Here is a 56,722-nt window from a genome sequence, read left to right on the forward strand (position 1 = left end):
TTGGGTGAGCCGGTACCCAGCGCTCCGGGTTATTCCGCAGAGTCATGAGAATCCTCTACCACCACCGCACCGCTTCGAAAGATGGACAAGCCGTCCACATCGAAGAAATGATTGAGGCCCTGCGCAGCCAAGGGCACGAAGTGCGCGTGGTGGCGCCGGGGGCGCCCCAGGCCCCTGCGGATGTGCCAGCACAGGGTGTTGGCCGCATGGGTCGCGACATGGATTGGGTGCATCGCCTCAAGGCCTTGCTGCCCAAGGCCGCCTACGAGGGGATGGAACTGGCCTACAACCTGGTGGCCTATCGCAAGCTGATGGCCGCCGCGCGCGAATTTCAGCCGCACTTGATTTACGAGCGGTACAACCTGTTCCTGCTGGCAGGCCTGCTGGTCAAAAAGCGCTTGGGTATTCCGCTGCTGCTGGAGGTGAATTCTCCCCTGGTGCTGGAGCGCTCGCAGCACAGCGGAGGGCTGGCCCTGCGCCGACTTGCGCGCTGGGCCGAGGGCACTGCATGGCGCGGTGCAGATGCCGTGCTGCCTGTCACGCAAGTGCTGGGCGATCATGTGCGTGCATATGGTGTGCCCGGTGATCGCATCCATGTGATACCCAACGGCATCAACCGCGCACACTTCGCCGATGCGCCCACGCCCGATGTGGCCAAGGGCCGCCTGGGCCTGCAGGGCAAGGTGGTGTTGGGCTTCACCGGCTTCGTGCGCGACTGGCATGGCGTGGACCGCATCATCGACTGGATGGCGTCGCCCCAGGCGCCGCAAGAAACGCATTTGCTGGTGGTTGGCGACGGGCCGGTGCGCGCGGAGCTGGAGGCGCAGGCAAAGCGACTGGGTCTGGCCGGGCGTGTGACATTCACCGGTGTGATCCACCGCGAACAGGTGCCCGCCCACGTGGCCGCCTTCGACGTGGCGCTGCAACCTGCCGTCACACCCTACGCCTCACCCCTGAAGCTGATGGAATACCTGGTGCTGGGCAAGGCAGTAGTGGCGCCTGCCACGCCGAATCTGCTGGAAGTGCTGACCGACAACGTCAACGCCCTCATGTTCGAGCCAACCCGGCAGGGCGCGCTGGAGGGCGCACTGACACGGCTGTGCACCGACGCACCGCTGCGGCAGCGCCTGGCGCAAGGTGCCGCGGAGACCATTGACCGGCTGAACCTGACCTGGGGCGGCAACGCACGGCGGGTCACCGCACTGGCGGAGGCTGGCGCATGAAAGTCTTGCTGTTCTCCACCCTCTACCCCAGCGCGGTGCGGCCCATCCATGGCATCTTTGTGGAAACGCGCCTGCGCGAACTGCTCCAGACCGGCGAAGTGCAGGCCAAGGTGGTGGCGCCGGTTCCGTGGTTCCCATTCAAGGCACAGCGCTTTGGTGAGTACGCCCAGTTCGCCGCCACGCCCCGCCAAGACCAGCGCAACGGCGTGGAGGTGCATCACCCGCGCTACCTGCTGCTGCCCAAGGTGGGCATGAACCTCGCGCCTTACGCCATGGCCCTGGGGGCTTTGCCCACCATCCGCCGCCTGCAGCGCCAGGGCTTTGACTTTGACCTCATCGACGCCCACTACTACTACCCCGACGGCGTGGCCGCAGGCCTGCTGGCCCGCTGGCTGGGCAAGCCTTTTGTGGTGACGGCGCGCGGCACCGACCTGAACCTCATTGCGCAATACCCGTTCCCGCGCAAGCGCATCCTGCAAACGGCCGGGCAGGCCAGCGCCTCGATTGGCGTATGCCAGGCGCTGATGGACACCCTGGGCGAACTGGGTGCCGACCGCGCCAAGCTGCACACCCTGCGCAATGGGGTGGACCTGCAGCGCTTCGTGCCCGAAGACCGCACCGAGGCCCGCCAGCGCCTGGGCCTGCCGGTGGATGGGCGCTACCTGCTCTCGGTAGGCCACCTGATCGAGCGAAAAGGCCACCATGTGGCCATCGAGGCCCTGCTTCACCTGCCGGGGGTCACGCTGCTGATTGCTGGCGCTGGCCCGCAAGAGGGTGCGCTGAAGGCCCTGGCCCAGCGCTTGGGCGTGGCCGAGCGTGTGCACTGGGCCGGCGTGGTGCCGCAAACCGAGCTGAAATGGTGGTACAGCGCGGCCGATGCGCTGGCGCTGTGCAGCAGCCGCGAGGGCTGGGCCAATGTGCTGCTGGAGGCCATGGCCTGCGGCACGCCGGTAATCGCCACCAACATCTGGGGCACGCCCGAGGTGGTGGGCAAGCCGGCGGCCGGCGTACTCATGGCCCGTCGCGATGCCCCGGCGCTGGCCGCAGCCTGGATGCAACTGCACACCCAGCCGCCCACGCGGGTAGAAACCCGCGCCCACGCCCAGACTTTCTCGTGGGACGCTACCACGCAGGGCCAATTGCAGCTTTTCCGACGGGTGGTCGATGCAGCGGTCTGAAATGCCATCCATCAACACCCAAGAACGCTTGCTGGCGTGGGCGCTGGTGCTGGTGTGCGTCGCGCTGCTGTTCGCGCAGGCACCTCACGGCGGCGACTTTTATTGGAGCGATTCGCCGCGCCACGCCCTCAACGGCGTGTTCGTCATGGACCTTGCCAAAGCCATGCCCTTCGACGACCCGGCGGGCTATGCCTATCGCTATTACGCCCAGTATCCGGCGCTCACCATTCTTTTCTACCCCCCGCTGTTCTATGCCATCAGTGCGCCGTTCTATGCAGTGCTCGGGGTGTCGCACGAAACGGCACTGCTGGTGGTGGCACTGCACTATCTGGCGCTCGGCCTGGGCTGCTGGCGCCTGGCGCGGTTCTGGCTGCCTGCGGCCCCATCGCTGGCGTTCGCTGCGCTCGTGCTCTGGCTGCCCGAGGTGGCCTTCTGGGGCCGGCAGGTGATGCTGGAGGTGCCCGCCTTCGCCTTTCTGGTGTGGAGCACCGTGGCCGTGGTGGCCTACCTGCGTGGCGCACCGCCCAGGTGGCTGTACCTTGGGGCTGCGCTGCTGGTGCTGGGCATGTACACCAAGATCAGTGTGGCCTACATGGGCGTGGTCTACGCTGCGCTCATCGCGCAGCGCGACGGTTGGGCCATGCTGCGCAACCGTCATCACTGGTGGGTGGCCGCCCTGGCATTGGTGGGCTTGCTGCCCCTGGCCGTGCTCACCCTCAAGTTTGGCCAGGCAAATCTGCAGTCAGTCACCGGCGTGGCCGATGCCGTGGCCTCGCGTACCAGTTGGCAAGGCTGGGTGTGGTATCTGCAGCAGATCCCATCGCAGGCAGGGTGGCCGCTGACGGCGCTGGGCCTGGCCGGCGCCGTCATGGCCGCATGGCGGCGCATGCCCGGCCTGGGATTCTGGTGGTTGGGTTTCGGGGTAGGGTACCTGTTTTTCTCGTCCATCGACCTGAAGGAAGCCCGCCACAGTGTTTTCCTGCTGCCCTCGGTGACCTTTTTTGCCGTGCTCCTGCTGCACACGCTGGTGCCACCCCGTGTGGGCCATGGGGCGGTGGCCGCATTGGCCGTGCTGGTATTGGCCACCGCCGGCCTGACCGTGTGGACGCGCCCCGTTTTCTATGTGCAGGGCTACGCCCGGGCAGCCGCCGAGGTGGCCCGGCTTGCTCCGCGAGACAGCACGGTCATGTTCTCAGGCTATCGCGACGGCTCGTTTGTATTCAACATGCGCGCACTGGAGGGCCGGCGCGACCTGCACGTCATGCGGGCCGACAAGCTGCTGCTGGGCGTGGCCGTGCGGCGGGAACTGGGCGTGGAGCAAAAGGGCCTCACGGAGGGCGAGATCGCCGATGCCCTCAACGCCAACGGCGTGCACTACGTGGTGATGCAGCCCGGCTTCTGGGCCGACCTGGAAGCCATGCAGCGCTTTGAGCGCGTGATGTCCAGCGACCAGTTTGAAGAGGTGGCCAGGATATCCACTCCGGCCAACCACAAGGCGCACGAGACAGAGTTGGTGATCTACCGGAACAAGGGGGCGGTGACGCCCCGCCGGCGGGGCATCGACATCGAACTGAAGATCATCAACCGGCGCATATCGGCCGACTGAGCGCAATATTGGGAGACTGTTCGTGGAAGCATTTATTCTGTTGATAGACATGGGCGTCATGCTGTATCTGTGCTGGCGCCTGTTCAAGTGCGAGGACAAGGCCGACACCGACCTGGGTTTTTTGCGATTTGACCAGCACGACGGGCAGCGCTGAGCTACCCAATGCCCTCCATGGTGACGACACATGCGTGATCTGGCTTTTGCCCTGATGTTGCTGGCCGCGCTGCCGCTGGCGCTGGCGCGTCCGTTCAATGCCTACCTGCTTTGGGGGTGGACGGGCTTGCTCGCGCCCACCACTTACTTTTACGGCTGGATGGCGGGCAACCGGGTCAATTTTGTGTGTGCTGTGCTGACTCTGGTGTTGCTGGCGCTTGGGCGGGTGCCCTGGCGCGACTACCAGTTCAACAAGGTGATGTGGCTCTACTTGTGGCTGGCGGCCCATGCCACTCTGGCCTTTTTACTAGCCTACGCTGGCAATCCCTATAACGACCAGTACTTTGAGTTCCTCATCAAGGGCTTGCTGTTCTGCCTGGTCATGCCATTCTTCGTGCGTGAACGCGTGCATTTCCACGCCATCCTCATCGTCATTGCCTTGGGCCTGGGGGTTCACGGCGTGCTCAATGGCCTGAAAACGGTAGCGTCGGGCGGTGCGCACAACATGCTGGGTCCCGCAGGGACCATGCTGGCAGACCGCAACCATCTGTCCACCGCGCTCGCGCTGGTGTTGCCGTTTCTTTTTTACCTGCAGAGCTACACCGTCAATCGTCTCATCCGTCTGGGCTATCTGGGCGCATTCTGCGTGGTGGTGCTCGCCATTCTGGGCGGCGGGTCGCGCGCCGGCTTCATTGCGGTCTCGGTCGTAGGGTTGTGGCTCATCCTCACTTCCCGGCGCAAGGGCATGGCGCTGGTGCTGGTGGTGGGCGCTGTGCTGGCTTTCCTGGCATTTGCACCCGAAGACATCACCAGCCGCCTGTCCTCCATCAAAGAGGCTGACGAAGACAGCTCGTTCATGGGCCGCGTGATCGCCTGGAAGATCAGTTCTGCCATTGCCTTGGAGAACCCGGTTTTTGGTGGCGGGTTTCATGCCGTCCAAGTCCAGGCGATCTGGGACCAATTCAAAATGTCCCCGGGCTTGCTCGGTTTTCTGAACCTGCCCGTTCCGGAGTTTTCCGCCAAGGCGGCCCACAGCATCTACTTTGAGGTAATGGGCGACATCGGCCTGGTGGGTTTGGGGCTCTTCCTGTTCATTTTGTTGCGTGCGTTCTGGAGCCGGCAGGTCATCAAACGGATGACGATCCAGCTTGGCGCACCGTACCAATGGGCGCGAGACATGGCCGATATGCTCATGCTGGCGGTGTTGGCCTACATGGTGGGCGGAGCCTCTGTCAGCCTGGGCTACCTGGAGGTTATCTACATGGTCGTGATGCTCATGGAACTGCTGCGCGTGCACGTGGCACGTGCACTGGCGGCGGTTGCGCGCGAGTCAAAAACTCTTGGCTCAAGGGGGAGCGCGTGATCTCCCGACTTGTCCTGCAATCCTTGTCCAAAGACAAGCTATCGGTCTTCCTGTTTCACAAGGTGCCGCAACAATGCGACCCGCTGGTGCCGGCCGATGTAAACATGGCGCGGTTTGAGCAGCTACTGGACCAGACCTTTTCCAAACTGAACGTCCTGCCGCTGGAAGAAGCCATTGCCCGTCTTGTGGCGGGCACCTTGCCGCGCCGTGCCGCCTGCATCACTTTTGACGACGGCTACCCCGACTGGCTGGCGGGCGTTGCCCCGGCCCTGCGGCGGCGCAACCTGCACGCCACCTTCTTCATCACCTCGGGCCAGTTGGATGGCGTACCGCTGTGGCACGAGCGCATCCTGGCGGCGGTGCGCCGCCTGCCCGGGCCCATGCTGGACATGGGCATTCCCTTCCTGCCGACGCAACCGGTGGCCACCACGGCCGACCGCCAGCGCCAGGTGCAGCGTCTGGAGCAAGAACTGAAGTACCTTACGCTCTATCGCCGCGAACAGATACTGCAGCAACTGGAGGCCATGGCTGGCGTACAGGCCACCACGGTGCCTGTGTTGACCGAGGTGCAACTGCGCGACCTGCACAGCCAGGGCTTTGGCATTGGCGCGCATACCGCGCTGCATCCCATCCTGGACTATTGCAACGCGGAGGAGGTTGAGCGCGAAATTGGTGGCACCCGCGAGCGCCTTCAGGCCATCGTGCGCGGGCCGGTGAATGGTTTCGCCTATCCCAATGGCCGGCCCTATGCAGACTTCTCGCGCCTGCATGTGGACGCGGTGAAGCGCGCCGGCTACCGCTATGCCGTCACCACCCACTGGGGCGTGGCCGACGCCAGCACCTCGCCCTACCAGATTCCCCGTTTCACTCCTTGGGCAGAGCGCGATTGGCATGTGACCTTTCAACTGGTGCGCAACCTGATGACAGAGCCGATGCAGGTGCCGGAGGTGGCCACATGAGCATTGCCAGCACCATCAAAGACACGGTTCGCACCGTGCTGTACCGCTCGGGCCTGCTGGGCGCATGGCATCGGCACCGCAACCAGCACGCGCTCACGGTGCTGATGTTTCACCGGGTGTTGCCGGCCGGCTCGCACGCCTTGGCGCAATCCGAGCGTGAATTCGCCTTCAGCCTGGAAGGCTTCGGGCGTACGCTCGACTTCGTGGCCCGCCACTACAACGTGGTCAGCCTGGCCCAGGTGAAGGCGGCCATCGACGGCCAGGGGCAACTGCCCACCTGCCCGCTGCTGATCACCTTCGACGATGGCTGGCGCGACACCATTGAGTTCGCCATGCCCGAGTTGAAGAAGCGCGGCTTGCCGGCGCTCCTGTTCCTGGCCACCGAGGTGCTGGAACTGGAGCAGCCGCGCTGGTGGCAAGACGCTGCAGTGGCCGCGCTGGCCAACCCGCAAACTGCGCCCAAGCTGCTGCAGGCGTTGGGCATGCCGGCAGATGCTGCCACCCAGCCGGGTTACAGCCAGCGGGTGGCCGCCCAGCTGGCGGGCATGCCCGAGGCGCAGCGCCGCCAGGTGATCCAGCAGGCAGACCCCACCGTGCTGCACGCCATCGCCGAGCGTCAGATGGTGAACGCCGACGACCTTCGCCAGTGGACCGACAACGGTTTTGACCTTGGTGGCCACGGCCATTCGCATTCGCCCATTGCGTACGCCGCCAACCCGCGCAACGAGATCACCGAATGCCGGAGCCACCTGCGCGCCCTGGGCTTGGAAGACCTCTCGCTGTCGTACCCGCACGGCGTGAAGAACGACGCTTCTCGCGAGTTGTTGAAAGAGGCTGGTTTTGAGGTGGTGTTCGACAGCAAACCCTGCTTGGCCAAGGTGGCCAACCTGCCGCAACTGCGCTTCGATGTGCCCCGCATCCACTTGCCTGAGAACGCATGGACGACCCGCAATGGGCGCATCGACCCCGCCCGCTTGGCCCTGTACCTCTTTCCCAGAGCTGTGATCTAGTATGGGGTTGCTGGTATCTCGCAAGCGCTTCGACCAGTTGGGTGAGCGCGAATTGACAGCATGGCTGAGGCTGTTCCCTGTGGACGCTCTGTCGGCCAACTTGTTTATGAACCCCGAGTTCTGCCGCGCGGCCCACCAGACCCTGGGCCCGGTGGAGGTGGTAGTGATGGAAGACAGTGGGCGCATCGTGGGCGTGGTGCCATTGCACCGCGCCAATGGGTGGCGCGGCCTTCTGCGGGGCTACACCCAGGTGGCGCAAGAAGTCTCCGACGGCTTCTGCTTTCCAGTAGAAGACGCCTACTTGGGACGGGTGGCGCACGCGCTGGCGCGGGCTGGCGTTTGGTCGGTTTTTTTTACCCATGTCGGCACGGGCAGAACCATTCGCCACTGCGAGTCCGGTGCGGTGACGAAGACCTACCTCGTGCGCCACCAGCCCGGCGACCAAGACCTGTGGAGCGCACTCAAGGAGCGAAGCCGCCGCTTCTGGAGCGACACGGAGCGCTGTGCCCGCCGCTTGAACGAGCTGCCCGGGGCCTATCAGTTCCACTGGCAGAGCCCGAACCCCGCGCGCGACTTGGACACCCTAATCCGCTTGAAGCTCGACCAGTACGCCCGCACCGGCAAGGAAGGGGCCGCGCTCTACCAGGCCGACCACCAGGCCTTTCTGAAGGCGCTGGTCTCAGGCCAGAGCGACGGTTTCTCGGCACCCCTGAGTGTGCTGTACTGCGGCGACGTACTCATCGCCGCCCACCTGGGGCTGCTGGGGGGCGGGCGGCTGCACTACTGGTTCCCGGTGTACGAGCCCGGGCACGCCAAGTACTCGCCCGGCAAGGTGCTGCTGGCCGAGATCATGAAGCGCAGCGAACAGCTGGGCATTCAAGTGATCGACTTCGGCGAAGGCCATGCCGATTACAAAGAGACCGCGGCTAGCGAGACACACGAGCTGGCCAAGGTCGTGATGGCGTGGGGCGCGCGAGGTGCTGCGTCCATGCTGCCGCTGCGGTGGGAATGGCGCTTCTCTGGATGAAACTCCCGAGAGCCGGCGTTTGATGCAAGCTAGCCGGCTCAAGCTGCGTGTGCGGCCTGCATCCTGCGCGACACTCCCAGCTTGAACTCGAACTCAATGCACTCTCGCGATGGCAGGAGTCTCCATAGAGACTGCATTTGAGATTGCATCTCTATACCCAGTCTCAAGCTGCTTGATCTTTTTATCAAGCTTCTGCCTTTGGGTGGGCAGGTTGTTGATGATCTTGTCAATCAGACTATGGAGATTCGAATAGTCCAGCGACTGGTTGTAAACGCAGAACTCTTCTCTTTCCAAAAGCTTGAAAAATCCAAAGTGCTTGGCGTCGTATGCCAGGGCGATCGTTGGAATGCGCTGCGAGCTTGCCATGATGCACGAATGCAGCATGCCGCCGATGTGCAAATCCAGATCATGGTAGTGCCTCAAGAGTGTTTGAGTGTCGCCTTCCCTCAATGTGACATCAAGGCCATAGTCCCGCATCACCTCATAAACCAGCCTTTCGGAATCGTAATGAAGGAAGTACTCGAACCTGGCCTTTTTTGATTTCTGAATTTTTCTCAGAAATTCTACGAAGGACTTGATGTTGTCTCGAATCCATTCTGTTGGCTCTGTGCCGTGAAATGGAATGCTGAGGCCAATCCTAGGGCCTGAGTCAGGTTTTTTGTCATTGTGCTCACTGCCTTGTTCGGATAGAAACAGTGCAGGGTCCCCAATGATCGAGGCGGGGTGGTTGCCCAGTTGCTGAATGATTTTTTGTGAATACTCATCCCTGACGGTAATGGACGAGCATAGCTGAAAAATTTTTTCCAGAACATCGCGAGAATCTGGTGCCAAATGGGTTGCTTTCGATCGGTCCCAGTCGAGTAGCACATTTACTCCGATTCCGATAAGGGCAACGCGGCATTGAGACTTTGCAAAAGCGTGATAATCGGAAAAAATCCGAACATGCAGGTTGCCAGTCTTGTCGGGGTGGATGTAACCGCTCCCCGCCACGATCACAGTGTCCAGATCGGTCAGGCCAACTTCAGACAGCTCGCCCCAGTTTGCACGAACGGCAGGCAGAGTGCATCCAATTTTTTTCAGAGTTTCTTGAACTGAATCTGCAATTGCAAGATCGCCTCTGTTGTAAGTCCATCGCCTCTCATAGTTCTTGTAATCAATTCTTTGATGGAAATTTAGTTTTATCGCAAATCGGTCGATGGCGCGATGAATCAGTTGTTTAATTTTATCCAGTGCTCTTGGGCTGTCGGATGGCGGACGTGAAACGGCGCCGTAAATAATAACCCGAGAGGGTGAGACGTTTTTCATCTGAGCGTCGCAGTACGATAAATTGAGTTCAATCGAATCGATTTGTTTGAGAGAGGGGTTCTAGATGTGCGATGAGTTTTGTTGTAACCATCGATTCGATTGCGCTAGGGCCGCTGTGCCAAAACCCTGGGCCCAAGGGTAATTCCCATGTGCATGGGAGTAGCTGCCAAGTGCTGGAGCTTCGCCTGTTGCATGTTGAATCAATCCGTTTTTCCCAATGGATTTTAGAAGCGCCAGCCTTGCTGATTGTATTGAATTTTTTAGTGATTTGAGTTGAATTTGGTCCAGGTCTTCAGTGCTTTTGTTCTCGGAGGTCAGGGCGAGTAAAATCATGCCTGTTGCTGAGGAGTCGGGTCTGGATTTGATTAGGGTAAATTCGCTCCAGTGTCCGTCTGTGCGTTGGATTTTTATCAGTGTTTGTAAAATTCGGCGCTTCCAGTCGGACATCTGATTTGCGAAATCTGTATCCGGCCTCATGCACTTTTGGGCGGCAGCCATTGCCAGCATATACCATCCGACACCTCGGCCCCAGCCTAGGTTACCCAGTTTTTTGGGGCCGCCGGCATAATAGCCATGGAATGGCAATCCAGTTTCTGAGTCCATATTGTTTCCCCAGTAAATTTGCAATTGCTCCCTCAGGATCTCGCCTGCTTCATCGATGCCAAGCGACTTGGCGCAGGCTCCCAAAAATGGACAGATCATGCCAAGGGTATCAACGAGAATTTCGTCTCTGGTTGGTAGATAAAGGAAGGCTCCATTCGGAGCTCGCTTCATCTTTTTAACCTGATTTAGGGCATTTGTCGTTGCATTTAGGTAGCGCTCGTCCCCAGTCAGCTCCCATAGTCTCACAACATGGGTGCACATCAAAAATTTGAACGCGGTATTCAGGGGGTACTTCCATGCCCCTGTACTATCCAGTTGCTTGTCGATCGCCTTTTTTAGAATTTCCAGTTGTTCAGCCTTCTCTGTCGTGTCAATTAAGAGTGGCCAGAGAGACGCAGCGAGATACCAGTTCTCATGAGGCGGAACAATAGATAATATGTAGGTTAGTCGCCATTTGATGGAGTCTAGAATGGTTTCTTTGATTGATGTAATTGTTGCTTTTTTGTCATAAGGGTTGTCGGCTGCTGAGTCCGCAATTTTGCGAAGCCTCTCATGAGTGATTTGAGAGTCATCGCTTTGGTTTTTATTTTGGAATCCGGGGGGGCGGGTGTTCATTTTTTGTGCTATTTATTTTGCTGGGCAGGCTGTTGTTGATCTTTGTGCCCGGTCAATGTTTTGACAATGATTAAGGAGCAGCATAGAATTGCATAGATTAAGCTCCTTGTCTTTTTGTGGCCATGTGACAGAGATTGGATGAAACTCTTTTGGGCTACAAACTTGTTCCCGCCCCAATAGTGGGAATATCCATGCATGAAGTTTGCCTCTCCTAAACGTCGATTGAGTTCGGATGAGGTGATCTCATCTCCTGCGCGTGAATTAATATTCCATCGAAGCGTCGCAACTTTTATTAGATTGGCTAGATGATTCTCATCTGATAGTTTGTGCATCGCACTTGCACCGTGAATTCGGTAGAGTGCGATGGATCCGTTCAGTGAGTGCATTTCTGCTATGCGAGATGATTTAAGCCAAAAATCGTAATCTTCGCCTTGGCGCATCGATTCGTTGAAGCCCCCAATAGCTTGATGCACAGTTCGGCGAATGACTGCCGTGTTCATTCCCACCAATAGCCCCTTGAGCAATCTTGCATAGAGCCAACCAGAGCGCTCAGCATCCGACTCGGTGAGATCACTGACATTTATCGTCAACGAACTGGCCGGCGCAAATCCGCCACCAGGCAAAGCATGCCAGCGGATGAACTTGCCAAACACCACCCCCACATCGGGGTGCGCATCAAAGTAGCGCACCTGCGCCTCCAGCTTGCCGGGGAACCACACGTCATCGGCATCGAGAAAGGCAATGAATTCCCCGCGCGATTGCGCCATGCCCACGTTGCGAGCCCGTGAGACGCCGGTTCCCGTAAGGTGGATCACCCGCACCCGTTCGTCTTGCAGTGCGTACCGGTCGTAGTCGTCGTCCGTGGAGCCGTCGTCAATGAGCAGCAGTTCCAGGTCGGTGAACGACTGCTGCAGCACGCTGTCTAGGGCTTCCTGTATGTAGTCTTTGCCGTTGCGCACGGGGATGACGACGGAGACTCGGGGCTGGTTCATTGTGGTGTAGTGGTGGTGCACCATCTTGTCAGGCGATGCACAAGTTTGTGTGACCGATCAACAGCCCGGCTCTGCTGCTGAAGTTTGTGGGCCGTAATACGTGTTCATCAGACCGAGAGCTCACGTGTTGCCTCGCGCGCGCTGCAGCACCGCGTGTTGCAGCCGCTTCAATTCGTCTGCCATCGGGAGAGCCAGCAGGAAGCAGCCGGCCAGGAAAGAAACCAAGGCGCCCGTACCCACGGTCGCGATGGCCGCCCAAGCCGGCGTGTTCACGGGCAATGCCTCGCGGATGCCGAAGCACACCGCACCCACCAGCGCAGTCTGCACCAGCAGCGGTAGGGTGCTTTTGGCCCAATCGGTCCACGGCAGGCTCAGGTGACGCTGGTGAATCCACAACTGATAAGGCAGACTCAGCAGTTGGCCCAAAGCCATGGCCAGCGCAAAGGTGTTGAGTGTGCCATCCATCAGCCACAGCGCACACGCGACCTTGGCCACCACCAGCAAGGCAGTGGGGCCAATAGCGGCATAGGGCTTGCCCACACCTGTGAGTGCTGGCGCGCTCAGCGTGAACAGGCTGCTCACTGCGTAGGCAAGGCACAGCCAGGGGATGGCGGGCACGGCGTCCAGCCAGGCCTTGCCGTACAGGAAGCTCACGATGTCATGTGCTAGCACCGCAATGGCGGCCAAGGCGGGCAGCATCAGGGCATTGATTAGAGAGGTGGCCCGCAAGTACTCATGTGCCACAGGCCCATTGGCGTGGTGAACCCTGGCCATGTAGGGCAGGGCGAAGTAGTTCACGGTGGGCAGCAGGGCCGTGCTCACCATGTTCACCGTGGAGTTGGCGCGGCTGAACAGGCCTACATCGGCGGGCGTCATCTTACGGCCCAGCAGAATGTCAGGCAGGGCGCTATCCGCAGCTTTGAGCAGGGCGGTAAGCAGACTACCTACTCCAAAGTGCACGATCCCTTTACTCTGATCAAAGGCCGGCAGCCAGGGCAGCGGCCTGCCCAGGGCCCACCGGGCCATGGCGCCGGTGGCGATGATGTTGATCAGGTTGGCCCAGGCCATAGTCATGGGGCCGAATCCTTTGAGCGCGAGCACTACAGAGGCGATGAAGAAGACGACGGTGCTGGCTGCTGTCACCCGAGCCGACTTTTCCACTGCCATCTCGCGCGACAGGAGAGCCATCGGAATGGCCCCGAACGGAATGAACACGAAACCGATGGCGAGCACCTGAACCACTGGCTCAACCCGCCCCTCGCGGAAAAATTCGGCCCAGTAAGGAGCGCTCAAGTACATCGCCCCTGCCACGCTCCATGAGGTGGCCAGCAAAACCCCAAGCGCGTTGCGCAGGCTGCCGTGGGTGAGTTCCTTTTCGCGCTTGATGAAAGCTGTAACGCCAAAGTCTCGGAACACGTGGGCCACCGCCATGAGTACCGCGCTCATGGAAAAGATACCAATGTCCTGCGGGCTGAGTAGGCGGGCCAGCACGATGGTCAGCACAAAGTTGGCCACCAGAGCCAAGTTGCTGACGAGAAACTGCAGGGCGACTTTTTGGCGGACCGAGGACACGAATGAGATTCCATAGTTGGGAACACATCCCGTCGTGCGACTGACGCGGAGAGGACCTTCGCCTGTGCGCCACCTGCTCGGACGGGATGGGCACGGCAGATGCTACAGGCTTAGGTCTGAGGTATGCGTGTTTTCACACTTTTTAGAATAGTCCACCATCAAATTTTGCACAATTTGATAATTTCATATCTACTTTTATCTGTTGGAGGTTTCGGCAGCGGGGGGCAGAAGCTCCTGATCCAACGGCCGTCCCAGCGGTGAACCCGTCCGGTGCGCTCTGCCACGGCTCAGCTGGGGAGGATGTGCCGTCGTGTACTCGCCTCTCGTTCTTGCGGCCACCGATGTGAATGCGATCGCGCTCTTTAAAGTGAATTGAGAGAGTGATGTCTGGGTCTCTGTTAATCCGTTTACGGCAACCGTGATTTTTAACGTGTTGATAGGGAGATATAGGTGGGGAGTAGAAGATTTTTTGTGATCTGGTTGGCCTTGTTGGTAATGGCAAGTTTTCCCGTGTTGTCGGTTCTGCAGCCACCGCTGGCGGATTACCCAAACCATTTGGCCCGTGTCTATATCTGGATGTCATCTGCTTCGGCGCAGGCTGTTCCACATGTGCAGCCTGTTTGGGCACTTCAACCCAATATGGCGTTCGAGTTGATCGTGGGTCCTTTGTCTCAAATCGTGTCGTTAGAGAATGCAGGGCGCACTTTTGTTGTATTGACCATTGCATCTTTGACGCTTGGTCCTGCCATTCTGGGGCGCGTACTTTGGGGACGGTACACGCTCTGGAGCTTTCTGCCGTTTCTTTTTGTTTATAACCGGCTCTTTTTCTGGGGGTTCCTTGGCTATCTATTTTCCTTGGGCATGGGTTTCGTCCTCAGTTCCTTCTGGTTGAAAAAGGTCGACCAGGGGCAAAGAATCTCTTGGTATGCGATGGCCTGTGCGCTGGCCACGTTGATGCTGGGCTTGCACCTTTACGCGTTTGCGGTTTTCTGCATCGTGATCACCGTGCTCACATTTCGCACGGTTGATAGTTTGCTCTTGCTGTCCAAGCAGTGGATTCTCGAATGCGCCTACCGCCTCAGCCCAGTATTGGTCGCGCTGGGTGTTTTTGCGTTGGGGGCGCCAGTGTTTGAGAGCAACCACTCGGTGGCCTGGGGGCCTTGGATGAGCAAGGTCTCGGCTGTTGTGGGGCTTCTGGTCGGGCCCAATGTCCGTACCGATCTGCTGTTGGCAGTGGTGACTGTGTTAATGCTGGTCGGGGCGTTCTGGCTTCGCCTGTGTCGTCTGTCTGGCGACAGGTACCTGTTGCTGGGCTTGGCGATCTTGCTGTTGCTGCACTTGGTGATGCCCACCCAGTTGTTCTCCAGCTATGGTGCTGATCAACGCCTGCCGATTGCCATCGCCCTGTTTGTCTCCGTGTTGGTTCTTCCGGGCGAGCGCGGCGCCGGGCGATGGCAGCCGTGGGGCTTGGTCGGGCTGCTTCTGTTGGTGGCCGTGCGCGTGCTGCTGGTGCGCCAGGATTGGTTGGGTTATGAGCCCATTCACAAGGAATTGATGCGCTCGTACCAGGAGCTGCCAAGGCAATCGTCTGTCGTGGCGGTGGTGGGCACCAGCAGCCCGCTCGGGCTGCCACGTATTCCACTGACGGAGCACGCTGGGTACGCCGTTATCTCCCGTGGCGTTTTCTGGCCCGGTCTTTTTGCCTACCCCATTCACGGAGCACAGACCATTGCCTTCCAGGACAGGTCACTCGTGTCGCCCAGCATCGCGCAACTGCAGAAAATCCCCCTGGCCGATCTTGATGACGTGGTCGCCGGTCGGCGCGATTACCCCGATTTCGACCTTCGGCACATCTCGCCTTGTTACCGATTCATCGTAGTCATGCGCGAGGACGGCCGGGCCGGGAATCTGCCCACCCACAGTGTCTTGGGCGATCTTCGTTTCCGGGGTGTCTATTCGGCGATCTACGAGAGGTCAACGCACGAGCCTTGTGACTAGACCACCCCGTGGCGGATCGGGGTTTCGGCCTGCGCCAGGTGCGTCGGCCTGAGGTTCGGCCTTGCGCCACTTGGGCGGGGGATGGCAAGAAACAATTCAGCCGCCCAGGCCTTGCGGCCGAGTGCGGCTGAAAGCAGGGGTGGCCATTGCCACCCCCAGGGCTTACGCTTGGTTAACGGGGCACGATCGCGAAGGTCGGATCGGTGGCGAAGTCTTGATCCATCGCCTGAGTCAAGCTGCGCCACTTCGTGTAGGTGGCGGAGGCGTTGGTTACCCCGGCGTTGGCAGCCGATGCCATCATGGCTCGCGCACCGGCCGCGTAACCCCCTGCCCAATTGGGGTATCCGTCGATGGTCGTCACCGAGCTGCACACTTCGCCTGGATAGTTCGCTTGGTAAAGATCGCGCCAAGTGGTGTAGGGCGCGCTCTGCGCGTTGACGATCGTCCAGTAGTAGCCCGCAGCACGTGCGGTGCAGAACCCGTCCGCTTCACTGTTGAAGCGTCCGATGTTGAACTTGCTTGCCCAGTCGAGCACCAGCTTGGCATTCGGCTCGGCGTTTTCTGCCAGTTGGGCGAAAACCATTCCGAAGAAGTCGCTTTGCCATGGCCCAACAAGATGGGGCTCATCGGGCTTGGGCAGCGCGTTCAGCGGATAAAGCGAGGCGGCGCTGGGGTTCAGCGGGTATTGCTTGGCGTACCAATCAAGGTTGATGCCCAAGCGTCCGCTGAAGTAGCTTTTACGTGGGTGGTTATCGGGCAGAGACCGGACCGTTTCGCCCAGGGCGCGCATGGCCCAGGCTTGACCACGAATCTGGTTGTCTTTGGCCAGACCTTGTCCGCCCCCGCGGTAAGTCGGGTTGGGTACGGCGGCGTTCCAGGCCGTCCAAAACATCATCTCGTCCAAGTAGAAGGCGTCGCCCGTGATGAGATAGGGCACATAGGCAAAGGAGGCCTGGTGTGCGATGTCCGGGGTCCAGATAGTCGTGCCGTTGACCACAGTGGGCAGGACCGGAGTCGACCACTCAGGTGTGATAGATACGTTTGGATAGCGGTCGAGGTCAAGCGGGTAGCCTGTGTCTTCGTCGCGGTAGTGCACCGGCACAGACGCGGCCGAGTCTGCGACGGACATCATGGTTTCGCGTGCCCGATCGTCTTGACTGACCAGATAGTTGGCAGTCCATCTGGGGTAGGGGCCGATGTCGCTACGGCTCCCTGTCATTGGGAAGTACTTCTCAAGCAGACCATTGCCCATGGGGCCCAGTGCGGCTTGATCGGTGCGGGCCTGGGTCAGCGTCGCATAGTCCTTGGCCAAGGTGGTTTCGGCAATCTTGACGTTCAAGTCGTAATTCCACACCGCCTTACTCGCCATGAAGTAAGGCATGTTGTGGCGCACCCGTGCCTGCGGCTCGGCCAAGGCGCCCGTCCACAGCACCTTGTGCCAGCGGGCGTGGTGGTAGTGGGTGAACTTGGGCTGGGTGTAGATCGTGCTGCCGTTGCGCTTCACGGCAAACGAATAGGTGATGTTGCCGGGGTTGGCCGTCCAGGTGCGGGTGTTTTCCATCACCACGTCGGTTCGGATCCGCTGGCCGTTGTCCACCAGGCGAGTGTGCAGGCGGGCCGTCAGGTGCGGGTGCTGGGTGCCGCTGGCTTTGTCTTTGAACGGCAGAGCCACGGTGTATTCGCTGGCCACGGCGCCAGCCAGGCGGCGGCCCGTGTTGCTGGCAATCTGGTTCACCAGCTGGGTCTGGGGCTGCGCGATGAGGGTGGCGGTGACGTTGCCGTTGGCATCAAACACCTGGGCTTCGAGTTCCAGGTTCCAGTCAGGGGATGCGGGCACGTTGGGAGTGCTGCTGGTCTTGGCGCCTGGAAAGATATTGATGATGCGTGCTTCGCCCGGCTGGACGTTGCTCAACTGCGCGCTGAGCACGGCAAAACGGGCGGAGCCGTCGCGGTGCGAAGAGATCTCGTCGGCCTGCAGGGGGATGGTAGCGCCGCCCACCTGGGCAACAAGCCCTTGCGTGGTGTGCAGCCAATCGCCCGCCTTGAACGGTTGACCAAAGGTAACTGGCAGGCTGGCCTGCGCCTGTGAACTGGTGGATGCTACCTCGATACAGGTGATTGCACCGGCTGCGCAGCTAAATGGGGCCGTGGCAATCGGGGCTGTAGTGGTAGTGGTACTTGTACTTGTACTTGTACTCGTGTCGGTTGTTGTGGTTTTGTCTTGGCCCGGAGGGGTGGTGCGCTGTCGCTGGAGCTCAATTGCGGTGTCGGTCGCGGGCATTTGCGCAGACTGCATTTCGAGTGCTGCGCTGTCGCCACCGCCACCGCAGGCTGACAAGGTGGCTAATAGAAGCAGGCCTGTAAGTCTGTTGCGACAATTGTTTCTTATTGTGTCTTTCTGGAAAAGTGGAGTGCTCATGTATTTCGGGCCATTCGATGGAGGGGGTTGCTGATATGTGCTGGCAAACGGCTTGCGCCGCTGCCGGGGAGGGCCATGAAACCAGGCCCTCCCTAAGCGCATAGGGGGCGAAATCTGCGCAACAAGCGTTTGCTTGCCGGTATGGACTACGGGCGCAGACCGTGCGGGTCTGCGACCGATAAGGAATTGTCGGAGAGGGGGGGGCGAAAGAGGAAACTGGATGTCACAGCTTGCAGCCAGGTTTGGTGGCGGTGTGGATTGGTCTGTTGGCCGGCTCGGATAGTCCGCAGATTCGCTCCAGTCATGCTTAAAAATTGAGCAAAACCCATAGCGAAAAACCTAGATTGAGTGTGCGATCGCCAGCACTTTTCCGCTGTCTCAGCAAGGTGTTGGCAGCCACGGCGGCGTTGGCAGCAGAGAGGGCATGTTGGCTCGCAGCAGCAGCCCTGCATTGCTCCATGCAACAGAAACATCTTCAAGCATTTTTGCGTGAACCGGAACAAGAAACATGCGCTTTGGGCCTCATTTCAGCGCAATGCCAACGGCACAGGGCTCGGGCGGCGGGTTGCACTGTGCTTGCATCATCTGTTGTTTGCTATCAATTGAGTAGCTGTAAACTCTTTGTTTTAAAGAGCTTCTGGCTATTTCCATACCACTTTGGTAGTGGCGGGTAAAAAGAGTGTGGTGCTGGCAGGGTTATCTGCTACAACGGGCTTCACTTCATGGAGGAGGGGAGTGTGGTCCAGACATCGAACTTGCCCCTGGTCGTGGACCTGGACGGCACCCTGACGCCCACGGACACCTTGCTGGAGTCCTTGGTCCGGCTGCTCAAGCGTTCTCCGTGGAGCGTTTTGCGCTTGCCTTTGTGGCTGATGCGTGGCCGGGCAGGGTTCAAGGAGGCCATTGCGTCCCGCGTCACCCTCGACGCTGAAAACATTCCCTATTGCACACCGCTGCTGGAGTACCTGCGCGCAGAGAAATCCAGGGGGCGGGAAATCGTTCTTGCCACGGCGGCGCACCACACCACCGCACAGGGGGTGGCAAGGCACCTGGGGATTTTCGACAAGGTGCTTTCCACCCACGGTGGCAACAACCTGAAGGGCCGGGCGAAACTCCAGGCGATTCAGGCACAAGTGGGCGAGGCGTTTGTCTATGCCGGCGATTGCAACGCCGATCTGCCGATCTGGCAGCAGGCCCAGGCGGCAATTCTGGTGGGTGTGGCGCACCGCACAGCGGCCCAGGTGCGGCGCGAAGTGCCCATCGAGCGCGAGTACCCGAAGCAGGCCCGCAGCATGGCGGTGTGGCTGCGGGCTCTGCGGGTACACCAGTGGATCAAGAACCTGTTGCTGTTCGTTCCGCTGCTCACCACGTTCGAATTCACCCGCATGGACAAGCTGGCCAGCATGGCGCTGGCCTTTGCGGCGTTTTCCCTCGCCGCATCCGCAACCTATATCGTCAACGACCTGTGGGATCTCGAAAGCGACCGCGCGCATCCCCGCAAACGCCTGCGTCCCTTTGCCAGCGGCGCGCTGCCGATTCTGCAGGGGCTGCTGGTGGCGGGCATCGCGCTGGTGTCGGCGCTTGGCCTGGCCAGTGTCGTGTCGCAAGGATTTCTCGGGATGCTGGTGACGTACCTGGTATTGACCAGCTTCTACAGCTGGGTGATCAAGGAATACGTGTTGATGGACGTGCTCATGCTGTCGCTTCTCTACACCATTCGCATACTGGCAGGCTCGGTGGCGATCAGTGCGATCACCAGTTCCTGGCTGCTGGCCTTTTCGGCATTCATATTTCTGAGCCTGGCCTTGGTCAAGCGCTGTGCGGAACTGGTGTCGCTGAAAGACGCCGGCGCGGGTGCGACCCGTGGACGCGATTACCGGGTAAGCGATCTGGTGGTGCTGTGGCCACTGGGGGTTGGCGCAGCGCTGTGTGCCGTGGTGGTGTTCGGCCTGTTCATCAGCGCGCCCGAGACCCAGGCGCGCTACGCCACCCCGCAAATGCTGTGGTTCGTGGCCATCGGCTTGGTGTACTGGATGGCACGCCTGTGGATCAAGACATCGCGCGGTGAGATGCACGATGACCCGGTTGTCTACGCCCTCAAGAACCGTGGCAGCCGCCTGACGGTGCTGGCCATGATCGCCGCAGCCATGGCAGCGCATTTTTTCACTTGGGAACTTTATCCATGAACACCTTTGCGATTGCCTTGCTGAGCGTCGTGCTGTCGGTGGCTGCGCAGTTCTTGCTGAAGGCCGGCATGTCGGACCCGGGGGTGCGGGATGCGATGGCGCAGCCGCATTCGCTGGTCCATCTGGTCTTGGTGATGGCCAACCAATATGTGCTGGGGGGATTTGTGTTGTATGGCCTGGGGGCCGTCATCTGGCTGGGCGTGCTGTCGAAATGGGATGTCAGCAAGGCCTATCCGCTCGTCGGGCTGGGGTTCGCCCTTACGGTGGTGGTGGGGTTCGCTCTGGGCGAGCAGGTTTCCCCGTTGCGCGCGGGCGGGGTTGCCCTGATTTGTGCAGGGGTTTTTCTGGTGGCACAGTCCTGAAAATCCACCGGCCGCTGGATGGGGCGTCGTCGCTATGATGCCTTTTGGCATGCCAGCGCGGCACAGTTTCTTATTGAGGCGTCATGAAAATCACAGTCATCGGAACAGGGTATGTGGGGCTGGTCAGCGGGGCCTGCCTCGCCGAGGTGGGCAACGATGTGCTGTGCCTGGATCTCGACCAGGAGAAGATCCGGGTGCTGGAGACGGGGGGGATCCCCATTTATGAACCCGGCTTGCAGGACATGGTGCAGCGCAATGTAGCGGCCGGCCGCTTGCACTTCACCACGGATGTGGCGCGCGCCGTGCAGCATGGCACCCTGCAGTTCATTGCGGTAGGTACGCCGCCCGATGAAGATGGCTCGGCCGACATGCAATATGTGCTGGCTGCGGCGCGCAATATTGGCCGCCTCATGACCGACTACAAGGTCGTGGTGAACAAGAGCACGGTGCCTGTGGGCACGGCCGACAAGGTGCATGCCGCCATTGCCGACGAACTGCGCCAGCGTGGCGCGCAGACGCCTTATGCGGTGGTGTCCAACCCCGAGTTTCTCAAGGAAGGCGCGGCGGTCGAGGATTTCATGCGCCCGGACCGCATCATCGTCGGCGCCTCCGACGAGCGGGCCATTTTGCTCATGCGTGCGCTGTACGCGCCGTTTCAGCGCAACCGTGATCGCTTGGTCGTGACGGATGCCCGCAGCGCCGAGCTGACCAAATACGCCGCCAACGCCATGCTGGCCACGCGCATCAGTTTCATGAACGAGCTGGCCAATCTGGCCGAAAAGCTGGGCGCCGACATTGAAATGGTGCGCCAGGGCATGGGCTCAGACCCGCGCATCGGCTATCACTTTCTGTACCCGGGCTGTGGCTACGGCGGTTCGTGTTTTCCCAAGGATGTGAAAGCCCTCATCAAGACCGCTGCGGCCGATGCAGGCCTGAACCTGAAGGTGCTCACGGCGGTGGAAGACGCCAATGCCGCGCAAAAACATGTGCTGGGCCACAAGATCAAGCAGCGGCTGGGTGAAGACCTCTCGGGCCGGCATTTTGCGGTGTGGGGCCTGGCGTTCAAGCCCAACACCGACGACATGCGCGAAGCGCCCAGTCTGGAGCTGCTGGCCGACCTGCTGGCTGCTGGCGCCACCGTCACCGCCTACGATCCGGTGGCAATGTCGGAGGCACAGCGCGTGCTGGGCGACGAGCCGCGCATCCGCTATGCGCAGACACCCAACGAGGCCCTGGAGGGGGCGGACGCGCTGGTCATCGTGACGGAATGGAAAGAGTTCCGCAGCCCTGACTTTGAACTTCTCAAGGCGCGGCTCAAGCAGCCGCTCATCGTGGATGGCCGCAACCTTTACGACCCCGCCTGGGTGCGCAGCCAGGGGTTCGACTACCTGGCCATCGGCCGCTGAACGAACAGGGCAGGGCGACGGCATGCCCGGCGACGTGTTTGAGACCGAGGCCTGGTTTGCCAATTTGCAGGCCCATGGTTTCGAGCGGGCACCCCACCGGCACTGGACATGTCCGCTGCCCGTGTCATCCGGGGCGGGGGTTGCGCACCTGCACCTGATGCAGCAGGCGCCCGGCGAGCCGCTAGCTGCGCTGGGCAACTACTACAGCTGCCTCTATGGCCCGGTGGGTTCGGCGCAAGCGGTTGGCGAGCTTTCTGCCCAGCAGTGGCAGGCGTTTGCAAAGGCATTGCGACAGCTGCCGGGCAGCGCCGTGCTGCGTCTGCAGCCGCTGGATGCCGACAGTGCGTGGCTGGCGGCGCTGCAGTGCGGGCTGCAAGCCGCCGGATACTGGACTGACCGGTTCTTTTGTTTCGGTAACCACTACCAAATCGTGCCGCAGGGCGGGTTTGCTGTGTATTGGCAGCAGCGGCCATCTGCGCTGCGCCACAGTGTGGAGCGGGGCCGGCGCCGGCTCGACCGTGCGGGGGCGTGGCGCATCGACATCCATACCGGTGCATCGACCGACGTGGACCGGGCTTTGGCCGCGTACCAGGCGGTCTATGCCCAAAGCTGGAAGCCGCCGGAGCCTTGTCCCGGCTTCATGCCAGGGCTGGTGCGCACCGCCGCGCACGAAGGCTGGTTGCGGCTGGGCGTGTTGTGGCTGGGCGAGCAGCCCCTGGCAGCGCAGGTCTGGCTGGTGCATGGTGGCAAGGCCAATATCTACAAGCTGGCTTATGTGAAGGGGCAGGACCGCTTGTCGCCCGGCTCGGTCCTGACGGCGGCACTGATGGCGCATGCCATGGACGTGGATGGGGTGCGGGAGGTTGACTATCTCAGCGGTGACGACGCCTACAAGCGCGACTGGATGGCCCAGCGCCGCGAGCGTGTCGGGCTGGTAGCGTTCGATCGGCGCAGATTGCGTGGTTTATTGGCAGGTGGTCGGCATGTCACGGGGGCGTGGATTGGGCGGATGGCCCGGCTGCTGCCGGTTGTGACCAAACAAAAGGACTTACGGGCATCTCGCGAAACGTAAAAGGGAAGGGTTCCGTTCAGCCAAGGTGCTCAAAGCCGTCATCGGTTTTTCCACCGATGAAGCGCTCAAGTGGATGGGCGTACCAGCGCGTCCAGCCAGTCCCGTACCAGGGCCTGCACGGATTGCTGTGACTGGGGGGCAGAGCAGGTGTGATCGGCCAGGGGCAGTGTGTGCCGGATGAGTGCGGCTTTTCGGGACCAGCCGATCCAGCCGCTGCTGGTGTTCGCGTGTTCGACGAATTCCAGTGCCGTGAGGTCACGCTCGCTCAGCAGCAGCAGGATGGACCCAGGAAACGCCTGCCACCCCTGCGCCATGCGCTCTTGAAATGTGATCGTTTGGGGCGATTCCTGCCGCATGGTGCGCAGGTTGCGCCCCAGGCCACGCAGCGCCTGCCAGCCTACGCCGCCGGCGACCAGTTTGCGCCAGAAGGCGGGCTCCAGGAGGCGCTGGCGGTAGTAGTGCTTGACCTGTGCGCGGGCCAGTCCGGCGTCGGAGCGTACCCAGGGGTTGAGCAGCACCAGTCCCGTCACCCGCGGGTCATGCCTGGCCTGCAGGTAGAGCAGGCTGGCCGAGGCTCCGTCGCACAGGCCCCAGAGCACGGCCCTGTCCACCTTCACGGGGTGGCTGCACAAGGCGTCGATGGCTGCGGCGATGTGGGGGGCGGAGTCTTCAAAGGGCACGGGATCGCCTGGACTGTCCCCCATGCCGGGGAAGTCAAAGCGCAACACCGGGTAGCCTGCGGCAGCCAGAAATCGGGCAAGTTGCACGAACTGCCGGTGGCTGCCTGCACGGTATTGCGCGCCGCCCACGACGATCACCACGCCCGTGGTGGACTGCGGTGTGCCCGGTGCGGGCAGGCTGACGATGCCCAGCATGTCTTGCGCGTGGGGGCCGGGGATGACCAGGGGTTGCTCTTGGCAGTTCATGGCGTCTTTCCCTGCGCGCCTGCCCCGTGGAGCGTGTCGAGCGTTGCCTGCAACAGGGCGGGGGCTTCATCGTGGGCCACGGTTTGCCAGAAAAGCGGGCCCGTGAGCGCCAGTGCAGACACCGCCCAGCCTGCGTCGCGCCAAAGGGCGAGATGCTGGACGGAGGCCGGGGTCAGCATGGGCTCTGCCTGGGCTGACAACTCCAGCCAGACCAGCCGACCTGGGGGCTTCTGTGGTGGCTGCAGCCGCGCCGCAGCCAGACCCTGCGCCAGTGTGGGGGTCAGGGTGTAGCCGGCAATGTCCACGGACTGGCCCTTGTCGAGCAGGTGCGCTGGCGGCGGTCCGCTGGCGTTGCCATTGCCCAGCCACTGGCTGGCGGTGTGCAGGCGCAGAAATTGTTGCAGCTGCTGCTGCCCGCGGATGGCCGGCTGCCACAGCAGCAAATGGCAAGGATCGGCCAGCTCGCTCGCAAGCGCCGTGGCCAGCAGGGCGCCGGCGCGCAGGCCCCACAGCCACAGCGGGCCCCTGGCGTGTTCTTGCAGCCAGCGGTGGGCCAGCAGCGCGTCCTGCAGCCAGGCCTGCCAGGTGGCATCGGCAAAGTCGCCTTCGCTGTCGCCACAGCCCAGCAGGTCGATCTGCAGCACGCCGTAGCCGGCTTGCGCCAGCGCCCTCGCCTGCTGAGCGACCACGCGCCGCGTGCCATTGAGCTCTTCGGCAAACGGGTGCAGGTACAGCACGCCTCCCCGCTGGACATCGCCTTGCGGAGGGTGAAACAGGCAAAAGCGCTGCCCGGAGCCGGTCGGCAGGAAAAATGCCTGTGGCAGGGGGACAGGCCCGAGGAGGCTCATGGGTCCTGCCGGGCCAGCCCCTGCTCCACCAGGGCGCTCAGACTGCCCACGGTGGCGAACACCGTGCCACGGAGGTCGTCATCGTTGAAGGTGATGCCGAAGTGGTTTTCCAGACCGGTGAGCAGTGCCAGCACGGCCATGGAGTCGAGCTCGGGCAGGGCGCCCAGCAGCGGGGTGTCGCGCGTGAAACCCGCGGTGCGACCTCGCAGGCTGAGTGCGTTGTCGAGCACGTGAAGGACTTGTTCGGTCAGGTTCATGGCGGGGATGGTGTGTGGCGGGGTTGCGGATGGATTCTAGGCAGGCCGCGGGTTGCGTGCGGCAGGGCACTGCGCAGCATGGCAATGGCTTACCATCCGCCACATGCCCGAAGCGTCGGATTTCCACAGCGGAGTGCCCCCCGTCTTGCTGCACGAGCTGCCGGCCCGGGCAGCTGCATGCTGGCCGGGTCATACGGCCTTGACGGTGGAGGGCTTGCACCTGTCGTATGCCGACCTGCAGTCGCAGATGGAGCGCTGCACGGCGGGCCTGCTGGCCCTGGGGCTGGAGCGCGGGGCCCGCGTGGCGGTGTACCTGGAAAAGCGGGTGGAAACCGTGGTGGCCAGCTTTGCCGCACCTGCCGCAGGCGGTGTGCTGGTGCCCGTGAACCCCTTGCTGAAGGCGGGGCAGGTGGCGCACATTCTGCAAGATGCGCAAGCGCAGGTGCTGGTGATATCCGCTGCGCGCCTGGCGGTTTTGGCCCCGGTGCTGGCCAGCTGTCCCGGACTGCGGCACGTGGTGCTGTGTGATGGGCACCTGCCGGCCGCTCCAGATGCTTTTTCGGCGCACGTTGGGGTGCATGCCTGGTCCGATGTGCTGGCCAGTCAGCCGGTTGCGCCGCCCCGGTTGCTGGACATGGATGTGGCGGTGATTTTTTACACCTCCGGCAGTACCGGCCAGCCCAAGGGGGTGGTGCTGTCGCACCGCAATCTGGTGGCCGGTGCCACCAGCGTGGCCAGCTACCTGCACAACCACGCCGATGACACTTTGCTGGCAGTGCTGCCACTGTCATTCGACGCCGGATTCAGCCAGCTCACCACGGCCTTTCTGGTGGGCGCGCGCGTGGTGCTGCTCAACTACCTGTTGCCGCGCGATGTATTGCAGGCCATGGTGCGCGAGCGGGTCACGGGCCTGACCGCGGTGCCGCCGCTGTACATGCAGCTGGCGGCGCTGGACTGGCCGGCCGGTGCCGCGCAACATCTGCGTTATTGGGCCAACACCGGCGGGCGCATGCCCCGGGCCACGCTGCAGCGCTTGCGCGATCTGGCGCCCGCAGCCTCGCCCTTTCTGATGTATGGACTGACCGAGGCGTTTCGTTCCACCTATCTGCCGCCCGACGAGGTGGACCGGCGACCCGATTCCATCGGGCGGGCGATACCGAACGCCGAGGTGCGCGTGCTGCGCGAAGACGGCAGCGAGTGTGCCGTCAACGAGCCTGGCGAACTGGTGCATCGCGGTCCGCTGGTGGCCCTGGGGTACTGGCGGCAGCCCGAGGCGACCGTGCAGCGCTTCAGGCCCTGGCCTGCGGACCTGCTGCCCGCCGGCGGCGACTGGCGTGCCCCGGAGCGGGCGGTGTACTCGGGCGACACGGTGCGTCGCGATGCCGATGGGTTCCTGTATTTTGTGGGCCGGCGCGACGAGATGATCAAGACATCGGGCTACCGCGTCAGTCCCACCGAGGTGGAAGAGGTGCTGTATTCCAGCGGCCTGGTGGCCGAAGCGCTGGTGCATGCGGTGCCTGACGAGGCGCTGGGCAGCGCCATCTGCGCGGCGCTGCTGGCTTCGCCCAAGGCCAGCGGCAACGCCGACGCAGACAGTGCGGCCCTTCTGGCGCATTGCCGCGCGCATCTGCCCGCATACATGCTGCCCAAAGCACTGGACTGGGTCCGCCAGCCGCTGCCGCGCAGCCCCAATGGCAAGCTGGACCGCCAACGCTGGATACAGGAATATGGATCGATTCGACACCTCCCGCGATGAACTGCAGGTCGGCGGCATGCCGCTGTCCTTGCTGGCCGAGCGGGTCGGCCAGACGCCCTTTTACGCCTACGACCGTGCGCTGATCGCCGCGCGCATCGCAGCCGTGCGGCAGGTGCTGCCGCAGGGCGTGCACCTGCACTACGCCATCAAGGCCAACCCCATGCCGGCCCTGGTGGGCTTCGTGCGCCCGCTGGTCGATGGCATGGACGTGGCTTCGGCTGGCGAACTCAAGCTGGCACTGGATGCCGGCGCGGATGTCCAGTCCATCGGCTTTGCGGGGCCGGGCAAAAGCGATGCCGAGTTGCGCCAGGCCGTGGCCGCAGGGGTGTTGCTGCATGTGGAGTCGGCGCGCGAACTGCGGGTATTGGCCGATGCCGCGCAGGCACTGGGGCGGCCGGCGCGCGTGGCACTGCGCGTCAATCCGGATTTCGAATTGCGCGGTGCCGGCATGCACATGGGTGGCGGCCCCAAGCCCTTCGGGATCGACGCCGAGCAGGTGCCGGCCTTGTTGCGCGGCATGGTGCGGCACGGCGTGGCGTTCGAGGGTTTTCATCTCTATCCGGGCTCGCAGAACCTGCGTGGCAACGTCATTGCAGAGAGCTTGCGCCGCTCGCTCGACCTGGTGCTGCGCCTGGCGCAGGATGCACCCGCACCCGTGCGCCACGTCAACCTCGGAGGTGGCTGGGGCATACCGTATTTCCCGGGTGAGCATGCGCTGGACCTTGCTCCCGTGGCCCATGCCCTGGCACGGGCGCAGGCCGACCTGGGGCGTGCGCTGCCTGCGGCGCGGCTGGTGCTGGAACTGGGGCGTTACCTGGTGGGCGAGGCGGGCATTTATGTGGCGCGCGTGATTGATCGCAAAGTCTCGCGTGGACAGGTGTTCCTGGTGACCGACGGCGGCATGCACCAGCATCTGGCCGCCTCGGGAAATTTTGGCCAGGTGATCCGGCGCAATTACCCGGTGGTGATTGGCAACCGGCTGCAGGCGCCCGAGCGCGAAATCGCCTGTGTCGTGGGGCCGCTGTGCACACCGCTGGATGTACTGGCCGACCGGATGGAGTTGGCCGTGGCGCAGCCCGGCGACCTGGTTGTGGTGTTCCAGTCCGGGGCCTATGGCGCGACGGCCAGCCCGCAGGCCTTTTTGGGGCATCCGCCATGTCCCGAAGTGCTGGTGTAGAAGCAGGCAACTCAACGTCCGCCGCTGTCCGTGCGGGCATGCCGGGCTTGTGCGGCTTATGGTTCGCGACGGCAGCCCTGGGGGTCGCCGGGCAGCACCCCGTGGCGCCCGCTCTGGCCGTGGCGGTGCTGTGCATCGTCGTGGCCTGGGCCGCCTGGCGGCCTGGCGACCTTTGGTTCATGTTGCCAGCGTTTTTGCCGGTGGCCAGTTTCGCGCCCTGGACGGGCTGGTGGCTGGTGGACGAATCCGACCTGCTGATACTTGCTGCCATGGGCGGCGCCTGCCTGCGCTGGAGCCTGGATGCATGGCGCAGACCCGCCGCCGTGATCCACCGCACGCCGCGCAGCATGCGTTGGGTGTACTGGGTGCTGCCACCGGTGCTGCTCCTGGGCGTGTGGCGCGGCTTGGACGATGCGCGTGGCGCCGCGCCGTGGACCGCGTTGCTGGCGGACCTGTGGGCCCAGGGGGTTTACGGGGACTACGACTTGCCGGGCAATACGCTGCGTGTGGCCAAGAGCCTGGTGTGGGGGCTGCTGCTGATGCCCGTGCTGTACCGCGCGGGCGAGGGCGCCCCGTTGCGGCTGGCGCGGGGCATGGTCGCCGGGCTGGCACTGGTCTGCGCCGCGGTGGTGTGGGAGCGCGGCGTTTACGTGGGTGGCCTGGATTTCAGCGACCACTATCGCATTACGGCCTGGTTCTGGGAGATGCATGTCGGCGGCGGCGCCATCGACGTCTATCTGGCGTTGGCATTGCCGTTCGCCTGGTGGGCGGCATGGATTGCACCGCATGGCTGGCGCTGGTGGGCTGCGGCGGCGCTGGTGCTGGTGTCGATCTATGCGGTTCTCATGACGTACTCACGCGGCGTTTATCTGTCTGTGGCGTTGGCATTGATTGCGCTGGCCGTGTTGGCTCACAAATATCACCTTGTCGCGCCGGATGGTTCTGTCTGGCATCGGCGGGCAATGGTGTGCCTGCTGGTGGCCTTGGTGGTGGAAGCGCTGGGTGTTTTGCTGGGCGGCTCATTCATGCCGGGTCGGCTGGCCCGATCCGATCAGGACCTCTACCAGCGGTTTGCCCACTGGCAGCGCGGTGTGGACTTATTGAAGACGCCCGGCCAGTGGGTCCTTGGGCTGGGGCTGGGACGGTTGCCGGCGCATTACAGCACGCAGACCCTGGAGGGCGCCTTGCCAGGCCAGGTGCGCTGGGTGCGTGGTACGAGTGGGCGCACCCAGGTGTGGCTTTCGGGGCCTGCCCGACCGGGTGTCAAGGGCGAACTGGCGCTGGCCCAGCGCGTGGCTTTGGCGCCGGGCGGCGCCTACAGCGTTCGCCTGCACGGGTACGCCGGGGCGTCCGCGTTGCTGAAGGTGCAGCTGTGTGAGCGGCATCTGCTGTACTCCTTCCGGTGTCAGGAGCAAATGCCCCGTGTGCTTGCGTCAGGCGATGACGCGGGCGGCTGGCTGGAAGCGCGTTTGCAAGGCCCCGCTTTTGTGCCGGAGGGTGCCCTTTCTGCCTGGAGAGAAGGTGTGCTCTCGATCACGGTGGTGCAGGCAAAGACGCCTGTGCGCCTGGACGCGGTGGAGCTGATCGATCCACAGGGCCGGCAGATCCTCAAAAATGCAGCTTTTGCACAAGGGCCGCGGCATTGGAGCAGCATCGCCCATGCGAACTTCCTGCCCTGGCATATCGACAACATGCAGCTGGAACTGTTGATCGAGCGTGGATTGCTGGGATGGGTGGTGCTGGCCGCATGGGCGGTTGGGGCGCTGGTGCTGGCCGCTCAAGGTGCTGCCCGGCAAAACGCTTTGGCCCTTGTGGTGGGAGTTTCAATTGCTACCACCCTACTGATTGGAGCGGTAATTAGCACCATTGAAATTCCACGTGTATCCATTATGCTGTGGCTGTTGCTTATCGTATCTCCCCTCGTCCGCAACCCATCACTGAACCACCGTGTATTGAATCCGACGGGAGGTGGTGGTTGACTTGGATTCATTGGGTTGTCAAGCAACTTTTGACATGTCGATAACTGGAATGCAGCGCAAACGTTTTGTTGCATGAATTGCCGAGCGAGGGCGATTTACTGGCATGTATTTTGGCATCCGGCGATCGGACTTGGCGGGGCGTGGCAATGATCAAGATTTTCAGCCATTATTTTCACCGACGCACCATGTTGCAGGTCATGCTGTATTCGGTGCTGATCGTTGGCACGTTGATTGTCTCGTTGACGATGCAGGCAGGAATGGGCATGTTCAATGTTGTGGCGATCGCCTCGGGAGTCGTACGAGGGGGGTTGATGGCCGTCGGTATTCTCACGGTGAATTTCGCCCTTGGCCTGTATGAGCGCCCCAGCAAACTGACCGTGGGTCAGGTCCGGGCGCGGGCTGTACTTTCCTTTCTGTTCTCGATGGCGATTGCCAGCGGGATCTTGTTTCTCTTGCCGCTGCAGTCCCCTTACCAGAATGAACAGGCACTGGTGGCACTGCTGTTGATCGTCAGCGGGCTGCTGATCATTCGATTATTCGGTGGCGAAATATTGCCTGTGTCGTACACGCGCCAGCGTGTCCTGGTGTTTGGTACGGGACCACGTGCGTGCATCGTGGGTCAATCGTTACAGGCCAATGATCCAGGGATCGAATTGGTCGGTTATTTTTCCGGACCCCAGGAAAAAGAACACAGCGTTTCCGAGCGCAACATTCTTTCCTCGGGGCAAACACTGACCGATGTGGTGAAAAATCACCGTGTGGATGAAATTGTGGTGGCCCTGAATGAGCGCCGCGGCGGGAGCATGCCGATGCGTGAATTGCTCGATTGCAAGCTCAATGGTATTCAGGTCATCGACATTGCCACCCATTTCGAGCAGTTTCTGGGGCAGATCCACCTGGATGCGGTGTCTGCCGGATGGCTGATCTTTGGCGACGGGTTCAAGCAGGGATGGGTGCGCTCGATCGTCAAATGGCTGTTTGACATGGTGGGGGCGATAGTGTTGTTGTTAATTTCCGCACCCGTGATGCTGGTCACGGCGCTCTTGATTTATCTCGAAAGTGGTGGGCCTGTTCTCTATCGCCAGGAGCGCGTCGGACTCAACGGCCGGATTTTCAATGTGATCAAGTTTCGCAGCATGCGCAATGATGCGGAAAAAGACGGCACCCCCCACTGGGCCAGTGCCAAAGATGCGCGGATCACGCGCATTGGAAAAATCATTCGAAAGTTGCGCATCGATGAACTCCCCCAGCTGTTTTGCGTGCTCAAGGGTGACATGAGCCTGGTGGGGCCCCGGCCTGAGCGCCCCTATTTTGTGGACCGCCTCACGCTCGAAATTCCTTACTACGCATTGCGGCATGGCATCAAACCAGGATTAACCGGATGGGCCCAGGTGCGCTATCACTATGGGGCATCCATCCAGGATACGCAGCACAAGTTGCAATACGACCTTTACTACGTCAAAAACCACTCCTGGTTTCTTGATCTGGTCATTCTTTTCGAAACGGTGGGTGTGGTTCTGACGGGCAAAGGTGCGCAGTAAAAATCGGCCCACCTCGCATCGCCATGAACAACAGTGAAACTGCCCTGGCTTACTGGGGCTTGACTTTGTCGGCAGGGGCCTACGCCTTGCTGGCACTGCGCTTGCTCCGCCAGGAATATCTGCGTGTGCCGGTCAATCGCATTGGTGTGGCAATGCTGGCGGCTGCACTGCTGACGGTGATCTGGAGTGGCTTCAGCTTGCTGGCGCTGACAGTGGGCGCTGCGTGGTGGCTGGCGGCGCAGTCGGCCGACTTGCTGCGCTATCTCTGCTGGGGTGTCTTTCTGGCCCTTTTTTTCAAGCCTGATGCGGGTGTGGTGCATGGCCCGTGGTATCGGTGGTTGCCTGGGTTTGCGTCGGCGGGCTTGCTGGGTGTGCCCGCGTTGATTGTGATCATGAGTGTCCTGGCCGGGGTGGTGGGGCAGCTGTTTCTCATGGTGTTCCTGGCGCTTGGCGGACTGGTTCTGGTGGAGCAATTGTTCCGCAATCTTCCTGACGATTCGCTGTGGAGCGCCAAACCGGTTTGCCTGGGACTGGCGGGCACCTTCCTGTTTGACCTGTACCTGTTTTCCCAAGGTGTGCTTTTTCAGGGGGTGGACCCTGATGCCTTTGCTGCCAGGCCGTTCGTGCACGCGCTGATGGTGCCGTTTCTGCTGCTGGCCACTACGCGGCACCGCAACTGGATCGCCAAGATACGCGTCTCGCGCAAGGTGGTATTTCACTCCGCGACGCTGGCGCTGGTGGGGCTGTACCTGCTCTTTATGGCGGGTGTTGGTTACTACGTGCGCTATTTTGGTGGTGAATGGGGCGGCGCCTTGCAATTGGGGTTGGTTTTTGTGGGCCTGGTGCTGGCGTTGGCGTTGGCGCTTTCGGGCTCTTTGCGCGCCAAGTTGCGCGTCTTTCTGGGCAAGCATTTTTTTCGCTACCGCTTTGACTACCGCGACGAATGGCTGAAGTTCACCGCCACGCTGTCAAGCCAGGCGCACCCCCAGGAGGCGGGCCAGAACGTGGTGCGGGGCCTTGCCGATATGTTGGAGAGTCCCGCGGGCGCGTTGTGGCTGCTGCGCCCGGAAGACGACCAGTACCGGCAGGTGGCCCGGTGGAATCTGGCCTCCACGACCCAGACCCTGGACAAGAATGCAGAACTCCCTGCCTTCATGCGCGCCACCGGGTGGGTGGTCAATCTGGAGGAGCTCCGCGCTTCGCCCGAGCGTTACCGCGATTTGCGTTTGCCCGAGTGGCTGGCCGAGTACCCGCAGGCCTGGCTGTTGGTCCCGCTGTGGCAAGGCCCGGATTTGCTGGGCTTTGTGTTGCTGGCCAGTCCGCGTACGCGGGTGGACGTCAATTGGGAAGTCACCGATCTTTTGAAAACTGCCGGACGCCAGGCTGCGAGCTTTCTTGCGCAAATACAGGCCACCGAGGCGCTGCTGGAGTCGCGCAAATTTGAAGCGTTCAATCGCATGTCGGCCTTTGTGGTGCACGATCTGAAAAATATCGTTGCCCAGCTGTCGCTCATGGTCAAGAACGCGAAGCGACTGCAGCACAACCCGGAGTTCCAGGCCGACATGTTGATGACGGTCGAGAACTCACTGGATCGCATGCGCCAGCTGATGCTGCAATTGCGCGGAGACGCCGCGCCCGGCGATACGACCGTGGGCGTGGACCTGTGCAAGATCGCTGAGCGGTTGGCGGCCAATGCCTTGCGCCACGGGCGCACCGTGCAACTGGAGGTCGCGCCCCAGATCTTTACCCGTGGACAGGCTGACCGGTTGGAGCGCATCATCGGACACCTGGTGCACAACGCATTCGACGCTACGGATGCCGATGACCGGGTATGGGTGAAAGTGGATCGTTTCGGTAGCCATGCCCGTGTCGAAGTGGGAGACGAGGGCCAGGGAATGACCGAGGAGTTTGTCCAGACGCGTCTGTTCAAGCCGTTTCAGACCACCAAGGAGGCGGGCATGGGGATTGGAACTTACGAAAGTTTCCAGTACGTGCAGGAGCTCGGCGGCAAGGTTTCCGTGGACAGCAAGGTAGGCCAGGGAACCGTGGTGCGTCTGCTGCTTCCCTTGTTTGAGATCGGTCGTGATTTCGGTTTACATCCACAGGAGGGGGCATGAGCCCGGACAAGTTGCAGCCTCTGCTGATTGTTGAGGATGACCTGGCGCTGCAAAAGCAGATCAAATGGTCGCTGGATGGTTTTGAATCCGTCACCGCCCATGATCGCGAAAGCGCCATGGCGCAATTGCGCCGGCACGCGCCAGCTGTCGTGACCATGGACCTGGGTCTTCCCCCCGATGCCGACTCGGTCACCGAGGGGTTCAAGCTGCTGGAGCAGATTCTTGGCGCGGATCCCGACATCAAGGTGATCGTGCTGACCGGGCAAAATGACCAGTCCAACGCGCTCAAGGCCGTTGCCATGGGGGCCTACGATTTCCTGGCCAAACCGTTTGAGCCTGAAGTCCTCCATCTGGGCGTGGAACGTGCCTTCAGGCTGCACCAATTGCAAGCCGAGAACAAGCGGCTGCAGGCGATGCAGACACCCGATGCGCTGGCGGGCCTGTTGACCCGCGACCCGCAGATGCTGCGCGTTTGCCGCACCATCGAGAAAGTCGCCAACACCAATGCCTCTGTCATGCTGCTGGGCGAAAGCGGCACGGGCAAGGAGGTGCTGGCGCGCGGCCTGCACCAGCAGTCCCACCGCAGGAATGGCAAGTTCGTGGCCATCAACTGCGCAGCCATTCCTGAAAACCTGCTCGAAAGCGAACTCTTCGGCTACGAAAAAGGGGCTTTCACAGGCGCTGCCAAGACCACGCCGGGCAAGATCGAGACAGCGCACGCAGGCACGCTCATGCTCGATGAAATCGGGGACATGCCCATGGCCTTGCAAGCCAAGCTGCTGCGGTTCCTGCAAGAGCGTGTCGTCGAGCGTGTGGGGGGGCGCCAGGAAATTGCCGTCGATGTGCGCATTGTGTGTGCAACCCATCAGAACCTTGCGCAATGCGTCAAAGAGGGGCGGTTTCGAGAAGACCTCTATTACCGCCTGGCGGAAATCGTGGTGGAGATACCGCCCCTGCGCGCGCGGGTGGGCGATGCTGCATTGCTGGCACACGCCTTCGTGCGCCGGTTTGGTCAGGAGCACCGTCGCAACCTGACGCTGGCCGATGATGCGCTGCGTGCGATCGAGGCGCACCCCTGGCCGGGCAACATCCGCGAGCTCGAAAATTGCATCAAGCGGGCCACCATCATGGCCGATGGCCATCAGATCACTGCCGAAGATGTCGGGCTGGCCGGCGCCGATGGCGCAGAGGGGGATCGATCACTGGACCTGCGCGTGACGCGCGAGGCGGCCGAGCAGCGGGCGGTGATTGCAGCGCTTGCCCGGGCGGACGGAACGGTGGCCAAGGCGGCCGACCTGCTCGGTGTCAGCCGTCCCACGCTGTACGACCTGATGCACCGGCTGGGCCTCAAGCCCTGAACCATTTTTATGGAGAACGTCCATGAAGGCTCCCCTTTTGCGTTCCATGGTTCCTGTCGCCACGCTTGCTGCGGCCTTGCTGGTCTCGGCTTGCGGTAGCGGCAATCCGGATGCGCTCATGGCGTCGGCGCAGGGCTACCTGGCGCGCAATGATGCGCCAGCGGCCATCATCCAGCTCAAGAATGTGCTGAAGGACCATCCTGACTCCGCCAAGGCACGCCTCCTGCTGGGCCAGGCCTTGCAGCTTTCGGGTGATATTGCGGGCGCTGAAACCGAGTTCAGGAAGGCACAGGATCTGGGGGCATCCCCGGACGAAGTGGTGCCGCAGCTGGCCGAAGCCCTGTGGCTGGGCGGACAGGACCGCAAGATCACGACCGACTATGCCGGCCTGCAGCTGGCCAGTGCCCCAGCGCAGGCAAGTCTCAAGACCACCGTGGCCATTGCCTGGCTGCGCCAGGGCGAGGAAGACAAGTTCCGCGCAAGCATCGATGAGGCGCTCAAGGCCAAGGCCGACCATGCGCCTGCGCTCATCGAGCTGGCCCGTGCCAGTGCCCAGCGCGGCGATGTGGATGCTGCGCTGCAGGGGCTGGACAAGATTCCCCGGCAGTCTGCTGCCGCCGGCGAGGCGCTCAAGCTGCGTGGTGATTTGCTGCTTTATGGCAAGCGCGACATGGATGCGGCGATGGCTGCGTACCGGGATGCGCTTCAGGTCCATCCCTCCTACAAGGAGGGACAGGCCGCGGTTGTTCAGCTGCTGTTGCTGCAAGGCAAGACAGAGGCCGCCGCTGGCGCCTTGAAGAGGCTGGCACAGGCGGCGCCCGGAAAGCCGCAGACCTTGTATTTGCAAGCCATGCTGGCCTACGCAAAAAATGATTTCAAGGCAGCACAGGAACACGCGCAGAAGCTGATGCGCCTCACTCCCGACAATTTTCGGGCGCTTGAGCTGGCCGGCATGGCGGAGCTGCGCCTGGGTGCCTACGTTCAGGCCGAGGCCCTGCTGGCCAAGGCCCTGCAGCTGGAGGCCGGGCTGCCCATGGCCCGGCGCGGCCTGGTGACGGCCTATGTGCGACTGGGCCGGCTGGACAAGGCATTGTCGGCACTGCCGGCCGATATCGATCGCAACGACCGCGACCCCGGCATGGTGGCCCTGGCGGGGCAGGTATATATGCTCCACGGCGAGGTCGATCGCGCGCAGCGCTACTTCGCCCGGGCGTCCAGTCTGGATCCGAAAGACCCGGTCAAACGCACATCCCTGGCTGTCAGCCGCCTGGCATCGGGGCAGGGCGATGCCGCGCTGGGGGAATTGCAGAGCATTGCGGCATCTGACGATGGTGTGGTGGCAGACATGGCCCTGATCAATGCCCTGCTGCAGGAGCGCAAGGTGGAGCAGGCCCTCAAGGCCATTGATGCGCTGGAAAAAAAACGTCCAGCGGACGTGTTGCCCGTCTTCCTGCGTGGCCGCGCCTTGTTGCTCCAACATGACACCGCCGGTGCACGCAAGGCCATGGAGCGGGTTCTCGAGATCGATCCCAATTATTTTCCTGCGGTGGGCGTGCTGGCAGTGCTCGACAACGCCGACAAGCGGCCAGACGATGCGCGCGCACGCCTGGAGGCCGCGATCAAGCGGCAGCCGGGCAATGTGCAAGCACATCTGGCGCTGGTGGAGCTGCGTGCGGCCAATGGCGCGGACAAGTCGGAGCTGGCGAATCTTTTGCGCAAGGTGATTGATGCGGCGCCCAGCAGCCCCATTCCGCGCCTGCTTCTGGCGGAGCACCACCTGCGCAACAGCGAGCCGAAAGATGCGCTGACGGTGGCGCAGCAAGCGGTGGCCGCACTGCCTGACAATGTGCAACTGCTCGATGTCCTGGGGCGCGCGCAGTCGGCCAACGGCGAACACAACCAGGCGCAGGCCAGCTTCAACCGCATGGCCACGCTGCAGCCGCAGTCGTCCCTGCCCTACCTGCGCATGGCCCGTGCCAACCTGGTGGCGGGCGACCGTGCCGCGGCCAGCCAGAACCTGCGCAAGGCGCTGGAGATTGAACCCAATTCGCTGGAGGCACAGCAAGGACAGGTCCGTTTGGCGATGGCGGTGCAAAAGCCCGGCGATGCCTTGGCCATCAGCCGCACGGTGCAAAAGCAAAGACCCAAGGAGGCGGTAGGCTACGTGCTCGAAGGTGAGATCCACGCAGCCGGCAAGGCCTGGGACAAGGCCGCAGAGGCCTTGCGCGCGGGGCTCAAGCAGGTGGCCAGCCCGGATTTGGCGATGCGGCTGCATAACGTGCTGCTGTCGGCCGGAAAGAAACCCGAAGCCGACCGATGGGCGGCCGAGTGGCTGCGCACCCAGCCCAAGGATGCTGCCTTCCCCTTCTACCTGGGGACCCGGGCTCTCACCCTCAATGAGTTGCCAGAGAGCCTGCGCCAGTTCGAGCGCGTGGTGGCGCTTCAGCCCAACAACGCCGCCGCCTTGAACAATCTGGCCTGGATCAAGGGCCAGCTCGGCCAAGACGGTGCCCTGACCGATGTCGAACGTGCCAATGCCCTGGCACCCAATCAACCCGCGTTCATGGATACCTGGGCCATGCTGCTGTCTGCCGCCAACCAGCATGAGCGCGCCGTGGAATTGCAGAAGAAGGTGGTTCAGCTGCAGCCGCAAGTATTGGCGTTCAAGTTGAACCTGGCCAAAATACAGATCAAGGCGGGCAACAAGGATGCTGCCCGTGCCTTGCTCGACGAGCTCAGTGCGGCAGGAGACAAGTTTTCTGCCCAGGCCGAGGTGGACCGCCTCAAGAAAACATTGTGAATCGCCGTTGCGCGCTGGACGGGCGATCGGCTTGGGAGCCTTGGTGAAACGCGGTATCGCCAGCGAGACAAATTGAACTGCTTTGGAGGCAGCCATGAAAACACCCGAAACCCCATCGACACCGTCTGGCGCGGCACCAGGCAAGGATGCCCACGGAGTCAGCCGCCGTCAGATGGTTCGTGCGGGTCTGAGCGCCGCACCCGTGGTCATGGCGCTCAAGAGCAACACCGTTCTGGCCGGAGCCACGGGTGGCGGCCAGGGCCGTGGTGTGACCACATCGGCCTTTGCGTCGCTGCAAGCCAACCAGGGGCGGGTCAGCAATGCCCGCTACAAGACCGATTGCGAAGTTCGCACGCCAGCAGAGTGGCAAGTCAGGCAGAGCGAACTCAAGACCAGGAAATTTCAGGAATGCGGGTTTGCCGCCAATCCCGAAGGCAGATATGGGCGCCGCGTGACGCTGGGCGATGTGCTGGGCTACGAGGGCCATGACCGCGATACTGTGCTGGCCCGCTATGTGGTGGCGGCCTATCTGACAGCGCTCGAATTCCACGATGATCGCGACGTGCTGGCGCTCTCCACCGCGCAATGCAATGCCATCTGGAACGGGCGCGGCAACTGGAGTCCGTTTGCCGGTGCCCAGTGGGACTATGCACAAACCACCGCCTATTTTGAAACCATCTACGGTGCGCGCCGTTACGGCTGATGCGGGACCCTCGCCGGGTGGACCTGCAACGCGTTGGCATTGCCCACGGCGCGCAGACTACGGGCTGCAGCTGTGGCCCGACGGCGCTGTGGTGTACGACGAAGCCAGTGGCGATATCCATGCGCTCAGCCCCATGGCGGGCGAGGTGCTGCGCCATCTGTTGACGGTGCCGCAGTCTTGCGCCGAGAGCCTGGCCCGGACGCTGCTGGGTGAGGCGCCTGCTTGGGAAGATGTTTGCAGCGTGGACAGGATGCTGCGTGAATTCGAATTCCTGGGTTTTATCGAACCCTGCGGCGCGTGAACACCCAACCCCTGTTGTCTTCACTGTCCAGGCTCCAGCTCGGCAGGCTGCTGGGTGGAGACGGCCTGGCTATCGTGATTCCGCCCTTTGTGGTGCGGGTGCGCAGCCGGATTACCGTGGTGGCCGAGGGGCTGGAACGCCTTTATGCAGACCACCCGCTGGCCCCGCTGGACGGGGGCGGTTTCAGCGACTTTCATGTGGCAGTGCAGCCGCGTCGCCCATGGTTTCGCCCGTTGTGCTTTTTTGAGCTGGATGGAGGCCAACCTTTCACGCCGCTGGCGCAGGGCGAGGCCTTTGCACTTTTCGAGTGGGGCCTGAACTGGTGCGTGACCAGCCATTGCCATCAGTGGATCAGCCTGCATGCGGCGGTGCTGGAAAGGGGCGGGCGCGCCGTGGTTCTGCCGGCGCCACCGGGCGCGGGCAAGAGCACGCTGTGCGCGGCCCTCATGCTCCATGGCTGGCGCCTGCTGTCCGATGAATTGACGCTGCTGGAGCCCGGCAGTGGCTGGGTCGTGCCTTCGCCGCGGCCCATCAGCCTCAAGAACGATTCCATCGCTGTGATCCGCGATCGTGCACCCGGCTGCGTCCTGGGGCCGGTGGCGCACGATACGCAAAAAGGCACGGTCGCCCACCTCAAGGTGCAGCCAGAGAGCCTGGCCCGCGCCGACGAACGCGCCCTGCCTGCCTGGGTGGTCTTTCCCCGGTACGAGCGCGGCGCCACGCTGCAGGTGCAGGCGCGCACCAGAGCCACCACCGTGGTGGAGCTGGCGCGCAACAGCTTCAACCAGCACGTACACGGCCGTGCAGGCTTCGAGGCCCTGGTCCGGCTGGTCGATGCCTGCGACAGCTTTGATCTGCGCTACAGCCAGCTCGACCAGGCCCTGGCCTGGTTCGACGCGTTGCAACCGCCGTCCATGGGGGATTCTTGATGCAGGGCAACGCAATGCAGCCGCTGCTGAACCTGCTGGGTCCGGCGCCGCAGCCCAGCCGGTTGACGTTGCCCGAATGGGATGTGGTGGTGCGGCAAGCGCGCCGCGCCGACGTGCTGGCGCGCATTGCCGCACTGGCGCAGGCCCACGGCGCGTGGGACGCCGTGGCCCCTGCACCGCGCCCGCACCTGGCATCGGCACTGGCCCTGGCGACACGCCAGCAGCGCGAGCTGCGCTTCGAGGTGGCGCAGATAGCGCGTGCCCTGCAGCCAGCAGGCCTGCCCGTGGTGCTGCTCAAAGGCGGCGCCTACGCCCTGGCGGGTCTGCAGGCATCACTGGGGCGCATGGTTTCGGACGTGGACATTCTGGTGCCGCGCGAGCGCCTGGCCGACGTGGAAACCGCCTTGATGATGGCCGGCTGGGTGCATGCCAACCGCGACGCCTACGACCAGCACTACTACCGCACCTGGATGCACGAGCTGCCGCCGCTGCGGCACCTGCGCCGCGGCACGATACTGGATGTGCACCATGCCCTGGTGCCTCCCACCGCCAGGGCCCGGCCCAGCACGCAGCGCCTGCTGCAGGCGGCGCAGGCGCTGCCCGGTCAGCCGGGCGTGTGCGTGCTTGCACCGTCCGACATGGTGCTGCACAGTGCCGCCCACCTTTTCCACGAAAGCGACTTCGCGCACGGATTCAGGGGCGTGGTGGACCTTGACGCCTTGCTGCGCGAGTTTGCTGCCGTGCCCGGCTTCTGGCCAGGCCTGCTGGCGCGCTCGGCAGAGCTGGACTTGCAGTGGCCGTTGCACCATGCGCTGCGCTATGCGCACACCATCATGGACACCCCCGTGCCGCCAGGCGCCGTGGCGGCGCTGGCGGGCAGCGTGGGCCAGCAGGCCTGGATGCATCGCTTGCGCGATGCCCTGTATTTGCGCATGCTGCGGCCCGACCACGCCTCCACTGCGGATGCGTGGACGCCACTGGCGCGCAGCACGCTCTACCTGCACGGTCACCGCCTGCGCATGCCGCCGCATCTGCTGCTGCCGCACCTGTTGCGCAAGACGCTGCGCGGCCTCTTTCCCAAGGAGAAACCATGAACCACACACGCTGGTGGATGCGCTGGGCACTGGTGCTCCTGTTCCACGGTGCATGGAGCAGCAGCGCACTGGCGCAGCTGCCCGATACGGTGGAGCGGGTCAAGCCTGCCGTGGTGCTGGTGGGCACCTACCAGGCGACCGACACGCCGCGGTTTCGCTATGTGGGTACCGGCTTCGTGGTGGGCGACGGCTTGCGCGTGGTGACCAATGCCCATGTGGTGTCTGCCATCGGCGCCACAGGGGCCGACAGACCGGCGCTGGTCGTGCAGCTGCGCGCGGGAGCGAGCCTTTGGACCATGCGTCCCGCGCGGGTGCTGGAAAGCGTCCCAGAGCATGATCTCGCCCTGCTGCAGATCGATGGGCCGGCTGCGGCGGCTTTGAGCGTGGTGGTGTCGGAGTCGGTGCGCGAGGGCGACGATCTGGCTTTCATGGGTTTCCCCATTGGCGGGGTGCTGGGTTTTTCCAGCGTCACCCACCGCGCCACCGTTTCGTCCATCACCACCATGGCCTTGCCCAGCCCGACGGGGCAGCAGCTCAGCGAACGCGCCATCCGCAGCCTGCGCGCCGGGCCATTGCAGGTGTTTCAGCTCGATGCCACGGCCTACCCTGGCAACAGCGGCGGCCCCTTGTTCGATCCGCGCAACGGTGCCGTGCTGGGCGTCATCAACATGGTGCTGGTCAAGAGCACGCGCGAATCGGCCATGAGCCAGCCCTCGGGCATTTCGTACGCGATTCCGAGCCGTTATGTGCTGGAGTTGATGGCGCGGCACTCCGGCAGATGAACGCGTGGCGCAGTAACATCCTGCGCTTTGTCTCGAACCCTGCCGGCCCATGCTGAACTCTATTGGATCGAACCACGCCACCCTGGACGCCGCCATCATCGACCTCGACGGCACCATGGTGGACACCCTGGGTGACTTTGCCGAGGCCCTGAACCGCATGCTGAGCGACCTGGCGTTGCCGGCGATTGCCGCGCCGGCCATAGAACAGATGGTGGGCAAGGGCTCCGAGCATTTGCTGCGTTCAGTGCTCCATCACGTTCTAGACCAGGCAGGTAAAGCGCCAACAGCGATTGAAGTAGACGCGTTCTACGCCCGTGCCTGGCCCAGCTACCAGCAGCACTACCTGTCCATCAACGGCGACTATGCGCAGGTTTATCCCGGCGTGGTGGCGGGTCTGCAGGCCCTGCGCCAGGCCGGCCTGCGGCTGGCCTGCCTGACCAACAAACCGGCCGCGTTTGCTTTGCCCCTCCTGCGTGCCAAGGGGCTGGACGGCTATTTTGAGCAGGTGTTCGGTGGCGACAGTTTTGCCAGGAAGAAGCCCGACCCGTTGCCGCTGCTGAAAACCTGTGAGGCCTTGCAGACCGAGCCCGCCCGCACGCTGATGGTGGGTGATTCTTCCAACGACGCGCAGGCCGCTCGCGCCGCCGGCTGCCCCGTGGTGCTGGTCACCTACGGCTACAACCACGGCCTGCCGGTGCAGGCCGTGGATGCGGACGGTTACGTGGACTCGCTGGAACTGCTGCTGGCCTGAGTGGCCTGGCGGAGCGTGAAGGTTGGGGGGCTGGTGAGTCCGCGGGACTCAGGCAGGCTTGCCCAGCAAGGCGTCCTTGAGTTTCCAGTCCGCGGGTACGTGGCCCAGCCAGATACTCAGGAGCGCATTGAAGAACTCGGGTTCCTTGAAGGGTTCGCCCTGGGGCTTGCCCTTGACGGTGATGACCGTTCCCGTCCCGGGAATCCAGTCGATCATGAACTGGTCGCCGGCCTGCAGTTTCTTGTGCTCTGAAAAGATCTGGCTCATGCGCAGCACGCCGGGAATCAGCTTGGAGAATGCGGCCCGGTCCATGTTGTCTTCCATCCCTCGTGAAAACAGCTTGCCCAGCTCGGCAGAGTCAATCTCGCGCAGCATGGTGATGCTCAGGCGCTTGGGCCCGCGAACGGAGGTTGCTTCCGGCGTGGTCGATGCCTTCTTTTCCAGGTACAGCCCGGCCGTGTAAACCTTGAAAACGGTCTTGTAGCGCACGCCCGCCCCATTGAGTTGCAAGGTGCTGCCTGCGACCACACTGGTTTCTTCGTATTTCACGTCGGCGACGGTGACGGGCTGGGCCGTTGCGCTGGCCGCCATGCAACAGGCACTGACAAACGCACCGGCCGACAAGGCGCATCGATGGAGGAATTTCATGCAGGGCTCCTGGAAGTGAACGATCGTTCGTTTCTAATTGTTGCAAGAAGCGCTGGTTGTCACCACAGGGTTTTCGAGAGGTTGTGTCCTGTGAATGGGTGCAGCGCCCTCCATGGGGTCAAGGACCTTTGCTACACTTTGGGCATGTTCATACACCACGTGTTCATCACAGGTCGCAGCGACCGGGGAGCTTGGCCCTGGCGTCGGCCTGTCTGCCTGAACACCTGATGGCACCTGGGTTCATTCCCGGCGTGCAGTCTGGGCCCCGCCTGGAGCCCGCCGATGAACAGCGGCGCCCGACCCTTCTCTTGCGGTCTGCGCGCCACCCCAGCAGGGAGTCTCCCCCGTGATCACCGAACTTGAATTCAAAAGCCTGGCCGGCGAAGGCTACAACCGCATTCCGCTCATGGTGGAAGCCTTTGCGGATCTGGAAACCCCGCTCTCGCTGTACCTGAAGCTCGCCCACAGCAAGGATGGGGGCAAGCACAGCTTCCTGCTGGAATCGGTGGTGGGCGGCGAGCGTTTTGGCCGCTACAGCTTCATCGGCTTGCCTGCCCGCACCTTGCTGCGCGCCAGCGGGTTTGGCGCCGATGCGCGCACCGAGGTCGTCACCGACGGCCAGGTGGTGGAAACCGTGCGGGGCAATCCGCTGGATTTCATCGAGGCGTACCAGAAACGCTTCAAGGTGGCCCTGCGCCCGGGACTCCCCCGCTTTTGTGGTGGCCTGGCGGGCTACTTCGGCTACGACACGGTGCGCTACATCGAGAAGAAACTCGAAACCACCTGCCCGCCCGATGCGCTGGAAACACCCGACATCCTCTTGCTGCAGTGCGAAGAGCTGGCGGTCATCGACAACCTGTCGGGCAAGCTCTATCTCATTGTCTATGCCGATCCGGCCCAGCCCGAGGCCTATACCCGGGCCAAGAAGCGCCTGCGCGAGCTCAAGGACCAGCTCAAATATTCGGTGAGCGCCCCCGTGGTCAAGGCCACCGAAAGCCATCCCGCGCAGCGCAGCTTTGCCAAGGCCGACTACCTGGCGGCCGTGGGCCGGGCCAAGGAGCTCATTGCCGCCGGTGATTTCATGCAGGTGCAGGTGGGCCAGCGCATCCACAAGCGCTACACGGAAAGCCCCCTGAGCCTGTACCGTGCGCTGCGCTCGCTGAACCCTTCGCCCTACATGTATTTCTACAATTTCGGCGACTTCCATGTGGTGGGGGCCAGCCCCGAGATCCTGGTGCGCCAGGAGCAGACCGATGCGGGCACCAAGGTCACCATCCGGCCCCTGGCGGGAACGCGCCCGCGCGGTGCCACGCCCGAGAAGGACAAGGCCGCCGAGGTGGAGCTCATCAACGATCCCAAGGAGCGTGCCGAACATGTGATGCTGATCGACCTGGCGCGCAACGACATCGGGCGCATCGCCCGGACGGGCACTGTCAAGGTGACCGAAGCCTTTGTGGTCGAGCGCTACAGCCATGTGATGCACATCGTGAGCAATGTCGAAGGCCTGCTGAACGAGGGCATGACCAGCATGGACGTGCTCAAGGCCACCTTCCCTGCCGGCACGCTCACCGGCGCGCCCAAGGTGCATGCCATGGAGCTGATCGACCAGCTCGAACCCGTCAAGCGCGGCGTGTACGGCGGCGCCTGCGGTTACCTCAGTTACGCGGGTGACATGGACGTGGCCATTGCGATCCGCACCGGCATCATCAAGGACGGCACGCTGTATGTGCAGGCGGCCGCTGGCGTGGTGGCCGACTCGGTGCCCGAGCTGGAGTGGAAGGAAACCGAACACAAGGCCCGCGCCCTGCTGCGCGCCGCCGAACTTGTCGAGGAGGGGCTGGAATGAGCCAGGCCATCAACAACGTGCAGCATTGCACGACCATGGACGATGTGCGTCGCCACATCGACGCGCTGGACGACGTGCTGGTGCCGCTGCTGGTCACGCGCGGCGGCTACATGACCCAGGCCGCGCGCATCAAGCAGGACGCATCGCAGGTGCGCGATGAAGAACGCATCCAGGCCATCGTGGACCGCGTGCGTGCGCGCACACTGATCGAAGGCGGCGAGCCCGATGTGATGGAGGCCATCTACCGCAGCATGATGGAAGCTTACATCGCCCATGAACACCGCGAGTTTGCGCGCCTGCGCCAGACCGCTGCACATGAGGGGTGAGGCCATGAAACTCCTGATGGTCGACAACTACGACAGCTTCACCTACAACATCGTCCAGTATTTCGGCGAACTGGGTGCGGATGTGGAAGTGCATCGCAACGACGAGATCACCGTGGCAGACATCGAAGCGCGCCTGAATGCCGGGCAGCTCGACCGCCTCGTGATCTCGCCCGGCCCCTGCTCGCCCGCCGAGGCGGGCATCTCGGTGGCCGCCATCCAGCACTTTGCCGGCAAGCTGCCCATCCTGGGCGTGTGCCTGGGCCACCAGGCCATCGGTGCGGCCTTTGGCGGCACCATCGTGCGCGCCCAGGAGCTCATGCATGGCAAGACCAGTGTCATCACCACCACGCAAAAAGGTGTGTTCGCGGGGCTGCCAGAGCACTTCACGGTGAACCGCTACCACTCGCTGGCCATCGAGCGCGCGAGCTGCCCCGAGGTGCTGGAGGTGACGGCCTGGACCGATGACGGCGAGATCATGGGCGTGCGCCACAAAGAGCTGGCCATCGAGGGCGTGCAGTTCCACCCCGAGAGCATCCTTACCGAATACGGCCACGCCATGCTGCGCAACTTCCTGGAGCAGCGCGCGTGAGCATCGACACCCACCAGCTGCTGATGTTCATCGCCGCGGGCTGGCTGCTTAACCTCACGCCGGGGCCCGACGTGCTTTACATCGTCTCGAACGCGCTGCGTTCGGGCGCGCGCGCCGGCATCGTGGCGGGGCTGGGCATTACGGCCGGGTGCTTCGTGCACATCTTCGCCGCTGCCGTGGGCGTGGGCGCGCTGCTGGCCGCATCGGCCACGGCTTTCACCGTGCTCAAGTGGCTGGGCGCGGCCTACCTGCTGTGGATGGGGGTGCGCATGCTGTTCTCGCGCGCCGGCGGCGGCAACGGCGCCGCCCTTGCGGCTGCGCAGTCGGCCACGCCTGTGACGGCTTCGCTGCGCAGCGTGTTCCTGGGCGGCTTCTGGACCAACGTGCTCAATCCCAAGGTCGCCATCTTCTTCCTGGCCTTCGTGCCGCAGTTCATCGCTCCGGGCATTGAGAACAAGGCGCTGGCCTTCGTGCTGTTGGGCGTGCTGTTCAACGTCAATGCCATTCCGGTCAACGTCGGCTGGGCGCTGGCGGCCGCCTGGATGTCGCGCCGCGTGGGCGCAGTGCAGCGTGGCATGCACTGGCTGGACCGCGTGGCGGGTGTCATGTTCATCGGCTTCGGACTCAAGCTGGCCTTCACTGAGAGCCCCAAGGCCTGAAACCCCATCAGCAAGGACAAAACCATGCCCATCACCCCCCAGGAAGCGCTGCAGCGCACCATCGAGCACCGCGAAATCTTCCACGACGAGATGCTGCACCTGATGCGGCTCATCATGCGCGGCGAGCTCTCGCCCGTCATGACGGCGGCCATCGTGACCGGCCTGCGCGTGAAGAAGGAAACCATCGGCGAGATCACCGCCGCCGCGCAGGTGATGCGCGAGTTCTCCACCAAGGTGCATGTCGCAGACACCAGCCACATGGTGGACATCGTGGGCACGGGCGGCGATGGCGCCAACACTTTCAACATCTCCACCTGCGCCACCTTCGTGATCGCAGCGACCGGCGGCAAGGTCAGCAAGCACGGCGGGCGCAGCGTGAGCAGCAAGAGCGGCAGTGCCGACGCCATGGAAGCCCTGGGCGTCCACATCAACCTGTCACCCGAAGCCATTGCCCGCTGCATTGCCGAGGTGGGCATCGGCTTCATGTTCGCGCCCAACCACCACCCGGCCATGAAGAACGTGGCGCCCGTGCGCAAGGAGCTGGGTGTGCGCACCCTCTTCAACATCCTGGGCCCGCTGACCAACCCGGCCGGCGCGCCCAACATCCTCATGGGCGTGTTCCACGAAGACCTGGTGGGCATCCAGGTGCGCGCCCTGCAGCGCTTGGGCGCCGAGCACGCCCTGGTCATCTACGGGCGCGACGGCCTCGACGAAATCAGCCTGGGCGCCTCCACCCTGGTGGGTGAGCTCAAGGACGGAGCCATCCGCGAATACGAAGTGCATCCCGAAGACTTCGGCCTGGCCATGACCAGCACCCGCCAGCTGCGCGTGGACAACCCCGAGCAGTCGCGCGCCATCGTGCTGGATGTGCTGGATGGCAAGCCCGGCGCGGCGCGCGACATCGTCTGCCTGAATGCCGGCGCCGCGCTGTATGCGGCCAACGTGGTGGACAGCATCGCCGCCGGCCTCTCGCGTGCGCAGCAGGCCATCGACAGCGGCGCCGCCAAGGCCAAGCTGGGCGAGCTGGTCACGCGCACGCATGCGCTGGCCACCGTGGCCTGAGCGCAGCATGTGGCGCGACCCCGGCACCTGGATCGCACTGGGCGTCTCGGCGCTCTTTGTGGTGGTGGGGCTGGCAATGCACCGCGTGTTCACCCGCATACTGAAACAGGGCTCTGCGGAGCCTGGCGACGACAACCACAAGGCTGAAAACCATGAGTGACATCCTCAACAAGATCGTGGCCGTCAAGCACGAAGAAGTGGCCGCCGCCAAAAAGCGCCTGCCGCTGGCCGCCATGCGTGCCGACGCCGAAAGCCGCGTGCTCACGCGCGATTTCGAAGGCGCGCTGCGCGCCAAAATCGCCAAAGGCCAGGCGGCCGTGATCGCCGAGATCAAGAAGGCCAGCCCCAGCAAGGGCGTGATCCGGGCCGACTTCATCCCGGCCGACATTGCCCAGAGCTACGCCGATGGCGACGGCACGGTCGGCGCGGCCTGCCTGTCGGTGCTGACCGACAAGCAGTTCTTTCAGGGCAGCGTGGACTACCTCAAGCAGGCCCGCGCGAGCTGCCAGCTGCCCGTCCTGCGCAAGGACTTCCTCGTGGATGCCTACCAGGTGTACGAAGCGCGGGCCATGGGAGCCGATGCCATTTTGCTGATCGCGGCCAGCCTCGACGATGCCCAGATGGCCGACTTCGAGGCCATCGCCCGCAGCCTGGACATGGCCGTGCTGGTGGAGGTGCACGACCGCCCCGAGCTGGAGCGCGCCCTGAAGCTCAAGACCCCGCTGGTCGGCATCAACAACCGCAACCTGCGCACCTTCGAGGTCACGCTGCAGACCACGCTGGGCATGGTCCAGGATGTGCCGCAAGACCGCCTGCTGGTCACCGAGTCGGGCATCCTAAAGCCTGCGGACGTGAAGACCCTGCGCGATGCTGGCGTGCACGCCTTCCTGGTGGGCGAGGCCTTCATGCGCGCCCCGGAGCCGGGTTTGGAGCTGGCCAAGCTGTTCGCCTGACCTGCAAAATCGATAGTTGCTTGCGCTTTCTGGTTAAACGCAGGAACCCAGTTTGATCATGAATGATCTGCAAAATGCACCCACGCAACTGCAAAGCGCCGACCCGGCCGACTGGCCCGTGGCGTCTGGCTGGCAGCCGCTGGTGCAGGACTTTTTCGCCAGCACTACCGGCCACAAGCTGCTGACCTTTCTGCAGGCCCGGCTGGCTGCCGGTGCCACCATCTTCCCGCCGCGCCCGCTGCGCGCGCTGGAACTCACGCCACCCGAGGAGGTGCGCGTGGTCATCCTGGGGCAGGACCCGTACCACGGCCGGGGCCAGGCCGAGGGGCTGGCGTTCTCGGTGGTGCCGGGTGTGCGCCTGCCGCCCTCGCTGCAGAATATCTTCAAGGAGATGCAGCGCGACCTGGGAACGCCTTTCCCGGCAATGCCCGACCCCGGCGGCAGCCTGGTGAAGTGGGCCCGTAACGGCGTGCTGCTGCTCAACACCACGCTCACCGTGGAAGAAGGCCAGCCCGCCAGCCATGCGGGAAAGGGCTGGGAGGTGCTGACCGACGCCGTCATCCGCCATGTGGCACAGGGGCAGCGGCCCGTGGTGTTCATGCTCTGGGGCGCGCACGCGCAGAGCAAGCGCGCCGTGATTCCGCGCGACCGGGGGCACCTGGTGCTCACGGCCAACCACCCCTCGCCGCTGTCGGCGCTGCGGCCGCCGGTGCCGTTCATCGGGTGCGGGCATTTCGGGCAGGCGCGGCTGTTTCGGCAGGCGCATGAGGCACCAGTTGCGACTGATTAGATAGCTGTTGGCGCTTTTCCATCAGGCGCTGGAGGTCTTTTCTATTTCAAATCCTGGCGCTCCAGCAGCATCGCGTCGCCATAGCTGAAAAACCGGTACTCCTGCGCAATCGCATGCCGGTACAGGCCCATGATGTGGGCATAGCCCGCAAACGCGCTCACCAGCATCATCAGCGTGCTCTTGGGCAGGTGGAAGTTGGTCAGCAACAGGTCCACCACCTGGAAGCGAAAACCCGGCGTGATGAAGATGGCGGTGTCGCCGCTGGCCTGGCCCGAGCGCGCCCAGGATTCGAGCGTGCGCACTGTCGTCGTGCCCACGGCCACCACGCGGCCGCCGCGCTGGCGGCAGCGCTCCAGGGCGGCCAGCGTGGCCAGCGGCACCTCGTACCACTCGCTGTGCATCTGGTGCTCGGCCAGGTTTTCGGTTTTGACCGGCTGGAAGGTGCCCGCGCCCACATGCAGCGTGACGCTCGCGCGTTCGATGCCGCGCGCGGCCAGATCGGCCAGCACGGCCTCGTCAAAGTGCAGCGCGGCGGTGGGCGCGGCCACGGCGCCGGGGTGGCGGGCAAACACGGTCTGGTAGCGCTGACTGTCCTCGGCCTCGTCGGGGTCGTGGTCGCTGTTCTGCTGGCGTTCGATGTAGGGCGGCAGCGGCAGGTGGCCGTGGCGCTCCATCAGCTCCCAGGGGGATTCGCCGGCGGGGCCGTGCAGTGCAAAGCGGAACAGCGGACCGTCCTCGGTGGGCCAGCGGGAGAGCAGGGTGGCGTCAAACCCGCCGGCATGGCGGCCCCCGGCCATGTGCACGGTGCTGCCGGGCAGGGGCTTCTTGCTGACCTTCATGTGGGCCACGACTTCGTTGCCCGTACCGCCTGCGGTACCTCCTGTGTCATTGCCGGCCTCGGCGGGCAGCACGCGCTCGATCAGCAGCTCCAGCTTGCCGCCGCTGGCCTTCTCGCCAAAGATGCGCGCCTTGACCACGCGGGTGTCGTTGAACACCAGCAGGTCGCCCTCGCGCAACAGGCCGGGCAGCTCGCGAAAGATGCGGTCCACCGGTCGCATGGCGCGGCCATCGAGCAGGCGCGAGGCGCTGCGCTCGGCGGCGGGATGCTGGGCAATGCGTTCGGGGGGCAGCGAGAAGTCGAAGTCGCTGAGGGTGAAGACGCGCGGGGCGTGGGGGAGGGATTCGGTCATGTGCTTGAGGGCCGAACGGGCCCGTGCCAAGAAAAAAGGAAGGCGCGATTTTCCCATGGGACTTGCCGGCTTTGCGGTGCGCGTCGGTGGACAACGCCTCTGCCGCCACTCAGTCGGGGGGCCGCACCAGGCGCCGGTTGATCTTTTTCATGGGCACAGCCTCTTCATGCCTGCACGCTGACCAGGGGTTGCAGCCGGTGCACATCGGCGGCCTGGGCCAGGGCGGTGCCGGGGGCCAGCAGGGCGGCAGCGCCCGCGGCCACGCCCCAGCGCAGGGCTTCGGCGGGCGCATCGCCCCGGTCCAGCGCCCAGACCAGTGCGGCCAGAAAGCAGTCGCCTGCGCCTGTGGTTCCAGTGGCGGCGGGCACGTTGAGGGCCGGGGCCTGCCAGACACCTTCACGCGTGGCCAGCACGGCGCCTTGGTCGCCCACGGACAGCGCCACGATCTCTGCCTGGCCCGCGTGCACCAGCGCCTGCGCGGCCGTGCACCAGTCGGAGGCGCTGGACAGGGGCTGCCGCAGCACCTCGCGCAGCTCGCGCAGGCTGGGCTTGACCAGCGCCACGCCGGCCTGCAGCGCCGCTGCCAGCGGCAGGCCGGAGCTGTCCACCACCAGGCGCGTGCCGCGTGCACGGGCAAGGGGCGCGAGCCGGGCATAAAAATCAGGTGGAACGCCGGGTGGCAGGCTGCCGCTGGCAATCAGCCAGCGCGGCACATTGGTGGGTGCTGCCAGGGCATCCAGGCAGGCCTGCCATTCGGCGGCTTGCAGGGTGGGGCCGGGCAGCACGAAGCGAAATTCCTGGCCGGTGCTGATCTCTACCACCGAGAAATTCTCGCGCGTGTCGCCGGCAATCGGCTGGATGGCGGTGGCAACGCCTTCTTGCTCCAGCAACTGGCGCACCTGCGTACCGACTGCACCGCCCGCCAGTGTCCAGGCCTGCACGTCGGCATGCAGCCGGTGCAGCACCCGCGCCACGTTGATGCCGCCGCCGCCTGCAAAGCGTTGCGCCGGACTGCAGCGCAGCTTGTGCGTGGGGGCCACGCGGTCGGTGGTGGTGGCCAGGTCGAGGGCGGGGTTGAGGGTGAGGGTGATGAGTGCAGGCACGGGCAGATGGGGTTGGCAATGGTGGTGGGGCGAAACTACCAGACCGGTCCGGTCAATCCCGGTCACAGGTCCATCACGCTGATGGCGTCACCCGCAGGTGGCTGAAGTCGGTCTCGATCTGTGCTTCAGCCTCCGCGCGCGATACCGGGGTGGTGCCGGGTGCCACGGCCCCCCTTGCTGTGAATGCGCTTGAACATGGCGGAAACGCCGGATTCGACAGTTCGCCGTAACAATTTGGGAGTAAAGGCAGTCATGGTAGCCTTTTTGGTCTGTCTTCTGCCTGTGCGCCTCCTCCCATTGTTCCCCCATGCCCACCGCTTCCAAAGTTGTTCCCCCCGCCACCGCACGGGCTGCCTCCCCGGTGGCTGCCAAGGGCGGAGTGTCGGTGGCACAAAAGGCCCTGCAAAAGCTGGGGCTGCGCCGCGACATCGACCTGGCCCTGCACCTGCCGCTGCGCTACGAGGACGAGACCCGCATCACCCCGCTGGCCAACGCACGCGACGGGCAGATCGTGCAGATCGAGGCCACGGTGACGGCCAGCGAGGTGCAGCTGCGCCCGCGCCGCATGCTCAAGGTGCAGGTGGATGACGGCACGGGCACCTGCGATCTGACGTTCTTCAGCTTCTACCCCTCGCACCAGAAGACGCTGGCCGTGGGCGCACGCCTGCGCATCCGGGGCGAGGTCAAGGGCGGTTTCTGGGGGCGGCAGATGCTGCACCCGGCGTTCCGCGCGGCGGGGGGCGAGCTGCCTGCCGCGCTCACGCCCGTCTACCCCACCACGGCCGGGCTGCCCCAGCACTACCTGCGCCGCGCCGTGGTCAGTGCGCTGGCGCGGGTGGACCTGTCGGACACCCTGCCACCCGGCACCGAGCCACCGATGGCCCGGATTCATGGCCCCAATGGCCTGCAGCGCAGTTTCAGCCTGCGCGAGGCGCTCACTTTCTTGCACCACCCTGCGCCCGATGTGGCGCTGTCCACGCTCGAAGACCACAGCCACCCCGCCTGGCAACGCCTGAAGGCCGAGGAGCTGCTGGCTCAGCAGCTGTCGCAACAGCAGTCGCGGCGCGAGCGCGACAGGTTGCGGGCACCGGTGCTGCGGCCCCGGCACGCCGCCGATGGCGCCTTGCCGCTGCACGAGCAGCTTTTGGCCGTGCTGCCGTTCGACCTGACGGCCGCCCAGCGCCGCGTCGGAGAAGAAATCGCGGCCGACCTGGCCCGCCAGGTGCCCATGCACCGCCTGCTGCAGGGCGACGTGGGCTCGGGCAAAACCGTGGTCTCGGCCCTGGCCGCCTGCCTGGCCATGGATGCGGGCTGGCAGTGTGCGCTGATGGCCCCCACCGAAATCCTGGCCGAGCAGCATTTCGCCAAGATGATCGGCTGGCTCGAACCCCTGTTGGCTGCGCGCGGCCGCAAGGTGGCCTGGCTGGTGGGCGGGCAAAAGAAGAAGGACCGCAGCGCCATGCTGGCGCTGGTGGCCAGCGGCGAGGCTGCGCTGGTGGTGGGCACGCATGCCGTGATCCAGGAGCAGGTCCAGTTCAAGAACCTGGCGCTGGCCATCATCGACGAGCAGCACCGCTTTGGCGTGGCACAGCGGCTGGAACTGCGCCGCAAATTGGCAGAGCACGGCATGGAGCCGCACATGCTGATGATGAGCGCCACCCCCATCCCGCGCACCCTGGCCATGAGCTATTACGCCGACCTGGATGTGTCGGTCATCGACGAGCTGCCCCCGGGCCGCACGCCCATCGTCACCAAGCTGATTGCCGACAGCCGCAAGGACGAGGTCATAGCCCGCATCGGCACGCAGGTGGCCGCCGGACGGCAGGTGTACTGGGTGTGTCCGCTGATCGAAGAGAGCGAGGCGCTGGACCTTTCCAATGCCACCGCCACCCATGCTGATTTGAGCGAAGCCTTGCCGGGCTGCATAGTGGGCCTGCTGCATTCGCGCATGCCCACCGCCGAAAAGAAAGCCGTGATGCAGCTTTTCACCAGCGGCCAGATGGGCGTGCTGGTCAGCACCACCGTGATCGAGGTGGGCGTGGACGTGCCCAATGCCTCGCTGATGGTCATCGAGCATGCCGAGCGCTTTGGCCTGAGCCAATTGCACCAGTTGCGCGGCCGGGTGGGGCGGGGCGCGGCGGCATCGGCCTGCGTGCTGCTGTACGCCACCAACGACAGCGGCCGCGTGGGTGAAACCGCCAAGGAGCGCCTGCGGGCGATGGCCGAGACCAACGATGGCTTCGAGATCGCCCGGCGCGACCTGGAGATACGCGGCCCCGGTGAGTTCCTGGGCGCACGCCAGTCGGGCGATGCGCTGCTGCGTTTTGCCGACCTGGCGACCGATACGCACCTGCTCGAATGGGCGCGTGAGCTGGCGCCGCAGATGCTGGACCGATACCCCGCACTGGCCGCCAAACACGTGGCGCGCTGGTTGGGTGGAAAATCCGATTACCTCAAAGCATGAGACGCTGCGATCAACACTGACGTGGCTCGCAGGAACACACCATGACCCTCACCGAACTCAAGTACATCGTCGCCGTGGCGCGCGAGAAGCACTTCGGCCATGCGGCCGATGCCTGCTATGTGTCGCAGCCCACGCTGTCGGTGGCCATCAAGAAGCTCGAGGAAGAGCTGGACGTGAAGCTCTTCGAGCGCAGCGCCGGCGAGGTGACGGTGACGCCGCTGGGCGAGGACATCGTGCGCCAGGCGCAGAGCGTGCTGGAGCAGGCGGCGGCCATCAAGGAGATCGCCAAGCGCGGCAAGGACCCGCTGTCGGGGCCGCTCACGCTGGGGGTGATCTACACCATTGGACCCTACCTGCTACCCGATCTGGTGCGCCAGTCCATCACGCGCACCCCGCAGATGCCGCTGATGCTGCAGGAGAATTTCACGGTCAAGCTGCTGGAGATGCTGCGCACCGGCGAGATCGACTGCGCCATTCTGGCTGAACCGTTTCCGGACACCGGCCTGGCCATGGCGCCGCTGTATGACGAGCCCTTCATGGCGGCCGTACCCAGCACGCACCCGCTGGCAGCGCAAAAATCCGTCTCCGCCGCCGAGCTCAAGAGCGAGACCATGCTGCTGCTGGGCGCGGGCCACTGCTTTCGCGACCATGTGCTGGAGGTCTGCCCCGAATTCGCGCGCTTTTCCAGCAATGCCGAGGGCATCCGCAAGTCGTTCGAAGGCTCGTCGCTGGAGACCATCAAGCACATGGTGGCTGCCGGCATGGGCGTCACCCTGGTGCCCCGCCTGTCGGTGCCGCGCGATGCGCTGCTGACCGTGTCGCGCCGCCGCAAGAGCGACGAGAGTTACATCCGCTACCTGCCCATCCGCGAGGAAGACGGCGGCCCGCCGCCCATGCGCCGCGTGGTGCTGGCCTGGCGCCGCAGCTTCACGCGCTACGAAGCCATCGCCGCGCTGCGCAACGCCATCTATGCCTGCGAACTGCCGGGCGTCACGCGGCTGTCATGACCGGATGCCACCGTGCCGGTGGGGGTGAATGGAAGTGGCGCCGCAGTGTCCTGCGCTACAGTGAATGACAGCGCTGCACGCGCCTTTCTGGCGCCCGCAGCCGTTGTTCCACCCGACCATCCCAGGAGAAATGACATGGCCAAGGCTTCCGGCAAAACCGCCGCACCCCGCATCAACATCGGCATCAGCGAGAAAGACCGCGCCGCCATTGCCCAGGGCCTGTCGCGCCTGCTGGCCGATACCTACACGCTGTACCTCACCACCCACAATTTCCACTGGAACGTGACGGGCCCCATGTTCAACACGCTGCACACCATGTTCATGGCGCAGTACACCGAACTGTGGAATGCCGTGGACCCCGTGGCCGAGCGCATCCGCTCGCTGGGCCACTTCGCGCCGGGCTCCTATGCCCAGTTCGGCCAGCTCACCAGCCTGCCCGACGCACCGGCCGAGCCCCCCAGGGCCACCGAGATGATCCGCATCCTGGTCGAAGGCCACGAGGCCGTGGCCCGCACCGCCCGCAGCCTGTTTCCCCTGGCCGACAAGGCCAGCGACGAGCCCACGGCCGATCTGCTGACCCAGCGCCTGACCATCCATGAGCAGACCGCCTGGATGCTGCGCTCCTTGCTGGAAGACTGAAGCCCCCCTTGCTCCATCACGGGATGGGTCTGCTGCCAGGGCTGGTTTTCGGCAGCGGGCTTTCACCGTGGCGCCCTGACCTGGAGAGACAAACCCCATGCCATCTACCAGCTACCCCGGCCCGGGTGCCGAACTGGAAATCAAGCTGGCCCTGCCCACCGCCAACCCCGCAGGCCTGGCCCGGCAGCTGGCGCGCCTGCCGGCCCTGGCGCGGCGCAAGCCCGTGCACAAGCGGGTGGACAACATCTACTACGACACCCCCGGGCAGGACTTGCGCGCCCAGCGCATGGCCTTGCGCCTGCGGCGTGTGGGCGAGGGCGATGCGTCGCAATGGCTGCAGACCTTCAAGACCAGCGACGGCGGCGATCTGGCACTGAGCCTGCGTGGCGAGTGGGAGGTGCCGGTGCCCGGGCCCGCGTTGGTGCAGACCGCCTTGCAGGCCGCGCCGCCCTGGCAGAAGTTGGACCCCGGCGGCGCCATATTCGCCGCACTGCAGCCTTGCTTTGGCACGGCCTTTGAGCGCACCGCCTGGACGGTGCGCCGGCGCGATGGCAGTGCCATCGAGGTGGCGCTGGACATCGGGCAGATCACCAGTGGACAGCGCAGCGCGCCGATCTGCGAGCTGGAGCTGGAACTGCTGGCCGGTGCACCCGCCGCGCTGTTCGATCTGGCGCGGCAGATTGCGCAGCACATCGCCGTGCTGCCGCTGGCCGCCAGCAAGGCGCAGCGCGGCCATGCGCTGCGCGAGGACACGCTGTACACCCCGCGGAGTGCCCGCCCGCTGCTGCTGGGCCGAGAGGTCTCGCTGCGGGGCATGGTGCAGCCGGTGCTGGGCGAGATGTTTTCCCATTTCACCGCCAACCTGTATGCCCTGGGCCAGTGCGACGACCCGGAGCTGGTGCACCAGGCCCGGGTGGGCTGGCGGCGCTTTCGCAGTGCCCTGCGCCTGTTCAGGGCTGTCTTGCCGGTGCAGGCGCAGCCCTCGCGGCACGGGCTGCAGCCCTTGCTGTCATTGCTGGGCGAGTTGCGCGACCTTGATGTGGCCTGCACGCAGACCCTGCCTGCGCTGCAAGGCGCC

General features: G+C 63.7%; 50 protein-coding genes (2 of these 50 running past the window's edge). 39 read left to right on the forward strand and 11 right to left on the reverse strand.

Annotation, left to right across the window (positions count from 1 at the left end; all coding sequences use genetic code 11):
• The 9 genes from AC1RDS_RS15225 to AC1RDS_RS15265 all read left to right on the forward strand — a co-directional run.
• Positions 1-48: the 3' portion of a TIGR03088 family PEP-CTERM/XrtA system glycosyltransferase gene (locus AC1RDS_RS15225; protein WP_492227128.1), read on the forward strand. 1,143 nt of this gene lie to the left of the window's left edge; 48 of the gene's 1,191 nt are visible here — the last part of the coding sequence; the start codon falls outside the window, past its left edge; its stop codon occupies positions 46-48.
• Positions 45-1,223, forward strand: a complete 1,179-nt coding sequence (locus tag AC1RDS_RS15230) for a glycosyltransferase family 4 protein (protein WP_348683071.1) — start codon at positions 45-47, stop codon at positions 1,221-1,223. The genes AC1RDS_RS15225 and AC1RDS_RS15230 overlap by 4 nt, the downstream gene beginning before the upstream one ends.
• Complete coding sequence (locus tag AC1RDS_RS15235; protein WP_092699518.1) at positions 1,220-2,401, forward strand: glycosyltransferase family 4 protein; 1,182 nt, start codon at positions 1,220-1,222, stop codon at positions 2,399-2,401. Before AC1RDS_RS15230 ends, AC1RDS_RS15235 begins: the two co-directional genes overlap by 4 nt.
• 1 nt (position 2,402) lies before the next feature.
• Entirely contained in the window at positions 2,403-4,007 is a 1,605-nt protein-coding gene (locus AC1RDS_RS15240) for an ArnT family glycosyltransferase (protein WP_348683070.1), read from the forward strand.
• A gap of 22 nt (positions 4,008-4,029) precedes the next feature.
• Positions 4,030-4,161 carry a hypothetical protein gene (locus AC1RDS_RS15245; protein WP_280140381.1) on the forward strand — a complete coding sequence of 44 codons (132 nt, stop codon included), beginning with the start codon at positions 4,030-4,032 and terminating at the stop codon, positions 4,159-4,161.
• 30 nt (positions 4,162-4,191) lie between these two features.
• A complete protein-coding gene (locus AC1RDS_RS15250; RefSeq protein WP_092699522.1) occupies positions 4,192-5,523 on the forward strand; it encodes a putative O-glycosylation ligase, exosortase A system-associated in 1,332 nt (443 codons plus the stop codon).
• A complete protein-coding gene (locus AC1RDS_RS15255; RefSeq protein WP_348683068.1) occupies positions 5,520-6,482 on the forward strand; it encodes a polysaccharide deacetylase family protein in 963 nt (320 codons plus the stop codon). The genes AC1RDS_RS15250 and AC1RDS_RS15255 overlap by 4 nt, the downstream gene beginning before the upstream one ends.
• Positions 6,479-7,492, forward strand: a complete 1,014-nt coding sequence (locus tag AC1RDS_RS15260) for a polysaccharide deacetylase family protein (RefSeq protein WP_348683066.1) — start codon at positions 6,479-6,481, stop codon at positions 7,490-7,492. The genes AC1RDS_RS15255 and AC1RDS_RS15260 overlap by 4 nt, the downstream gene beginning before the upstream one ends.
• A gap of 106 nt (positions 7,493-7,598) precedes the next feature.
• A complete protein-coding gene (locus AC1RDS_RS15265) occupies positions 7,599-8,519 on the forward strand; it encodes a GNAT family N-acetyltransferase (protein ID WP_348683064.1) in 921 nt (306 codons plus the stop codon).
• Positions 8,520-8,612: 93 nt separating this feature from the next.
• Here the strand turns inward: AC1RDS_RS15265 and AC1RDS_RS15270 are convergent, their stop codons facing one another.
• The 4 genes from AC1RDS_RS15270 to AC1RDS_RS15285 form a co-directional block, all read right to left on the reverse strand.
• Positions 8,613-9,824, reverse strand: coding sequence for a polysaccharide pyruvyl transferase family protein (locus AC1RDS_RS15270; RefSeq protein ID WP_348683062.1), 1,212 nt, complete (start codon positions 9,822-9,824; stop codon positions 8,613-8,615).
• Positions 9,825-9,884: 60 nt separating this feature from the next.
• Entirely contained in the window at positions 9,885-11,042 is a 1,158-nt protein-coding gene (locus AC1RDS_RS15275; protein ID WP_348683060.1) for a glycoside hydrolase family 88 protein, read from the reverse strand.
• Between the two features lie 8 nt (positions 11,043-11,050).
• Entirely contained in the window at positions 11,051-12,034 is a 984-nt protein-coding gene (locus tag AC1RDS_RS15280) for a glycosyltransferase family 2 protein (RefSeq protein WP_348683058.1), read from the reverse strand.
• 120 nt (positions 12,035-12,154) lie between these two features.
• Positions 12,155-13,606, reverse strand: coding sequence for an oligosaccharide flippase family protein (locus tag AC1RDS_RS15285; RefSeq protein ID WP_348683056.1), 1,452 nt, complete (start codon positions 13,604-13,606; stop codon positions 12,155-12,157).
• Between the two features lie 471 nt (positions 13,607-14,077).
• On the opposite strand from AC1RDS_RS15285, the gene AC1RDS_RS15290 reads away from it, so the two are divergent.
• The gene (locus AC1RDS_RS15290; protein WP_139285345.1) at positions 14,078-15,604 is read left to right on the forward strand and encodes a hypothetical protein; all 1,527 of its coding nucleotides are present in this window, start codon (positions 14,078-14,080) and stop codon (positions 15,602-15,604) included.
• A gap of 172 nt (positions 15,605-15,776) precedes the next feature.
• On the opposite strand, the gene AC1RDS_RS15295 is transcribed toward AC1RDS_RS15290, so the two are convergent.
• Positions 15,777-17,885, reverse strand: coding sequence for a hypothetical protein (locus AC1RDS_RS15295; protein ID WP_492227129.1), 2,109 nt, complete (start codon positions 17,883-17,885; stop codon positions 15,777-15,779).
• 875 nt (positions 17,886-18,760) lie between these two features.
• Between AC1RDS_RS15295 and AC1RDS_RS15300 the strand changes: the two genes are divergently transcribed.
• From AC1RDS_RS15300 to AC1RDS_RS15315, 4 genes are all read left to right on the forward strand, one after another.
• On the forward strand, positions 18,761-20,209 hold the full coding sequence (locus tag AC1RDS_RS15300) for a UbiA family prenyltransferase (RefSeq protein WP_092698053.1): 1,449 nt from the start codon (positions 18,761-18,763) through the stop codon (positions 20,207-20,209).
• Complete coding sequence (locus AC1RDS_RS15305) at positions 20,206-20,571, forward strand: DMT family transporter (RefSeq protein WP_092698042.1); 366 nt, start codon at positions 20,206-20,208, stop codon at positions 20,569-20,571. The genes AC1RDS_RS15300 and AC1RDS_RS15305 overlap by 4 nt, the downstream gene beginning before the upstream one ends.
• 83 nt (positions 20,572-20,654) lie before the next feature.
• The gene (locus tag AC1RDS_RS15310) at positions 20,655-21,977 is read left to right on the forward strand and encodes a UDP-glucose dehydrogenase family protein (RefSeq protein WP_092698041.1); all 1,323 of its coding nucleotides are present in this window, start codon (positions 20,655-20,657) and stop codon (positions 21,975-21,977) included.
• Positions 21,978-21,999: 22 nt separating this feature from the next.
• Complete coding sequence (locus tag AC1RDS_RS15315; RefSeq protein WP_244273656.1) at positions 22,000-23,049, forward strand: GNAT family N-acetyltransferase; 1,050 nt, start codon at positions 22,000-22,002, stop codon at positions 23,047-23,049.
• A gap of 65 nt (positions 23,050-23,114) precedes the next feature.
• On the opposite strand, the gene AC1RDS_RS15320 is transcribed toward AC1RDS_RS15315, so the two are convergent.
• Genes AC1RDS_RS15320 through AC1RDS_RS15330 form a run of 3 tightly spaced genes read right to left on the reverse strand, consistent with a single transcriptional unit; the run spans position 23,115 to position 25,080 of the window.
• Positions 23,115-23,975, reverse strand: coding sequence for a hydrolase 1, exosortase A system-associated (locus tag AC1RDS_RS15320; protein WP_092698040.1), 861 nt, complete (start codon positions 23,973-23,975; stop codon positions 23,115-23,117).
• Entirely contained in the window at positions 23,972-24,823 is an 852-nt protein-coding gene (locus tag AC1RDS_RS15325) for a hydrolase 2, exosortase A system-associated (RefSeq protein ID WP_092698039.1), read from the reverse strand. Before AC1RDS_RS15325 ends, AC1RDS_RS15320 begins: the two co-directional genes overlap by 4 nt.
• Positions 24,820-25,080 carry an acyl carrier protein gene (locus tag AC1RDS_RS15330; RefSeq protein WP_348683049.1) on the reverse strand — a complete coding sequence of 87 codons (261 nt, stop codon included), beginning with the start codon at positions 25,078-25,080 and terminating at the stop codon, positions 24,820-24,822. Before AC1RDS_RS15330 ends, AC1RDS_RS15325 begins: the two co-directional genes overlap by 4 nt.
• Before the next feature lie 103 nt (positions 25,081-25,183).
• On the opposite strand from AC1RDS_RS15330, the gene AC1RDS_RS15335 reads away from it, so the two are divergent.
• The 13 genes from AC1RDS_RS15335 to gph all read left to right on the forward strand — a co-directional run bounded on the left by AC1RDS_RS15335 (position 25,184) and on the right by gph (position 42,368).
• Positions 25,184-26,836: an acyl-CoA ligase (AMP-forming), exosortase A system-associated gene (locus tag AC1RDS_RS15335; protein ID WP_348683047.1), complete on the forward strand. Its 1,653-nt coding sequence runs from the start codon at positions 25,184-25,186 to the stop codon at positions 26,834-26,836.
• On the forward strand, positions 26,808-28,013 hold the full coding sequence (locus AC1RDS_RS15340) for a pyridoxal-dependent decarboxylase, exosortase A system-associated (protein ID WP_348683044.1): 1,206 nt from the start codon (positions 26,808-26,810) through the stop codon (positions 28,011-28,013). The genes AC1RDS_RS15335 and AC1RDS_RS15340 overlap by 29 nt, the downstream gene beginning before the upstream one ends.
• 347 nt (positions 28,014-28,360) lie before the next feature.
• Positions 28,361-29,992, forward strand: coding sequence for an O-antigen ligase family protein (locus AC1RDS_RS15345; protein WP_492227154.1), 1,632 nt, complete (start codon positions 28,361-28,363; stop codon positions 29,990-29,992).
• Positions 29,993-30,138: 146 nt separating this feature from the next.
• Positions 30,139-31,533, forward strand: a complete 1,395-nt coding sequence (locus AC1RDS_RS15350) for a TIGR03013 family XrtA/PEP-CTERM system glycosyltransferase (protein ID WP_492227130.1) — start codon at positions 30,139-30,141, stop codon at positions 31,531-31,533.
• A 23-nt stretch (positions 31,534-31,556) separates the two neighbouring features.
• Positions 31,557-33,650, forward strand: coding sequence for an XrtA/PEP-CTERM system histidine kinase PrsK (prsK, locus tag AC1RDS_RS15355; protein WP_092698034.1), 2,094 nt, complete (start codon positions 31,557-31,559; stop codon positions 33,648-33,650).
• Complete coding sequence (prsR, locus tag AC1RDS_RS15360; RefSeq protein WP_026435358.1) at positions 33,647-35,008, forward strand: PEP-CTERM-box response regulator transcription factor; 1,362 nt, start codon at positions 33,647-33,649, stop codon at positions 35,006-35,008. Before prsK ends, prsR begins: the two co-directional genes overlap by 4 nt.
• 22 nt (positions 35,009-35,030) lie before the next feature.
• Positions 35,031-37,808 (forward strand): XrtA/PEP-CTERM system TPR-repeat protein PrsT, encoded by a 2,778-nt coding sequence (gene prsT, locus AC1RDS_RS15365; protein WP_092698033.1) that lies wholly within the window; start codon positions 35,031-35,033, stop codon positions 37,806-37,808.
• Between the two features lie 94 nt (positions 37,809-37,902).
• Entirely contained in the window at positions 37,903-38,511 is a 609-nt protein-coding gene (locus tag AC1RDS_RS15370) for a hypothetical protein (protein WP_159433780.1), read from the forward strand.
• Entirely contained in the window at positions 38,456-38,812 is a 357-nt protein-coding gene (locus AC1RDS_RS15375; protein ID WP_255346458.1) for an HPr-rel-A system PqqD family peptide chaperone, read from the forward strand. Before AC1RDS_RS15370 ends, AC1RDS_RS15375 begins: the two co-directional genes overlap by 56 nt.
• Positions 38,809-39,741: an HprK-related kinase A gene (locus AC1RDS_RS15380; RefSeq protein ID WP_034711791.1), complete on the forward strand. Its 933-nt coding sequence runs from the start codon at positions 38,809-38,811 to the stop codon at positions 39,739-39,741. The genes AC1RDS_RS15375 and AC1RDS_RS15380 overlap by 4 nt, the downstream gene beginning before the upstream one ends.
• A complete protein-coding gene (locus AC1RDS_RS15385) occupies positions 39,741-40,835 on the forward strand; it encodes a nucleotidyltransferase domain-containing protein (RefSeq protein ID WP_026435353.1) in 1,095 nt (364 codons plus the stop codon). Before AC1RDS_RS15380 ends, AC1RDS_RS15385 begins: the two co-directional genes overlap by 1 nt.
• The gene (locus AC1RDS_RS15390; protein WP_238323188.1) at positions 40,832-41,617 is read left to right on the forward strand and encodes a S1C family serine protease; all 786 of its coding nucleotides are present in this window, start codon (positions 40,832-40,834) and stop codon (positions 41,615-41,617) included. Before AC1RDS_RS15385 ends, AC1RDS_RS15390 begins: the two co-directional genes overlap by 4 nt.
• 49 nt (positions 41,618-41,666) lie before the next feature.
• On the forward strand, positions 41,667-42,368 hold the full coding sequence (gene gph, locus AC1RDS_RS15395; protein ID WP_034711788.1) for a phosphoglycolate phosphatase: 702 nt from the start codon (positions 41,667-41,669) through the stop codon (positions 42,366-42,368).
• 48 nt (positions 42,369-42,416) lie between these two features.
• On the opposite strand, the gene AC1RDS_RS15400 is transcribed toward gph, so the two are convergent.
• Positions 42,417-43,016: a chalcone isomerase family protein gene (locus tag AC1RDS_RS15400; RefSeq protein ID WP_026435351.1), complete on the reverse strand. Its 600-nt coding sequence runs from the start codon at positions 43,014-43,016 to the stop codon at positions 42,417-42,419.
• A 346-nt stretch (positions 43,017-43,362) separates the two neighbouring features.
• Between AC1RDS_RS15400 and trpE the strand changes: the two genes are divergently transcribed.
• The 8 genes from trpE to AC1RDS_RS15440 are packed head-to-tail and all read left to right on the forward strand — an operon-like array spanning position 43,363 to position 49,241.
• Positions 43,363-44,862, forward strand: a complete 1,500-nt coding sequence (trpE, locus tag AC1RDS_RS15405; RefSeq protein ID WP_026435350.1) for an anthranilate synthase component I — start codon at positions 43,363-43,365, stop codon at positions 44,860-44,862.
• Positions 44,859-45,188, forward strand: a complete 330-nt coding sequence (locus AC1RDS_RS15410; protein ID WP_026435349.1) for a chorismate mutase — start codon at positions 44,859-44,861, stop codon at positions 45,186-45,188. Before trpE ends, AC1RDS_RS15410 begins: the two co-directional genes overlap by 4 nt.
• Positions 45,189-45,192: 4 nt before the next feature.
• A complete protein-coding gene (locus AC1RDS_RS15415; RefSeq protein ID WP_092698030.1) occupies positions 45,193-45,777 on the forward strand; it encodes an aminodeoxychorismate/anthranilate synthase component II in 585 nt (194 codons plus the stop codon).
• 23 nt (positions 45,778-45,800) lie between these two features.
• Entirely contained in the window at positions 45,801-46,436 is a 636-nt protein-coding gene (locus tag AC1RDS_RS15420) for a LysE family translocator (RefSeq protein ID WP_092698050.1), read from the forward strand.
• A gap of 24 nt (positions 46,437-46,460) precedes the next feature.
• The gene (gene trpD / locus AC1RDS_RS15425) at positions 46,461-47,498 is read left to right on the forward strand and encodes an anthranilate phosphoribosyltransferase (protein ID WP_092698029.1); all 1,038 of its coding nucleotides are present in this window, start codon (positions 46,461-46,463) and stop codon (positions 47,496-47,498) included.
• A gap of 7 nt (positions 47,499-47,505) precedes the next feature.
• Entirely contained in the window at positions 47,506-47,658 is a 153-nt protein-coding gene (locus AC1RDS_RS15430; RefSeq protein ID WP_167544069.1) for a hypothetical protein, read from the forward strand.
• Complete coding sequence (gene trpC, locus AC1RDS_RS15435; RefSeq protein WP_092698028.1) at positions 47,651-48,451, forward strand: indole-3-glycerol phosphate synthase TrpC; 801 nt, start codon at positions 47,651-47,653, stop codon at positions 48,449-48,451. Before AC1RDS_RS15430 ends, trpC begins: the two co-directional genes overlap by 8 nt.
• 58 nt (positions 48,452-48,509) lie before the next feature.
• Entirely contained in the window at positions 48,510-49,241 is a 732-nt protein-coding gene (locus tag AC1RDS_RS15440; protein ID WP_092698027.1) for a uracil-DNA glycosylase, read from the forward strand.
• Positions 49,242-49,282: 41 nt separating this feature from the next.
• Here the strand turns inward: AC1RDS_RS15440 and queA are convergent, their stop codons facing one another.
• The gene (gene queA, locus AC1RDS_RS15445; RefSeq protein WP_348689609.1) at positions 49,283-50,431 is read right to left on the reverse strand and encodes a tRNA preQ1(34) S-adenosylmethionine ribosyltransferase-isomerase QueA; all 1,149 of its coding nucleotides are present in this window, start codon (positions 50,429-50,431) and stop codon (positions 49,283-49,285) included.
• Positions 50,432-50,595: 164 nt separating this feature from the next.
• A complete protein-coding gene (locus tag AC1RDS_RS15450) occupies positions 50,596-51,534 on the reverse strand; it encodes a 1-phosphofructokinase family hexose kinase (protein ID WP_287877293.1) in 939 nt (312 codons plus the stop codon).
• A gap of 307 nt (positions 51,535-51,841) precedes the next feature.
• Between AC1RDS_RS15450 and recG the strand changes: the two genes are divergently transcribed.
• From recG to AC1RDS_RS15470, 4 genes are all read left to right on the forward strand, one after another.
• Entirely contained in the window at positions 51,842-53,998 is a 2,157-nt protein-coding gene (gene recG, locus AC1RDS_RS15455) for an ATP-dependent DNA helicase RecG (RefSeq protein WP_492227131.1), read from the forward strand.
• Positions 53,999-54,039: 41 nt separating this feature from the next.
• Positions 54,040-55,005 (forward strand): LysR substrate-binding domain-containing protein, encoded by a 966-nt coding sequence (locus tag AC1RDS_RS15460; RefSeq protein ID WP_348683529.1) that lies wholly within the window; start codon positions 54,040-54,042, stop codon positions 55,003-55,005.
• Positions 55,006-55,140: 135 nt separating this feature from the next.
• Positions 55,141-55,644 carry a Dps family protein gene (locus AC1RDS_RS15465; RefSeq protein ID WP_287877288.1) on the forward strand — a complete coding sequence of 168 codons (504 nt, stop codon included), beginning with the start codon at positions 55,141-55,143 and terminating at the stop codon, positions 55,642-55,644.
• Between the two features lie 97 nt (positions 55,645-55,741).
• On the forward strand, positions 55,742-56,722 hold the 5' portion of the coding sequence (locus AC1RDS_RS15470) for a CYTH and CHAD domain-containing protein (protein WP_287877286.1). 549 nt of this gene lie beyond the right edge of the window; the window shows 981 of its 1,530 coding nt (coding positions 1-981); its start codon is at positions 55,742-55,744; its stop codon lies off the right edge, out of view.

The organism is Acidovorax sp. GW823-FHT02H02, assembly GCF_058797075.1.

What these genes read in the sequence shown, in the direction of transcription:
- AC1RDS_RS15370 (WP_159433780.1), top strand. Translation starts at nt 37,903, where the DNA reads ATGAAAACACCCGAAACCCCATCGACACCGTCTGGCGCGGCACCAGGC.
- AC1RDS_RS15335 (WP_348683047.1), top strand. Translation starts at nt 25,184, where the DNA reads ATGCCCGAAGCGTCGGATTTCCACAGCGGAGTGCCCCCCGTCTTGCTG.
- AC1RDS_RS15465 (WP_287877288.1), top strand. Translation starts at nt 55,141, where the DNA reads ATGGCCAAGGCTTCCGGCAAAACCGCCGCACCCCGCATCAACATCGGC.
- trpC (WP_092698028.1), top strand. Translation starts at nt 47,651, where the DNA reads ATGAGTGACATCCTCAACAAGATCGTGGCCGTCAAGCACGAAGAAGTG.
- AC1RDS_RS15315 (WP_244273656.1), top strand. Translation starts at nt 22,000, where the DNA reads ATGCCCGGCGACGTGTTTGAGACCGAGGCCTGGTTTGCCAATTTGCAG.
- AC1RDS_RS15350 (WP_492227130.1), top strand. Translation starts at nt 30,139, where the DNA reads ATGATCAAGATTTTCAGCCATTATTTTCACCGACGCACCATGTTGCAG.
- prsT (WP_092698033.1), top strand. Translation starts at nt 35,031, where the DNA reads ATGAAGGCTCCCCTTTTGCGTTCCATGGTTCCTGTCGCCACGCTTGCT.
- AC1RDS_RS15270 (WP_348683062.1), bottom strand. Translation starts at nt 9,824, where the DNA reads ATGAAAAACGTCTCACCCTCTCGGGTTATTATTTACGGCGCCGTTTCA.
- AC1RDS_RS15250 (WP_092699522.1), top strand. Translation starts at nt 4,192, where the DNA reads ATGCGTGATCTGGCTTTTGCCCTGATGTTGCTGGCCGCGCTGCCGCTG.
- AC1RDS_RS15280 (WP_348683058.1), bottom strand. Translation starts at nt 12,034, where the DNA reads ATGAACCAGCCCCGAGTCTCCGTCGTCATCCCCGTGCGCAACGGCAAA.
- AC1RDS_RS15275 (WP_348683060.1), bottom strand. Translation starts at nt 11,042, where the DNA reads ATGAACACCCGCCCCCCCGGATTCCAAAATAAAAACCAAAGCGATGAC.
- AC1RDS_RS15345 (WP_492227154.1), top strand. Translation starts at nt 28,361, where the DNA reads ATGCGTTGGGTGTACTGGGTGCTGCCACCGGTGCTGCTCCTGGGCGTG.
- AC1RDS_RS15235 (WP_092699518.1), top strand. Translation starts at nt 1,220, where the DNA reads ATGAAAGTCTTGCTGTTCTCCACCCTCTACCCCAGCGCGGTGCGGCCC.
- AC1RDS_RS15260 (WP_348683066.1), top strand. Translation starts at nt 6,479, where the DNA reads ATGAGCATTGCCAGCACCATCAAAGACACGGTTCGCACCGTGCTGTAC.
- AC1RDS_RS15310 (WP_092698041.1), top strand. Translation starts at nt 20,655, where the DNA reads ATGAAAATCACAGTCATCGGAACAGGGTATGTGGGGCTGGTCAGCGGG.
- AC1RDS_RS15460 (WP_348683529.1), top strand. Translation starts at nt 54,040, where the DNA reads ATGACCCTCACCGAACTCAAGTACATCGTCGCCGTGGCGCGCGAGAAG.
- AC1RDS_RS15325 (WP_092698039.1), bottom strand. Translation starts at nt 24,823, where the DNA reads ATGAGCCTCCTCGGGCCTGTCCCCCTGCCACAGGCATTTTTCCTGCCG.
- gph (WP_034711788.1), top strand. Translation starts at nt 41,667, where the DNA reads ATGCTGAACTCTATTGGATCGAACCACGCCACCCTGGACGCCGCCATC.
- queA (WP_348689609.1), bottom strand. Translation starts at nt 50,431, where the DNA reads ATGACCGAATCCCTCCCCCACGCCCCGCGCGTCTTCACCCTCAGCGAC.
- AC1RDS_RS15410 (WP_026435349.1), top strand. Translation starts at nt 44,859, where the DNA reads ATGAGCCAGGCCATCAACAACGTGCAGCATTGCACGACCATGGACGAT.
- AC1RDS_RS15240 (WP_348683070.1), top strand. Translation starts at nt 2,403, where the DNA reads ATGCCATCCATCAACACCCAAGAACGCTTGCTGGCGTGGGCGCTGGTG.
- prsR (WP_026435358.1), top strand. Translation starts at nt 33,647, where the DNA reads ATGAGCCCGGACAAGTTGCAGCCTCTGCTGATTGTTGAGGATGACCTG.
- trpD (WP_092698029.1), top strand. Translation starts at nt 46,461, where the DNA reads ATGCCCATCACCCCCCAGGAAGCGCTGCAGCGCACCATCGAGCACCGC.
- AC1RDS_RS15415 (WP_092698030.1), top strand. Translation starts at nt 45,193, where the DNA reads ATGAAACTCCTGATGGTCGACAACTACGACAGCTTCACCTACAACATC.
- AC1RDS_RS15390 (WP_238323188.1), top strand. Translation starts at nt 40,832, where the DNA reads ATGAACCACACACGCTGGTGGATGCGCTGGGCACTGGTGCTCCTGTTC.
- AC1RDS_RS15320 (WP_092698040.1), bottom strand. Translation starts at nt 23,975, where the DNA reads ATGAACTGCCAAGAGCAACCCCTGGTCATCCCCGGCCCCCACGCGCAA.
- AC1RDS_RS15230 (WP_348683071.1), top strand. Translation starts at nt 45, where the DNA reads ATGAGAATCCTCTACCACCACCGCACCGCTTCGAAAGATGGACAAGCC.
- AC1RDS_RS15330 (WP_348683049.1), bottom strand. Translation starts at nt 25,080, where the DNA reads ATGAACCTGACCGAACAAGTCCTTCACGTGCTCGACAACGCACTCAGC.
- AC1RDS_RS15440 (WP_092698027.1), top strand. Translation starts at nt 48,510, where the DNA reads ATGAATGATCTGCAAAATGCACCCACGCAACTGCAAAGCGCCGACCCG.
- AC1RDS_RS15400 (WP_026435351.1), bottom strand. Translation starts at nt 43,016, where the DNA reads ATGAAATTCCTCCATCGATGCGCCTTGTCGGCCGGTGCGTTTGTCAGT.
- AC1RDS_RS15430 (WP_167544069.1), top strand. Translation starts at nt 47,506, where the DNA reads ATGTGGCGCGACCCCGGCACCTGGATCGCACTGGGCGTCTCGGCGCTC.
- AC1RDS_RS15420 (WP_092698050.1), top strand. Translation starts at nt 45,801, where the DNA reads ATGTTCATCGCCGCGGGCTGGCTGCTTAACCTCACGCCGGGGCCCGAC.
- AC1RDS_RS15340 (WP_348683044.1), top strand. Translation starts at nt 26,808, where the DNA reads ATGGATCGATTCGACACCTCCCGCGATGAACTGCAGGTCGGCGGCATG.
- AC1RDS_RS15385 (WP_026435353.1), top strand. Translation starts at nt 39,741, where the DNA reads ATGCAGGGCAACGCAATGCAGCCGCTGCTGAACCTGCTGGGTCCGGCG.
- AC1RDS_RS15265 (WP_348683064.1), top strand. Translation starts at nt 7,599, where the DNA reads ATGAACCCCGAGTTCTGCCGCGCGGCCCACCAGACCCTGGGCCCGGTG.
- AC1RDS_RS15295 (WP_492227129.1), bottom strand. Translation starts at nt 17,885, where the DNA reads ATGCCCGCGACCGACACCGCAATTGAGCTCCAGCGACAGCGCACCACC.
- AC1RDS_RS15305 (WP_092698042.1), top strand. Translation starts at nt 20,206, where the DNA reads ATGAACACCTTTGCGATTGCCTTGCTGAGCGTCGTGCTGTCGGTGGCT.
- AC1RDS_RS15375 (WP_255346458.1), top strand. Translation starts at nt 38,456, where the DNA reads ATGCACAAACCACCGCCTATTTTGAAACCATCTACGGTGCGCGCCGTT.
- prsK (WP_092698034.1), top strand. Translation starts at nt 31,557, where the DNA reads ATGAACAACAGTGAAACTGCCCTGGCTTACTGGGGCTTGACTTTGTCG.
- recG (WP_492227131.1), top strand. Translation starts at nt 51,842, where the DNA reads ATGCCCACCGCTTCCAAAGTTGTTCCCCCCGCCACCGCACGGGCTGCC.